General features: G+C 56.1%; 51 protein-coding genes and 1 other RNA gene. 35 read left to right on the forward strand and 17 right to left on the reverse strand.

Features of this window, described 5'->3' with window-relative positions; genetic code table 11:
• Positions 1–306: 306 nt before the first annotated feature.
• The 3 genes from HMPREF2541_RS11720 to HMPREF2541_RS10585 all read right to left on the reverse strand — a co-directional run bounded on the left by HMPREF2541_RS11720 (position 307) and on the right by HMPREF2541_RS10585 (position 2,690).
• A complete protein-coding gene (locus tag HMPREF2541_RS11720; RefSeq protein ID WP_083296824.1) occupies positions 307–441 on the reverse strand; it encodes a FeoB-associated Cys-rich membrane protein in 135 nt (44 codons plus the stop codon).
• Positions 441–2,303 (reverse strand): ferrous iron transporter B, encoded by a 1,863-nt coding sequence (locus HMPREF2541_RS10580; protein ID WP_070543517.1) that lies wholly within the window; start codon positions 2,301–2,303, stop codon positions 441–443. The genes HMPREF2541_RS11720 and HMPREF2541_RS10580 overlap by 1 nt, the downstream gene beginning before the upstream one ends.
• A gap of 99 nt (positions 2,304–2,402) precedes the next feature.
• A complete protein-coding gene (locus HMPREF2541_RS10585; RefSeq protein WP_064084949.1) occupies positions 2,403–2,690 on the reverse strand; it encodes a FeoA family protein in 288 nt (95 codons plus the stop codon).
• A 712-nt stretch (positions 2,691–3,402) separates the two neighbouring features.
• Between HMPREF2541_RS10585 and pip the strand changes: the two genes are divergently transcribed.
• Together pip and aspA are read left to right on the forward strand one after the other, a co-directional pair.
• Positions 3,403–4,341 carry a prolyl aminopeptidase gene (gene pip / locus HMPREF2541_RS10590; RefSeq protein WP_003821784.1) on the forward strand — a complete coding sequence of 313 codons (939 nt, stop codon included), beginning with the start codon at positions 3,403–3,405 and terminating at the stop codon, positions 4,339–4,341.
• Positions 4,342–4,573: 232 nt separating this feature from the next.
• The gene (gene aspA / locus HMPREF2541_RS10595) at positions 4,574–5,971 is read left to right on the forward strand and encodes an aspartate ammonia-lyase (protein ID WP_070543519.1); all 1,398 of its coding nucleotides are present in this window, start codon (positions 4,574–4,576) and stop codon (positions 5,969–5,971) included.
• Between the two features lie 82 nt (positions 5,972–6,053).
• Here the strand turns inward: aspA and HMPREF2541_RS10600 are convergent, their stop codons facing one another.
• Positions 6,054–7,211: a THUMP domain-containing class I SAM-dependent RNA methyltransferase gene (locus HMPREF2541_RS10600; RefSeq protein WP_070543566.1), complete on the reverse strand. Its 1,158-nt coding sequence runs from the start codon at positions 7,209–7,211 to the stop codon at positions 6,054–6,056.
• Between the two features lie 160 nt (positions 7,212–7,371).
• Between HMPREF2541_RS10600 and mutY the strand changes: the two genes are divergently transcribed.
• Together mutY and HMPREF2541_RS10610 are read left to right on the forward strand one after the other, a co-directional pair.
• On the forward strand, positions 7,372–8,388 hold the full coding sequence (gene mutY, locus HMPREF2541_RS10605) for an A/G-specific adenine glycosylase (protein ID WP_070543521.1): 1,017 nt from the start codon (positions 7,372–7,374) through the stop codon (positions 8,386–8,388).
• A gap of 240 nt (positions 8,389–8,628) precedes the next feature.
• Positions 8,629–10,884, forward strand: coding sequence for a TonB-dependent hemoglobin/transferrin/lactoferrin family receptor (locus HMPREF2541_RS10610; protein WP_070543523.1), 2,256 nt, complete (start codon positions 8,629–8,631; stop codon positions 10,882–10,884).
• Between the two features lie 282 nt (positions 10,885–11,166).
• Here the strand turns inward: HMPREF2541_RS10610 and HMPREF2541_RS10615 are convergent, their stop codons facing one another.
• Together HMPREF2541_RS10615 and HMPREF2541_RS10620 are read right to left on the reverse strand one after the other, a co-directional pair.
• The gene (locus HMPREF2541_RS10615) at positions 11,167–12,084 is read right to left on the reverse strand and encodes an EamA family transporter (protein ID WP_070543525.1); all 918 of its coding nucleotides are present in this window, start codon (positions 12,082–12,084) and stop codon (positions 11,167–11,169) included.
• Positions 12,085–12,129: 45 nt separating this feature from the next.
• A complete protein-coding gene (locus HMPREF2541_RS10620) occupies positions 12,130–12,381 on the reverse strand; it encodes a DUF1289 domain-containing protein (RefSeq protein WP_023886358.1) in 252 nt (83 codons plus the stop codon).
• A gap of 278 nt (positions 12,382–12,659) precedes the next feature.
• Here HMPREF2541_RS10620 and murU point away from each other — a divergent pair, with 278 nt between their 5' ends.
• The 5 genes from murU (at position 12,660) to HMPREF2541_RS10645 (ending at position 17,383) form a co-directional block, all read left to right on the forward strand.
• Complete coding sequence (gene murU, locus HMPREF2541_RS10625) at positions 12,660–13,358, forward strand: N-acetylmuramate alpha-1-phosphate uridylyltransferase MurU (RefSeq protein ID WP_070543526.1); 699 nt, start codon at positions 12,660–12,662, stop codon at positions 13,356–13,358.
• A 155-nt stretch (positions 13,359–13,513) separates the two neighbouring features.
• Positions 13,514–14,596, forward strand: coding sequence for a FlxJ family methyltransferase (locus tag HMPREF2541_RS10630; RefSeq protein ID WP_070543528.1), 1,083 nt, complete (start codon positions 13,514–13,516; stop codon positions 14,594–14,596).
• Between the two features lie 74 nt (positions 14,597–14,670).
• Positions 14,671–15,447, forward strand: a complete 777-nt coding sequence (locus HMPREF2541_RS10635) for a hypothetical protein (protein WP_070543530.1) — start codon at positions 14,671–14,673, stop codon at positions 15,445–15,447.
• Between the two features lie 77 nt (positions 15,448–15,524).
• Positions 15,525–16,463, forward strand: a complete 939-nt coding sequence (locus HMPREF2541_RS10640; protein ID WP_070543532.1) for a restriction endonuclease — start codon at positions 15,525–15,527, stop codon at positions 16,461–16,463.
• Positions 16,464–16,603: 140 nt separating this feature from the next.
• On the forward strand, positions 16,604–17,383 hold the full coding sequence (locus HMPREF2541_RS10645) for a hypothetical protein (RefSeq protein WP_070543534.1): 780 nt from the start codon (positions 16,604–16,606) through the stop codon (positions 17,381–17,383).
• 76 nt (positions 17,384–17,459) lie between these two features.
• Here the strand turns inward: HMPREF2541_RS10645 and HMPREF2541_RS10650 are convergent, their stop codons facing one another.
• Complete coding sequence (locus HMPREF2541_RS10650) at positions 17,460–18,701, reverse strand: D-alanyl-D-alanine carboxypeptidase family protein (protein ID WP_070543536.1); 1,242 nt, start codon at positions 18,699–18,701, stop codon at positions 17,460–17,462.
• Positions 18,702–18,981: 280 nt separating this feature from the next.
• Here HMPREF2541_RS10650 and ilvA point away from each other — a divergent pair, with 280 nt between their 5' ends.
• The 4 genes from ilvA to glyA all read left to right on the forward strand — a co-directional run bounded on the left by ilvA (position 18,982) and on the right by glyA (position 23,354).
• Positions 18,982–20,508, forward strand: coding sequence for a threonine ammonia-lyase, biosynthetic (gene ilvA, locus HMPREF2541_RS10655; protein WP_070543538.1), 1,527 nt, complete (start codon positions 18,982–18,984; stop codon positions 20,506–20,508).
• A 113-nt stretch (positions 20,509–20,621) separates the two neighbouring features.
• A complete protein-coding gene (locus HMPREF2541_RS10660; RefSeq protein ID WP_070543540.1) occupies positions 20,622–21,257 on the forward strand; it encodes an alpha/beta hydrolase in 636 nt (211 codons plus the stop codon).
• Between the two features lie 140 nt (positions 21,258–21,397).
• Positions 21,398–21,721, forward strand: a complete 324-nt coding sequence (gene cutA, locus HMPREF2541_RS10665; RefSeq protein ID WP_070543542.1) for a divalent-cation tolerance protein CutA — start codon at positions 21,398–21,400, stop codon at positions 21,719–21,721.
• A gap of 382 nt (positions 21,722–22,103) precedes the next feature.
• Positions 22,104–23,354, forward strand: a complete 1,251-nt coding sequence (glyA, locus tag HMPREF2541_RS10670) for a serine hydroxymethyltransferase (RefSeq protein WP_070543543.1) — start codon at positions 22,104–22,106, stop codon at positions 23,352–23,354.
• A 212-nt stretch (positions 23,355–23,566) separates the two neighbouring features.
• Here glyA and erpA read toward each other — a convergent pair whose 3' ends face one another.
• A complete protein-coding gene (erpA, locus tag HMPREF2541_RS10675) occupies positions 23,567–23,917 on the reverse strand; it encodes an iron-sulfur cluster insertion protein ErpA (RefSeq protein ID WP_003821808.1) in 351 nt (116 codons plus the stop codon).
• A gap of 412 nt (positions 23,918–24,329) precedes the next feature.
• Positions 24,330–25,835 (reverse strand): SEL1-like repeat protein, encoded by a 1,506-nt coding sequence (locus HMPREF2541_RS10680; RefSeq protein ID WP_070543545.1) that lies wholly within the window; start codon positions 25,833–25,835, stop codon positions 24,330–24,332.
• A gap of 556 nt (positions 25,836–26,391) precedes the next feature.
• On the opposite strand from HMPREF2541_RS10680, the gene HMPREF2541_RS10685 reads away from it, so the two are divergent.
• The 4 genes from HMPREF2541_RS10685 to HMPREF2541_RS10700 all read left to right on the forward strand — a co-directional run bounded on the left by HMPREF2541_RS10685 (position 26,392) and on the right by HMPREF2541_RS10700 (position 29,625).
• Positions 26,392–27,228 (forward strand): 23S rRNA (adenine(2030)-N(6))-methyltransferase RlmJ, encoded by an 837-nt coding sequence (locus tag HMPREF2541_RS10685; protein WP_070543547.1) that lies wholly within the window; start codon positions 26,392–26,394, stop codon positions 27,226–27,228.
• Positions 27,229–27,364: 136 nt separating this feature from the next.
• On the forward strand, positions 27,365–27,625 hold the full coding sequence (locus HMPREF2541_RS10690; protein ID WP_049258535.1) for an alternative ribosome-rescue factor A: 261 nt from the start codon (positions 27,365–27,367) through the stop codon (positions 27,623–27,625).
• 337 nt (positions 27,626–27,962) lie between these two features.
• Positions 27,963–29,228: a Glu/Leu/Phe/Val family dehydrogenase gene (locus tag HMPREF2541_RS10695; protein ID WP_064086247.1), complete on the forward strand. Its 1,266-nt coding sequence runs from the start codon at positions 27,963–27,965 to the stop codon at positions 29,226–29,228.
• A 205-nt stretch (positions 29,229–29,433) separates the two neighbouring features.
• Positions 29,434–29,625, forward strand: coding sequence for an alternative ribosome-rescue factor A (locus HMPREF2541_RS10700; protein ID WP_070543549.1), 192 nt, complete (start codon positions 29,434–29,436; stop codon positions 29,623–29,625).
• Between the two features lie 30 nt (positions 29,626–29,655).
• Here HMPREF2541_RS10700 and HMPREF2541_RS10705 read toward each other — a convergent pair whose 3' ends face one another.
• Complete coding sequence (locus HMPREF2541_RS10705) at positions 29,656–30,375, reverse strand: hypothetical protein (RefSeq protein WP_070543551.1); 720 nt, start codon at positions 30,373–30,375, stop codon at positions 29,656–29,658.
• A 131-nt stretch (positions 30,376–30,506) separates the two neighbouring features.
• Positions 30,507–32,132 carry an ABC-F family ATPase gene (locus HMPREF2541_RS10710; RefSeq protein ID WP_049258557.1) on the reverse strand — a complete coding sequence of 542 codons (1,626 nt, stop codon included), beginning with the start codon at positions 32,130–32,132 and terminating at the stop codon, positions 30,507–30,509.
• 275 nt (positions 32,133–32,407) lie between these two features.
• Here HMPREF2541_RS10710 and HMPREF2541_RS10715 point away from each other — a divergent pair, with 275 nt between their 5' ends.
• From HMPREF2541_RS10715 to HMPREF2541_RS10735, 5 genes are all read left to right on the forward strand, one after another.
• Positions 32,408–32,983 carry a peptidylprolyl isomerase gene (locus HMPREF2541_RS10715; RefSeq protein ID WP_003821833.1) on the forward strand — a complete coding sequence of 192 codons (576 nt, stop codon included), beginning with the start codon at positions 32,408–32,410 and terminating at the stop codon, positions 32,981–32,983.
• 26 nt (positions 32,984–33,009) lie between these two features.
• Entirely contained in the window at positions 33,010–33,570 is a 561-nt protein-coding gene (locus HMPREF2541_RS10720) for a YceI family protein (RefSeq protein ID WP_003821834.1), read from the forward strand.
• Between the two features lie 86 nt (positions 33,571–33,656).
• Positions 33,657–34,148, forward strand: a complete 492-nt coding sequence (locus HMPREF2541_RS10725) for a peptidylprolyl isomerase (protein ID WP_003821835.1) — start codon at positions 33,657–33,659, stop codon at positions 34,146–34,148.
• A gap of 76 nt (positions 34,149–34,224) precedes the next feature.
• A complete protein-coding gene (locus HMPREF2541_RS10730; protein WP_003821836.1) occupies positions 34,225–34,467 on the forward strand; it encodes a zinc-ribbon domain-containing protein in 243 nt (80 codons plus the stop codon).
• A gap of 6 nt (positions 34,468–34,473) precedes the next feature.
• Complete coding sequence (locus HMPREF2541_RS10735; protein WP_003821837.1) at positions 34,474–35,448, forward strand: glycosyl transferase family 90; 975 nt, start codon at positions 34,474–34,476, stop codon at positions 35,446–35,448.
• 88 nt (positions 35,449–35,536) lie between these two features.
• Here HMPREF2541_RS10735 and HMPREF2541_RS10740 read toward each other — a convergent pair whose 3' ends face one another.
• The 5 genes from HMPREF2541_RS10740 to HMPREF2541_RS10760 all read right to left on the reverse strand — a co-directional run bounded on the left by HMPREF2541_RS10740 (position 35,537) and on the right by HMPREF2541_RS10760 (position 39,060).
• On the reverse strand, positions 35,537–36,277 hold the full coding sequence (locus HMPREF2541_RS10740; protein WP_003821838.1) for a pseudouridine synthase: 741 nt from the start codon (positions 36,275–36,277) through the stop codon (positions 35,537–35,539).
• Positions 36,278–36,404: 127 nt separating this feature from the next.
• A complete protein-coding gene (gene kdsB / locus HMPREF2541_RS10745) occupies positions 36,405–37,184 on the reverse strand; it encodes a 3-deoxy-manno-octulosonate cytidylyltransferase (protein ID WP_003821840.1) in 780 nt (259 codons plus the stop codon).
• A complete protein-coding gene (locus tag HMPREF2541_RS10750) occupies positions 37,181–37,363 on the reverse strand; it encodes a Trm112 family protein (protein ID WP_003821842.1) in 183 nt (60 codons plus the stop codon). Before HMPREF2541_RS10750 ends, kdsB begins: the two co-directional genes overlap by 4 nt.
• A 143-nt stretch (positions 37,364–37,506) precedes the next feature.
• Entirely contained in the window at positions 37,507–38,538 is a 1,032-nt protein-coding gene (gene lpxK / locus HMPREF2541_RS10755; RefSeq protein WP_064103763.1) for a tetraacyldisaccharide 4'-kinase, read from the reverse strand.
• A 21-nt stretch (positions 38,539–38,559) separates the two neighbouring features.
• Positions 38,560–39,060 carry a dihydrofolate reductase gene (locus tag HMPREF2541_RS10760; protein ID WP_070543553.1) on the reverse strand — a complete coding sequence of 167 codons (501 nt, stop codon included), beginning with the start codon at positions 39,058–39,060 and terminating at the stop codon, positions 38,560–38,562.
• A gap of 150 nt (positions 39,061–39,210) precedes the next feature.
• Here HMPREF2541_RS10760 and ribH point away from each other — a divergent pair, with 150 nt between their 5' ends.
• From ribH to rnpB, 5 genes are all read left to right on the forward strand, one after another.
• Positions 39,211–39,696 (forward strand): 6,7-dimethyl-8-ribityllumazine synthase, encoded by a 486-nt coding sequence (ribH, locus tag HMPREF2541_RS10765; RefSeq protein WP_003821850.1) that lies wholly within the window; start codon positions 39,211–39,213, stop codon positions 39,694–39,696.
• A 24-nt stretch (positions 39,697–39,720) separates the two neighbouring features.
• Positions 39,721–40,158 (forward strand): transcription antitermination factor NusB, encoded by a 438-nt coding sequence (nusB, locus tag HMPREF2541_RS10770; protein WP_003821852.1) that lies wholly within the window; start codon positions 39,721–39,723, stop codon positions 40,156–40,158.
• Between the two features lie 216 nt (positions 40,159–40,374).
• A complete protein-coding gene (locus HMPREF2541_RS10775) occupies positions 40,375–41,835 on the forward strand; it encodes a TrkH family potassium uptake protein (RefSeq protein ID WP_003821853.1) in 1,461 nt (486 codons plus the stop codon).
• Positions 41,836–42,042: 207 nt separating this feature from the next.
• Positions 42,043–42,450: an SMI1/KNR4 family protein gene (locus HMPREF2541_RS10780; protein ID WP_064103760.1), complete on the forward strand. Its 408-nt coding sequence runs from the start codon at positions 42,043–42,045 to the stop codon at positions 42,448–42,450.
• Positions 42,451–42,617: 167 nt separating this feature from the next.
• An RNA gene (gene rnpB, locus HMPREF2541_RS10785) (RNase P RNA component class A) lies at positions 42,618–42,972 on the forward strand.
• 274 nt (positions 42,973–43,246) lie between these two features.
• Here the strand turns inward: rnpB and HMPREF2541_RS10790 are convergent.
• Positions 43,247–43,453 (reverse strand): glycine zipper 2TM domain-containing protein, encoded by a 207-nt coding sequence (locus HMPREF2541_RS10790; RefSeq protein WP_023886327.1) that lies wholly within the window; start codon positions 43,451–43,453, stop codon positions 43,247–43,249.
• 106 nt (positions 43,454–43,559) lie between these two features.
• Between HMPREF2541_RS10790 and HMPREF2541_RS10795 the strand changes: the two genes are divergently transcribed.
• From HMPREF2541_RS10795 to HMPREF2541_RS10830, 8 genes are all read left to right on the forward strand, one after another.
• The gene (locus HMPREF2541_RS10795) at positions 43,560–44,006 is read left to right on the forward strand and encodes a CopD family copper resistance protein (protein WP_003821861.1); all 447 of its coding nucleotides are present in this window, start codon (positions 43,560–43,562) and stop codon (positions 44,004–44,006) included.
• 295 nt (positions 44,007–44,301) lie between these two features.
• On the forward strand, positions 44,302–44,727 hold the full coding sequence (gene rimP, locus HMPREF2541_RS10800; RefSeq protein ID WP_003821862.1) for a ribosome maturation factor RimP: 426 nt from the start codon (positions 44,302–44,304) through the stop codon (positions 44,725–44,727).
• A 36-nt stretch (positions 44,728–44,763) separates the two neighbouring features.
• On the forward strand, positions 44,764–46,260 hold the full coding sequence (gene nusA, locus HMPREF2541_RS10805) for a transcription termination factor NusA (RefSeq protein ID WP_003821864.1): 1,497 nt from the start codon (positions 44,764–44,766) through the stop codon (positions 46,258–46,260).
• A gap of 15 nt (positions 46,261–46,275) precedes the next feature.
• Positions 46,276–49,041 carry a translation initiation factor IF-2 gene (gene infB / locus HMPREF2541_RS10810; protein ID WP_003821865.1) on the forward strand — a complete coding sequence of 922 codons (2,766 nt, stop codon included), beginning with the start codon at positions 46,276–46,278 and terminating at the stop codon, positions 49,039–49,041.
• Positions 49,042–49,402: 361 nt separating this feature from the next.
• Entirely contained in the window at positions 49,403–49,735 is a 333-nt protein-coding gene (locus HMPREF2541_RS10815; protein WP_003821867.1) for a hypothetical protein, read from the forward strand.
• Positions 49,736–49,758: 23 nt separating this feature from the next.
• A complete protein-coding gene (gene rbfA, locus HMPREF2541_RS10820) occupies positions 49,759–50,130 on the forward strand; it encodes a 30S ribosome-binding factor RbfA (RefSeq protein ID WP_003821868.1) in 372 nt (123 codons plus the stop codon).
• A gap of 111 nt (positions 50,131–50,241) precedes the next feature.
• Positions 50,242–51,150: an AAA family ATPase gene (locus tag HMPREF2541_RS10825; protein ID WP_070543554.1), complete on the forward strand. Its 909-nt coding sequence runs from the start codon at positions 50,242–50,244 to the stop codon at positions 51,148–51,150.
• A partial coding sequence (locus HMPREF2541_RS10830; RefSeq protein WP_070543556.1) for a DUF58 domain-containing protein occupies positions 51,147–51,891 on the forward strand: 745 nt, incomplete at its 3' end. The genes HMPREF2541_RS10825 and HMPREF2541_RS10830, both read left to right, overlap by 4 nt.

Genomic DNA, 51,891 nt, shown 5'->3' on the forward strand with positions numbered 1-51,891 from the left:
ACGCTGTACTGGTTTAAATTTAATTCACTATATTGTCTGTTTACTCAACCGAAGAATAAACCATAGTGCCTGCCCCGATGCAAGGTGTGAAGGTGATGTTGTTGTTTTAAATAAAGGAATATCGTCTTCCAAGCCGCCCTATTCTTCACGCAAATCCGTGCCTGACTGTTGGCGCAGTAAAATTTTCAGGTAGCCTCAAACTTCCGAAAGGCTACCTGAAAGCGTCAGCTTCAACGAAGTTAAAACAAAAAAGCAGCCTGCATCTTCCCTCAAATGGGGTGCAGGCTGCTTTTCTGTTCGGCAGGCCTAACCGCAACCGCCGCATTTGCCGCAGCCGCTGCTGCAATCGTGTTTCGTTTTTTTGGGTTTGAACATGAACTTCCGCAGCAGGAAGAACGCGCTGGCAAGCATGATGAGGGCAACGATAATATATTGAAGCATCACAAAATCCTTGAACTAATTTGGTAAACGGCGAAGGCGGCGAGGTAGGCGAGTGTGAACATATAGCCCGCAATGATAGCGGTGTGTTTCAGCGATTTGGTTTCGCGCCGAATCACGGCCAAAGTGGCGGCGCACATGGGGGCGTACACATACCAGGCCAAAAATGCGAAGGCGGTGGGCAGGCCCCAGTTGCTGTGGACGATGGGAATCAGCGCGTTCTGCACCGCGTCTTCGGACGACGCGCCCACGGCATACACCGTGCCCAGCGCGGCCACGACCACTTCGCGCGCGGCGATGCCCGGAATCATGGCGATGCACATTTCCCAAGTGAAGCCCAGTGGGGCGAACAGCGGCTGGATGGCGTGGCCGATCATGCCGGCTAGGCTGTAATCGATTGCCGCGCCGGTTGCGCCTTCGGGCGGTGCAGGCCAGCTGACCAAGCCCCACAGAATCACAGTCAGCGCGAAAATAATCGTGCCGGCGCGTTTCAGGAAGGCTTTCACCCTGTCCCACAGGCTGGTTAAGATGTGTTTGAAGTTGGGCATGCGGAAGGTGGGCAGCTCCATCAACAGCGGGAACTGCTGCACATTACCCTTAATCCGCGCCAGCCGTTTCATGAGGTAGGCGGCAAGTGCGGCGGACAGGATGCCTGCGATATAGAGCACGAACAGCGTCAGCCCTTGCAGGTTGAATATGCCGAACACGGTTTGGTTGGGGATGACGGCGGCGATAATCAGCGCATACACGGGCAGCCGCGCGGAGCAGGTCAGCAGCGGGGCGACGGCGATGGTGACCAGCCGTTCGCGCGGGTCGTGGATGGTGCGGGCGGACATCACGGCGGGCACGGCGCAGGCGAAGCTGGACAGCAGCGGAATGAACGAACGGCCGGACAAGCCGCTTTTCGCCATCACGTTATCCAGCAAAAACGCGGCGCGCGGCAGATAGCCCGAGTCTTCCAGCAGCAGGATGAAGGCGAACAGGATGGTAATCTGCGGCAGGAACACCAGCACGCTGCCTGTGCCGGCAATCACGCCGTTCACGATTAAATCGTTCAAAATGCCGGGCTGCATATTGGCGGCCACCCATTCGCCCAGCCAGCCGAAGCCGCCTTCGATGGCTTCCATAATCGGCGCGGCCCAAGTGTATACGGCTTGGAACACCATAAACAGGATGACCATCAGCAACACCACGCCCCACACGGGGTGCAGCACGATTTCGTCCAATTTTTTGTGCCAGGCGGGCAAGGTCATTTCCGTGCGCACGACTTGCGCCAAAATGGATTCGACTTCGTGATAAAGCGCGTCGCTGTCCAATTCGTCCAATGTGCGTTCGGCCGCGGACGGATTGGCGGGGAACGAGCGTTTGCGCGGCAACTGCGCCACGGCTTCGCGCACCGCCTGCACGCCCGACGCGCTCACGGCCACGGTTTCCAGTACGGGCATACCCAACAGTTCGCTCAATTTGGCCGCGTCGATATTCAACCCGCGCCGTTGTGCCACGTCGCTCATGTTCAGCGACACCACCATCGGCAGTTTCAGCGTTTTCAGTTCCAAAATCATGCGCAACGTCATGCGCAGGTTGGTCGCGTCGGCCACGGCAATGATGGCGTCGGGCGGAATGCCGAGTTTGCCCACCGCCACGTCTTTCGCCACCGCTTCGTCGGGGCTGGTGGTGCGCAGGCTGTATGTGCCGGGCAAATCGACAATGCGCACGGCTTCGTCGTCCAAAAACGCGCCTTCGCGCTTGTCCACCGTTACGCCCGGATAATTGGCCACTTTGGCGTGCGCGCCGGTCAGCCCGTTGAACAACACGGTTTTGCCGCAGTTGGGCGCGCCGATTAGGGCGAAATAGCTCAGTTCCATCGTGTTTCCTTTTTGATTTCTCTCAATTTTCTTCTGTTTGCCGCGTGCAGGCTGCTTTTTTGTTTTAACTTCGTTGAAGCTGACGCTTTCAGGTAGCCTTTAAGGTGCAGGCTGCTTTTGTTCCGCATCGACCACATGGCACATAATCTTCCCCGCCTCTTCCTGCCGCAGCGAAAACTGCGACTGGTTGCCCAAGCGCACCGCAAACGGCCCGCGTCCGAAGCCGCCCACGGCAATCACCTGCAAAGGCATGCCGCCGGAAAAGCCCAAATCCGCCAAACGGCGCGACACCAAGGCATCGAGCTCGCCGAACACGGGATTGGGGACAATGGAATCAATATGCGCAACTGCTCCTTTGCGCAGCTGGGAGAGTGGGATGGTGGGCATAGTTGAGCTCTCTAGAATGAAGTTGGTAGTTTCACGGCAAAAATGGTTTTGATTATTTTTTCTTGTCGAAGTTACTATGATAATAAATCTTATTAACGTAGAACTCAAACTGAAAACCGCAATCATTTTAGCTTTATTAAGTAATTTATTGTGCTAAATCAAAAAAGAAAGGTTTCTGCTCAAGGCAAGATATGGCATCAGAAGCAAAGAAGAAGGCTACCTGAAAATGCAATGCAGCAAAGTTTCTGCAAAGCTAAATTTTCAGGTAGCCTTTTATTTTATTTTGTTTCCTCATGTTGCCGAAGCAGCTTTCCATGTAGATTGACGGTCTGGCGCTGGCGCTCCACCATATGTAAATGAAGCTATTTAGCCACACATAATTCCTATCTGCCAAGCCGCACCTATTGCGTATTTCAGCCCAACCATTACTCTATTAAACCATTTAAATAAAACAAATCTTTACGGAAATTTAAAAAATAAACAAAATGGTGTATGATTATTCTTACGATATGCCCGGAGCCGTTATATAGTCGTTCCAAATAGGAATGAAACCAGGCGGCAAGCTGCAGATAGTATTAAGCTAACCATAAAGCGAGCCAACGTCGTATCATTCCTTTTTAGAACATCTGTATACAGATGGCAAACGGAGTATCGATGAGCATCTGTTAGGCAATACCGATATCTGTCCAAATTCTGAATTAAGGAGAAGTTTATGTATCCGATTCAAGAACCACTCCGCAGCGGCATGCTGCCTGTATCTGAGCTCCACACAATCTACTGGGAGGAAAGCGGCAATCCCGCAGGCATCCCTGTTATCTTCCTGCACGGTGGCCCCGGCGCCGGATCTAGTCCGGCTTGCCGGGGTTTTTTCAATCCGGAAAAATACCGTGTCATCATCATCGACCAACGCGGCAGCGGCAAATCCACCCCTTATGCCGAAACTCGCGAAAACACCACTTGGGACTTGGTGGAAGATATTGAAAAAGTAAGAAAAATGCTTGGCATCGAGAGCTGGCTGGTATTCGGCGGCTCATGGGGTAGCACTCTTTCTCTCGCCTATGCCGAAACCTATCCCGACCGTGTACGCGGCTTGATTCTGCGTGGTATTTTCCTCTGCCGCCAAATTGAAATTAATTGGCTGAGCGAAGAAGGCGGCGTAAGCATGATTTACCCCGAGCAATGGCAACGCTATTTAGCCGCCGTGCCGCCGGAGCAACGCGCCGGTTCATTAGTTGAGGCTTATTATTGGATGCTTAATTCGCCCGACCCCGCCGTGCATCTGCCTGCCGCCAAAGCTTGGGCAGATTGGGAAAGCTGGCTGATTTGGTTCGACCCCAAACCGGTGGACGAAGACCCACAAGCCTCTTTGGCCATCGCCCGCTTCGAAAACCACTATTTCATGCACCAAGGGTGGTTGCAGGGCGATAAATCCATCTTGGCCAACGCCCACAAAATCCAGCATATCCCCACCATCATCGTGCAAGGCCGCTACGACCTCTGCACCCCCACCCGCAGCGCATGGGATTTGAAGCAGGCACTGCCGCAGGCCGATTTGCGTATTATCCAAAGCGGCCACTACGCGCAAAACCCTGCCATCGCCGATGCCCTAGTGCAGGCCACCGATGAATTTGCCGAACGGCTCGGCGCTTGATTGATTCCGTTGAGCACACGCGATGAGGCTACCTGAAAACCGTTTCACTGTTTCAGGTAGCCTCTTTGATTTAACGCCAATCATGTCTAGCAACTAACTGCTATCATTTTGCTGGCAATGAATGCTAACCAACACTCTCCCAACATAGTGCAGTACGCTATCAGCAATCTTTAGGCTACCGCTGTCGCCAGCCTGCATTAACCACCCTACTCCACTCAAAGGATAGCCAAACATGACAACCCGCACCGAACACGATCTCCTAGGCAAACGCGAAATCCCCGCAGCCGCCTATTGGGGCATCCACACCCTGCGCGCAGTGGAAAACTTCCAAATCTCCGGGCAGAAGATTTCCGACGTGCCCCAGTTTGTACGCAGCATGGTGATGGTGAAAAAAGCCGCAGCCCAAGCCAACGGCGAGCTGGGCGCACTCGAGCCCGAAATTGCCGCCGCCATTGTCCAAGCCTGCGATGAGGTGCTGATTAAAGGCCGCTGCCTCGACCAATTCCCATCCGACGTATTCCAAGGCGGCGCCGGCACTTCAGTGAACATGAACACCAACGAAGTGATCGCCAACCTCGCATTGGAAGCCTTAGGCCACGCCAAAGGCCACTACGACATCGTCAACCCCATGGATCATGTGAACGCCAGCCAATCCACCAACGACGCCTACCCCACCGGCTTCCGGCTGGCCGTGTACACCAGCATCGGCGATCTACTGGGCAAACTGGCACACCTAAAAGACACCTTTGCTGCTAAAGCTGATGAATTCAAAGACATACTAAAAATGGGCCGCACTCAGCTGCAAGATGCCGTGCCCATGACTGCCGGCCAAGAATTCCAATCCTTCCAAGTGCTGCTGGCAGAAGAAGAAACCAACCTCGAACGCACCCGCCAACTGCTGTTGGAAGTGAACCTCGGTGCCACCGCCATCGGCACCGGCATCAACACGCCACAAGGCTACGCGCCGCTGGCGGTGCAAAAACTTTCCGAAATCAGCGGTCTGCCCTGCAAGCTCACCGAAAACCTGATTGAAGCCACTTCCGACTGCGGCGCCTATGTGATGGTGCACGGCGCCTTGAAGCGCACTGCAGTAAAGCTCTCCAAAATCTGCAATGATCTGCGCCTACTCTCCTCCGGCCCGCGTGCCGGCCTGAAAGAAATCAACCTGCCGGAAATGCAGGCCGGCTCATCGATTATGCCCGCCAAGGTAAATCCCGTGATTCCCGAAGTGGTAAACCAAGTTTGCTTCAAAGTAATCGGCAACGACACCGCCATCACCTTCGCCGCCGAAGCCGGTCAGCTCCAACTCAACGTGATGGAACCGGTTATCGCACAATCCATGTTTGAAAGTATCTCGCTTTTAGGCAACGCCGCCGTTACCCTGGCCGACAAATGCGTGCGCGGCATCACGGTAAACCGCGAAATCTGCGAACGCTACGTCTTCAACTCCATCGGTCTGGTAACCTATCTCAACCCCTACATCGGCCATGAAAACGGCGATCTGGTGGGCAAAATCTGCGCCCAAACCGGTAAAACCGTGCGCGAAGTGGTGCTGGAGCACCAACTCTTAAGCGAAGCCGAGCTCGATCGCATTCTGGCGCCTCAAAATTTGGCTAATCCAAACTTATAAGCTTAATTTAAAACAAAATAAAGGCTACCTGAAAACCGAGTACTGGTTTTCAGGTAGCCTTTTGTTTGATGCTTAAATACAGCTATTCCACCTTGGGTGTGCGGTGGGAGCCGCGTACCATGTCGAGCAGGAACAGGCGACAGTCGAGGTTGCCGTTGTAGAGGGGGATTTTGCGTTTGGGGGACAAGCGCATGAGTTTGGGCATGTCGCGGTCGGCGGTGAGCAGGCCGCAGAGCCAGCCGGGGTAGTGCTGTTTGAGCCAGGAGCCGAGCTGGGGGTAGAGCGCGTGCAGGGTGTGGATTTCTTCGAGGCGCACGCCGTAGGGCGGATTGGCGAGGAGGATGCCGTTTTCGCCGTTGGGTCGGGTGTCGCGCACGTCGGCTACCTGAAACACGATGTGTTCGGCCACTTGGGCTTCGCGGGCGTTGATGGCGGCGGTTTGGATCAGGCGGCGGTCGGTGTCGCTGCCGGTGATGGGTGCGGGAGCTTGCGGCAACACGGCGGCTTGGGCTTCTTGGCGCAGGCGCTGCCAGAGGTCGGCATCAAAGTTGTCCAGCTGCTCAAAACCGAAACGGCGTTCGAGGCCGGGCGCGCGACGGGTGGCGATAAGGGCGGCTTCGATGGGGAGGGTGCCGCTGCCGCAGAAAGGGTCTTGGAAAGGCTGGCTGCCGTTGTAGCCGGCGAGCAGGAGCAGGCCGGCGGCGAGGTTTTCGCGCAGGGGGGCGGCACCGGTATCTTGGCGGTAGCCGCGTTTGAACAGGGCTTCGCCGCTGGTGTCGATAAAGATGGCGGCATGCTGTTCGCTGATGAAGGCGTGGATGCGTATGTGCGGATTGGATTTGTCTACGCTGGGGCGTTGGCCTTGGCTGCTGCGGAAGCGGTCGCACAGGCCGTCTTTGATTTTGAGGGCGGTAAAGTCGAGGCTTTTCACGCGGGCGCGTTTGCCTTCCACTTTGATTTTGAAGGTTTGCCCGGCATGAAACCAGTCTTCCCAACGAATGCTTTTGGCGGCGCGGTAAATGTCGTCTTCGCTGCGGTAGGGCTGTTTGGCCAGTTGCAGCAGGATGCGGCTGGCGGTGCGGGAGTGGAGGTTGGCGCGGTAGGCGGCTTCGAGGCTGCCTTGGCAGGATACGCCGCCGTCGGTGGGGGCGATATGGGTGCAGCCTTGGGCGTCCAGCTCTTGGGCGAGGATGGTTTCGAGGCCGCGCGGGCAGGTGGCGAAGAGGGTATGGATGGTCATGACTGGCAATCGGGGTTGGTTTGGGCTGCGATTATAGCGGGAAACGGGCAGATTGCGGCGGAAGGCTACCTGAAAACCATCCGGCGGCAGCTTGGGCAGTATCATTGCCATTTTAATCCGCTATACAATACGGGATTTTCGGTTTCAGGTAGCCTTATCTATGAACACAGATTTCTCCGCCCGGCTGGTGCGCTGGCAAAAGCAACACGGGCGGCACGGCCTGCCTTGGCAGGTGCGCGATCCTTATGCGGTGTGGCTTTCGGAGATTATGCTGCAGCAAACGCAGGTGGCCACCGTGTTGGCATACTACCCGCGTTTTCTGGCGGTGTTTCCAAACGTAGCCGCGCTGGCCGCGGCGGATGAAGACGAAGTGCTCGCGCTATGGGCAGGGCTGGGCTACTACAGCCGCGCCCGCAATCTGCATGCGGCGGCCAAACAAGTGATGCACGATTTCGGCGGCCGCTTTCCCGATACGCGCCAAGGCTTGGAAACGCTCAAGGGCGTGGGGCGCAGCACGGCGGCGGCGATTGCCGCCTTTGCCTTCGGCCGGCGCGAAGCGATTTTAGACGGCAACGTGAAGCGCGTTTTGTGCCGAGTGTTTGCACAAGACGGGGCAATCGGCGACAAAAAATTCGAAACCGTTTTGTGGGATTTGGCCGAAAGCCTGCTGCCCGCAGCCGAGGACATGACCCCCTACACGCAAGGGCTGATGGACTTGGGCGCGATGGTGTGCAAACGCAGCAAACCGCATTGCTATGCCTGCCCGATGGCGGAAATCTGCCTGGCCAAACAGCAAGGGCGGATTGCCGAACTGCCGCGCAAGAAAACCGCAGTGGCGGTGAAGGAAGTGGCGCTGTATTGGCTGGTGTTGCGCGACAAACGGGGCAGGGTGCTGCTGGAAAAACGCCCGTCCGGCGGCATTTGGGGCGGGCTCTACTGCGTGCCCTGCTTTGAGCGGCTGGATGATTTGTATGAACGTGCAGCCGCTTTCGGCGTGGCCGTAGAAGATTTGGCCGAAGGGGATTTGGTGAGCCACCGCCTCACGCACCGCCTGTTGCAGATTACGCCTTTGCAGGCAAACGGCGTGGCGGCTGCTGCGGCACACGGCAGCCTGTGGGCTAATTCAGCGGAATACGGTTTGCCCAAGCCGCTGGCGGAATATTTGCGGCGCGGCTAAAGCAAGAGGCTACCTGAAAACCGGTTTTCAGGTAGCCCTTTTCTGTGGCGGGTGGTTAGAAAGCAATAAATTCACCCTTAGGTTTACAGTGTCGCAACAATTCACTTGCTAATGCTAAATTTCCTTTACCTCTTTTAAAACGAAATATAGAATTGTTATCACTTATATTATGGTGGCAGCCTAATGAATACCGTCCGGGCTGTTTTTTTTTCATACAGTCATTCCGTTTCGAGAACCCAAATGCACACACAGCCCCATCCATTTTCCTGCCTGCAGAGCCGCCTGTTATCTGCCTTATGCCTGCCAGCCGTATTCGGTTTCGCCGTTTTGCCTGTCCGGGCAGCCGGTGAAATCGGCGATAGCGCCGTATTGCCCGTGATTGAAATCAAAGGGCATCGCGCGCTTTCCACTCAGGCCGGGCAATCCCGCCTTACCCGCGAAAACATCGACCAGCAGCAGGCCGACAACGTGGCCTCCCTGCTCGACCTGCTACCCGGCACCAGCAGCTCCGGTTCGCCGCGCCCCGGCGGACAAACCCTGAATATCTGGGGCTTCGGCGATAACGAAGACATCAAAATTTCCATCGACGGCGCAGCCAAAAACTTCGAGCGCTATCGGCAAGGATCGGTGTTTATCGAGCCGGAACTGCTGCGCCAAGTTACGGTGGACAAAGGTTCGTTTGACGTATCGCGCGGCAATGGCGGTTTCGGCGGCGCAGTCAAGCTGGAAAGCCGTGATGCAAAAGAGTTTTTGCGTGAAGGGCAAAACGTGGGTGGACTGCTGAAAATCAGCCATCATACCAACGACGAGCAATGGCAAACCAGCGCAGCCCTCTTCCTGCAAAACAACAGCCAAAGCTGGGACGGCCTGCTCTACACCTCGGTGCGGCGCGGTCACGATATCGAACAGCCCGATGGCGAGCGGCTGGCGTATTCCGCCAACAACCAGCAGAGCTTCCTCATCAAAAGCAACTACAGTCCGGCTTCCTCCCACCGCTTCACCCTATCGGCCATGTACGGTCGGCATCATGCCTGGGAGCCTTTTGCCGCCAAACGCGGCGAATTACGCGGCCCTTCACAAGCCGAAATTCGCCGCTACGGTCTGGATGCCGCCTGGAAGCGCAAACTGGTGTACCGCCGCCAAGACGACCAAAGCTATTCGCTCAAATACCGCTACATGCCGGAAAACCCGTGGTTCGACCTCACCGTGCAGCTCAACCACGCTAAAACCGTGCAAGACGATACCCGCCCGGAAAACGCCGGCTCCGGCTTCCTCGGCAGCATGGGCAACCAAAGCCACACCGCCTATCAGGACACCGGCCTAGACATTAGCAACGTGAGCCGTTTCTCCACCGGCAGCCTGCAACACCGCCTTACCCTCGGCCTACAAACCAACCGCCACGTACGCGAAGTGATGATGTACGACAAGAGTCGGCAAAACAACGCCAATTTCAACTACGGCCGCTTCCAACCCTACTACATGCCTGCCGGCAAGCAGCAGCAAAACAGTTTTTACGTACAAGACGAAATCCGCATCGGCACATGGACTCTTACCCCTGCCCTGCGCTACGACCATATCCACAACCAAGGCGAGCCCAATTTGGCACGCGGCTACAACACCCCATCCGCCGGCCACGACTACCGCAGCAAAACCTACAGAGGCTGGTCGCCGTTTTTGGGCATCGCCTGGCAGCCGAGCGAAAATATCTTGCTGTTTGCCAACGCCAGCCGCACCTGGCGCGCCCCCGTAATCGACGAACAATACGAAGTGCAATCCGCCGCTAGCAGCGCTTCCGCCACCAGCCTCTACCTCGAACCCGAGCGCCTTACCTCCTTCAGCCTCGGCGGCATCCTGCGCTGGCAGAACCTGCTGCGTGCAGAAGACAGCCTGCAACTGCGTACCACCCTGTTCCACACGCGCGGCAAAGACGAAATCTTCAAAAGTAGGGGCATTTTCTGCCGCGAACAGCTGCCCAACCGCCCCAGCAGTGTGTGCGCCCAACCCATCGGCAACTACCGCAACCTGCCCGGCTACACCATACGCGGCGGCGAAATCGAGGGCTACTATGAATCCGACCGCTGGTTTGCCGGCCTCACTTATTCCTTCATGCGCGGCAAACGCCAAGGATCGCCGCGCAACCCCTGGCACGACCAAGACACCTGGCTTGCCGATATTCCGCCGCGTAAAGCTACTGCCACCCTCGGTGCACGCTTCCCCGCGCAAGGCCTAACCTTCGGCTGGAAAGCTGAATTCATCCGCCGCCAAGACCGCTCGCCCACCGACAGCGACCCGATGGCCGCCTACTGGGCGCTACCCCAATCCAAAGGCTACGCCCTACACGGCCTCTTCGCCACCTGGCAGCCGCCACGCCAAAAACAGCTCACCCTGCGCCTGACCGTGGACAATCTGTTCAACCGCCGCTACGCCCCCTACTTGGGCGAGGCCGTGAGCGGCGTGGGCAGAAACATCAAAGGCAGCCTGTCGTGGCAGTTCTGACGGCAACCATTGGATGAACCAATAAGAATTAACGAACCAATAAGAAAAGGCTACCTGAAAAATTGTTTTCAGGTAGCCTTTGTATTGGTATGGCAAAACGGTCGGATATAGTGGATTAAAATTACAATGATATGGTGTTGGCTCGCCTTGACGTACTGCCTATACGCCTTGCCTTAATCCACTATAGTTTTCAGGTAGCCTTTATCCGCGCCATAGAGGTTACCTGAAAGCGAAGCTGCAATGCAGTTCAAACGTAATACGGCACAGTTTTTGTGAGGCTGATCACACTGCCACGCCCATTTTCGCCAGCAGCCAATCCAGATAAAACAGGCTGTAAATCGCTGCAAGTGCCAACACAATGCCGGCTTGGTTTACGGCCGAAATCTTCTCCTTGAACGCCAGCGCACCGGTGAGCGTGCCCAACACAATCACGCCCAAGTTCATGCCGGCAAATACCAAGGTCGGGTCGCCGGAAAAAGCATGGTGTGCCTTGATATAAAACAGGATATTGCCAAAATTCAACAGCCCAAGCAGCAGCCCGCCGGCAAAATCCGCCGCCTTGAGCGGTTTGCCCTGCTGCCACACATAACCCCACATCAACACGCAAGCCAGCGCGAAGGCCACAAACAGATTCAGCGACAGCGCCTGCCCGGTTTTGGATAACTGCTTAAACAGAATATCAATCACCCCAAAGCCCAGCCATACTCCCGCCAGCCAAAACATCCCGCCATCTTGCTTACCCTTGCCAGGCTTATAGAGCAAAGCCGCCAGCGCACTGAAAGCCAGCACAATGCTCACAATTTTATTGCTGTTCAGCCGTTCGCCAAACAGCAGGAAAGCCGCCAATACCGGCAACACCAGCGACAGCCGCTGCGCTGCATCCGAGCGTACAATCCCCGCCTGTTCCACCGCCCGCGCCATCACCACAAAAATGCTCGGCAACAGCACGCCCAAAGCCAAAAACGGCCACAGGCCGCCAATATCCGCCTCACGCAGGCTATCCAGCGGCGGCGCAAGCAAAAACCAGCAGCAGGCCGTGGCCACAATATAGTTCACCGCAATCGCATGCTCAATGTGAACCCCTTTTTTGCGCGCGATTTTCAGCAGCACCGAAACCGCCACGCTGCACAAAACCGCCAAGGCGAGAAACTGCCATGTCCAAGAGTCAGGAAAAAAAGATAAAGCAGATAAAACCAACATGATTGATGTTTAATGATAAAAGAGAAAGAAGAATGAGCAGGATGCTTAGAAAAAATCGAAATCCATCTGCTCCGGCAGTTCAATAGAAACAGCCTGCTGTTCAGCCGCCAACTGCAACAGCTTGCGCTTGCGTAAACGGCACAGGCGCAGCACGTTTTGCTTCTGCGTATCCGTAAGCTTCAGCCAATACAGCCGCTCCTCACGGCTGCGCAAACAGCCTTTGCAATAGCCCTTGCTATTGGCCTGGCAAACGCCGATGCAGGGGCTGGGAATGCTGAAAAATTCGAGTTGTTCCATGATGTGTGCGAAACGCTGCGCGAAGGCGGCATTGTATAGCAAGCATTTGGGGGGAAGCCAGCGGCAGAAGGGTTGGCTGAAAATGCCATATCACCAGATTGCAACGAAACTGAAGTTTTCAGGTAGCCTAAAATAGCAAATGGCTGGCATCCATACCTCGCTTTTAACTAGGCATACACCAAACCCTAAACTATCCCCTACCCCACCAAAAGGCTACCTGAAAACCCATTCCGCTATATAATCGCCCGGTTTTCTCACTCTTAAGGCTACCTGAAACCATGAAAGCCATGATTCTGGCTGCCGGGCGCGGCGAGCGGATGCGCCCGCTCACCGACACCCTGCCCAAACCCATGCTCCCCTGCGGCCGCGAGCCGCTCATCGGCTGGCATTTGCGCCGCCTGGCCGCCGCCGGCATCAGAGAAATCGTTATTAACCACGCCTGGCTCGGCGAAAAAATCGAGCAAGGCCTCGGTAACGGCAGCCGTTATGGCGTGTCTATCCGATATTCGCCCGAAGCACCCGGCGGGCTGGAAACCGCAGGCGGCATCGCCACCGCCCTGCCGCTCTTAGGCAGCGAGCCCTTCCTGGTGATCAACGGCGACATCCTCACCGATTTCGACTGCCGCACCGCCATCGAGCGTGCCGCCCAAATGAGCTCGCACACCCTCGCCCACCTCTGGCTCGTGCCCAACCCTCCGCACCACCCGCAAGGCGATTTCCGCCTGCAACCCGGCGGTCAAGTGACCGACGCCGAATCCCCAGAGCCCGCCCATACCTTCAGCGGCATCGGCCTCTACCGCCCCGAGCTTTTCGCCCACACCGCCGCCCACCAACGCGCCAAACTCTCCCCCCTATTGCGCCAAGCCATGCAGCAAGGCCAAGTGTGCGGCGAAATGCACACCGGCCTGTGGCTCGACGTAGGCACGCCCGAACGTTTGCAGGAAGCCGCCCGCATCAGCGGGCAATGGGCAGGCTGATACTGAATTAATCCAAAATCCGTTTTAGCTTTATAGAAATTCCGCTTCTTTCGGAAGCTCCGTTTTAACTTCGTTGAAGCTGACGCTTTCAGGTAGCCTTCTCCTTTGCTTAAAGGCTACCTGAAAACCCAAACCCCTTTATCGGCCAATCCATTATGAACGCCAAACACACTCTCGAACGCTACAGCCAAGAGCAGTACACCGCCCAAGAAGCCCAGCGGCTTGCCCAACAAATCATCTTCGGCCCCATCGCCTTCCAAGCCTCCCGCCTGATGGTGAAATTCGGCATCCTCGAGCGGCTCAACCGCGCCGCCGAAGGCCAAACCCTCGAAGAAATCGCCCAAGAAGCCAAGCTCAGCTGCTACGCCGCCCAAGTGCTGCTCGAAGCCTCCCTCTCCATCGGCACCGTCCTCTGCGAAAACGAACGCTACCGCATCAGCAAAGTCGGCTGGTTTTTAATCAAAGACCCCATGTCCCCCATCAACATGGATTTCGTGCACGACGTCTGCTACCAAGCCGCGTTCGACCTCGAAGCCGCCCTGCTCGAAGGCCGACCCGCCGGGCTCAAAGTGTTCGGCAACTGGCCCACCGTGTATGAAGGCCTCTCCAGCCTTCCCCCGCGCGCCCTCGAAAAATGGCTCGCCTTCGACCACTTCTATTCCGACCAATCCTTCCCCGCCGCGCTGAAAATTGTCTTTTCCCAACCCGTCCGCCGCCTGCTCGACGTGGGCGGTAACACCGGCCGCTGGGCATTGCAATGCGTGGCATACAACCCGGAAGTGCAGGTCACCATCATGGATTTACCACAACAAATCCAACTGATGAAAGAGCACACCACCAGCCTGCCCGGTGCCGAACGCATCCACGGCCACCCCGCCAACCTGCTCGACCCCGCCACCCCATTCCCCGAAGGCTTCGACGCCATCTGGATGAGCCAATTCCTCGACTGCTTTACCGAACAGCAAGTTACCTCCATTCTCAGCCGTGCCGCCGCCAGCATGAGCGAAAACCCCACCCTCTACATCCTCGAGCCCCTGTGGGACAGGCAAAAATATGAAACCGCCGCCTACTGCCTCACCCAAACCAGCCTCTACTTCACCGCCCTGGCCAACGGCAACAGCAAAATCTTCCACAGCGCCGACCTCAGCCGCTGCATCGAAGCCGCCGGCCTGCAAATAGCCAAAATCCACGACAACCTCGGCCTCGGCCACAGCCTCTTGTGCTGTAAGAAAGCGTAAAATAGAAAAAGGCTACCTGAAAAACCAAACCGCAGTTTTCAGGTAGTCCCAACCCGCATAACAAGGAAACCGCCATGCAATCCATCAAATTAGCCCTCATCCTATCCGCCGCCGCCCTGCCCCTTGCCGCCCAAGCCAAGCAGCCTGCCCGCCAAGCCGCCGGCCTGCCCCAATTCATCCGCAGCATCAACCGGGACGCGCCCATCAAATCCGGCCCCTTCACCATCCGCCGCGCTGCCGCGCAAGGCGGCAACATCCTGATCGACGCCGCCATCGACAGCCAACAACTCCCCCTGCCGCCCGCCGCCGAACGCGCACCCACCGTCCAAGCCCTGCAAACCCTTGCCGAAGCCTCCTGGTGCGAACACCCCCAATTCCCCGCCCTCAACCAAACCCGCAGCCTCACCACCCGCTACACCGTCAGCGGCGAAACCGCCCCCATCAACCTCACCATCCCCGCCGGCCGCTGCGCCCAAATCCAAAGCAGCCAAAGCCCCGCGCAACAGGAAGAAAACGGCCAAATCGCCGCCCTCATCCTCCTCATCCCCGGCATGAACCAGCGCCTCCCCCTCACCGAAGACAAGCTCACCCTGCAACGCGTCCGCTTCGACCACACCGCGCGCACCATGCACAAACACCTCACCCTCAACGACCCCGAGCTAGCCAAACAGCCCGTCGCACAAATCCGCGCCAAACTGCAGGCCGAAGCCCGCACCCTCGTGTGCGATGACCCCCTGCTCGCCCAAAGCAACCGCTACTACCCCACCACCCACCACTTCACCCTCCCCGGCCAATCCGAAACCTTCGAAGCCACCGTTACCAAAAACAGCTGCACCGAAAACGCAAAATAAACCGCCCGGACACACAAAGGCTACCTGAAAACACTTAACTAACCGTCTTCCCGACTGATCTTAAAAGAGCTCCAATTATGCCGATCCCACATTTCGATGATTTACGCCAACCTACTCTTGCTATTTTGAGTGATGGGAAAATAAGAAAAAAATCTGATTTAATTCTACCGTTACAACAGCATTTCAAATTAAGTGATGAAGAGATTTCCCAAGAATACGAATCCGGTAACGGTGCAATTTTTCCAGACCGTATCTCTTGGGTTCTCAGCTATTTCGCTATGACCGGCCTGCTTGACCGACCTAGACGCGGCTATTATGTCATCAACGACTTGGGAAGAAAGTACTCAAAAAAATCTTCTGAAGAAATTATCGAATACGTTAAACAGAAAATGATGGAGCGGGGGCAAGGAAAACAAAAATGTCTGAAACCATCTATTGACGATGCACAAACTGATACCGTAGAAAGTACGCCGCAAGAACGACTCTACAACTCCTATCAAGACATCCGCCAAGTTATATACGATGAAATCTTGGATACCATCCTAAGCAAAAGCCCGGTCGCATTCGAAAGACTGGTAGTTGAGCTGCTGCAAAAAATGGGCTACGGCGGCACATTGGACAAACCTGGCCGGGTAACCAGACAGAGCAGAGACGGCGGTATAGATGGCGAAATCCGAGAAGATGTGCTGGGGTTAGGGCGTATTCATATCCAAGCCAAATGCTACCAGCGCGAAAAGACTATTGGTAGGCCAGAAATTCAAAGCTTTGCCGGTGCACTGCTTGGCAGTAATGCTAATAAAGGCGTTTTTATTACCACAGCCCAATATACCGATGATGCTAAAAAATATGCCGAAACTATTCCCAATGCCCGCATCATTTTAATAGATGGTAACAAATTGGCTGAGTATATCTACCAATATGGTCTAGGTATGCAGGTAGAGCAAACCATTGTTATCAAAAAACTGGATACTGATTATTGGGATGAAATTCCAAACAACACAAATAGTAAAAACTGATCTCTTCCTACCAGTATCAGCCTGACGGATTTTTATACACCACACAAAAGGCTACCTAAAACTTCAGTTTCTTAGAGGCACAACATCCTTCAGAAACTCCGTTTCAGACAGCCCCAACCCAGAAAGCAATAGGAAACCTCATGTCTGCACGCCTTCAAACCCTCCTCCTAACCGTCTTGCTGGCCGCCGCCCCAATCATCCAAGCCCAGCCCACCCGGCAAGAGCTGCAAACTGCGGTTGATGCCATCAATCGCAATCTGCCCGCCAACCGAGGCGGGCCGACTACCATATACAAAGTATCTTTGGAAAACGACCAGTTCGTGATCGACAGCATAATCGACCAGGCAAAATTACGCCCCCTCCCCCCAACAGCCAGCCTACGGCAAGTCCTGCAAGACAACTTCTCCAACGATAACATCATGCAACTTTTCGCCTGTAACAGCCCGGAAAGCAGGCAACTCAACGATTCCGTAGCCTTCATGATGCGAATCCGCCTATCCGACACCCCTTCCGACATCATGACTTTTACCATACCCAAAGGCTATTGCGCCGCCCATCCCGCCCGGCCTAGCAATCCGGAAGACAACTACCTGACCATGGTATCCAATTTGGCAAACAGCCTCCAATCCCAACTGCCGATTAAGGTTAGCGACGCAATAACCATAACCCAAATCCATTTCGATGCTGCCAAACGAACCCTGCACCGCCACATCATCGTGAACGATCCCGAATTTCCCAGCAAAAGCCTATCTGCCATCCGCACACAGCTCCGGCAACATGCGGAAAACACTTTCTGCGCTTCCCCGTCCTTCGCTAGAGGCAACAGCCATTACGCCTTCCACAAACACTTTACTTTCGCCAACCGCCCGGGTTCGGTCGATGTCGTTATCCCCCAAGGCTTTTGCGCCAACCGCCGATAGGCAGTACTAAATAAAAGGCTACCTGAAAACCCCGTTCCGAGTTTTCAGGTAGCCTTTATCGCACAATTACATCGTGTTAAGACCCGCTAAACAGGCTCTTAAACCACAGCACGATGCTGTCCCACAGGCGGCCGAAGAAGCCGGCCTCGGCCACGTCGTTGAGCGCCACCACGTCTTTCTGCGCCACCACGCGGTTTTGCGCGTCCATAAATTTCACGGTGCCGAGCACTTGGCCTTTGCTAATCGGCGCGAGCACGGGCTGTACGGTTTCCAGCACGGGCTGCAGCTGCGCGGCCTGACCGTGCGGCACGGTGATGTAGGTGGCGTCGATAAAGCCGACGTTCACGGCGTTATCCGCGCCTTTGTACACTTTCACCTGCGAAATGGCGGTCTCGGCCTCATACAGCTTGGGCGTGTCGTAGGATTGCAGCGCCCAGTTGAGCAATTTGCTGCTCTCGGCGGCGCGCGCCTGCATGCTTTCGGTGCCCACCACCACGGAAATCACACGGCGGCCGTTGCGTTTGCTGGAGGCAACCAGGTTGTAGCCCGCGCTGTCGGTATGGCCGGTTTTCATGCCGTCCACGTCGGGGTCGCGGTAGAGCAGCAGGTTGCGGTTGGGCTGGGTGATGTTGTTGTAGCTGTAGGATTGGATGGCGTAGAGCGGATAGTATTGCGGATAGTCGTGAATGATGGCCGCGGAAAGGGTGATGAGGTCTTGCACCGAGGTATAGTGCTGCGCGCCGGGCAGGCCGGTGCTGTTTTCAAAATGGGTGTCGTTCATGCCGAGCCGTTTGGCTTCGGCGTTCATCAGCTGCACAAACTGCGCTTCGCTGCCGGCCACGGCTTCGGCCAGGGTGATGGAAGCATCATTGCCGGACTGCACAATCACCCCTTTGAGCAAATCGTCCACGCGGGCGGGGGTTTTCGGGTCGAGGAACATGCGCGAACCTTCCGCTTTCCAGCCCTGCTCGGAAACGGTAAAGGTTTGATCCGGTTTGAGCTTGCCTTCTTCCAAGGCTTTGAACACCAAATAAGCGGTCATCAGCTTGGTGAGCGAGGCGGGCTCGATGTGCTCGTTTAATTTGTGCGAGGCGAGCATCTGGCCGCTTTGCGCATCATACACGGCATAGGCCGAGGCTTTGATTTCGGGCAAACCCACGGCGGCTACGGGCTGGGTGGCGGCGGAATTGGCGGCGGCGGCCGGAGCGGAAGCGGCGGGGGCAGAGGCTTGGCGGGGGGCAGAGGCCTGCGGCGCGGCCTGCACCTGCCAGCCGGCCACTAAAAGGGATAGGGTGAGGAGGGTGAGTTTTTGTTTCATTGCGTTGTCTGTTGGATTTGATTGAATGGCTTGCCGCCGGCAGGCTTGGGATTGAGGCTACCTGAAAGCGAAACTGCAAGGAAGTTAAAGCGCAGCGGAGGTTCTGCAAAGCAGAAATTTTTCAGGTAGCCTGCCGCCAAAAGCCAATCATGCGGCAAAATTGCGCCGATTATAGCCGCTCAAGCCTGTATTGCTAAGCGTTTAACCTGATTTTTCTTGCCAGCGGCGGCGCAAACGGAGTATCTTGCCGCCTTTCAAAACAATTTCAGACACTGCCATCATGCCTTTGCCCCACACCGACTACCTTACCCGCATCCTCACCGCCTCCGTTTACGACGTGGCTGCCGAAACACCGCTGGATTTCGCCCGCAACCTTTCCGCGCGCAGCGGCAACCGCATCCTGCTCAAACGCGAAGACCTCCAGCCCGTGTTCTCCTTCAAAATCAGGGGCGCATACAACAAAATGGCCAAGCTGCCGCCCGAGCTTTTGCAAAAAGGCGTGATCACCGCCAGCGCCGGCAACCATGCCCAGGGCGTGGCGCTTTCTGCGCAAAAGCTCGGCTGCGAAGCCACCATCGTGATGCCCGAAACCACACCGCAGATTAAAGTGGACGCAGTGCGCTCGCGCGGCGGCAAAGTGGTACTCAAAGGCGTGTCGTTCAACGATGCCTACGACCACGCCGTAAAGCTGGCCAAAAGCAGCGGCCAAACCTATATCCCGCCGTTCGACGACCCCGACGTGATTGCCGGCCAAGGCACCATCGGGCTGGAAATCGTGCGCCAGCATTCCAAGCCGATTGATGCCGTGTTCGTGCCCATCGGCGGCGGCGGGCTGGCGGCCGGCGTGGCCGTGTTCATCAAACAGGTGCGCCCCGAAATCAAGGTAATCGGCGTGCAAACCCATGACTCCTGCGCCATGAAAACCTCCATCGAAGAAGGCCGCCTAGTGGCGCTCAAAGATGTCGGCCTGTTTTCAGACGGCACGGCGGTGAAGCTGGTGGGCGAAAAAACCTTCCGCCTGTGCCGCGAATTTTTGGACGAAATCATCACGGTGGACACCGACGCCATCTGCGGCGCGCTTAAAGATATTTTCGACGACACCCGCAGCATCTGCGAGCCCGCCGGCGCGCTGGCCTTGGCCGGCCTCAAAGCCTACATCGCCCGCGAGCAGGCGCAGGGCCAAACCCTGATTGCCGTAACCAGCGGCGCCAACATCAATTTCCACCGCCTGCGCCACGTTTCCGAGCGCAGCGAACTGAGCGAAGGCAACGAAGGCATTTTTGCCGTGTCGATTCCTGAACAGCCTGGCAGCTTCCTCAAGTTCATCAACATTTTGGGCAGCCGCAACATCACCGAATTCAACTACCGCTACGGCGACGACACCACCGCCCATATTTTTGTGGGTATCCAAAGCAAAGGCGCGGCCGACCTGGCCGCCATCAGCGCCGAGCTCACCACCGCCGGCCTGCCCAACACCGACCTTTCCGAAGACGAAACTGCCAAAATCCACATCCGCTACATGGTGGGCGGCCGCACCGGCAAAGTGGCGCACGAACGCCTGTTCAGCTTCGAATTCCCCGAACGCCCCGGCGCACTAGCCTACTTCCTCAACCGCATGCAGATCGGCTGGAACATCACCCTGTTCCACTACCGCAACCACGGCTCGGATTACGGCCGCATACTGGTGGGCATCGACGTGCCGCCCGCCGACAACCAAGCCTTCGCCACCTTCCTGCAAGAGCTGGGCTATGTGCACACCGAACAAACCGGCAACGCTGCCTACCGCCTGTTCCTCGGCCAGGCCTAAAGATTGCCGCCACTTATTTTCAGGTAGCCTCATCAGCCCGTTCAGGCTACCTGAAAGCATCACTATATAGCACCGTTAAAACCAAAATCCATTTATAAACCAAGAGAATCCAAATGCTCGCTCCCCAACACCTACTCTGGATAGACGGCCCCGCCGGCCGCCTGCACACCATCTACCTGCCGCCCGAAGCCCCCGAGCGCGGCGTGGCCATCATCAACCACCCCAACCCCCTGCACGGCGGTACGTTTACCAACAAAGTGATCCAAACTGCCGCCAAAGTCTATGCCCGCCTTGGCTTCCACTGCTACCTGCCCAATCTGCGCGGCGTGGGCGAAAGCGAAGGCGAACACGACTACGGGCGCGGCGAAACCGACGACTGCCTCGCCGTCATCGACTACGCCCAGAACCAACACCCCCATGCAGCCCAACTCATCATTTCCGGCTTCTCCTTCGGCGGCTACGTGAGCCTGTTTGCCGCCCAACAGCGCCGCCCCGATGCCCTCGTTCTGCTCGGCCCCGCCGTGGGCATGTATGAAGTGCCCGCCGCCCAAGCCGCCGACCCGGCGCATACTTTGGTAGTCCACGGCGAAATTGATGAAGTCGTCCCACTGGCCAACGCCCTCAGCTGGGCCGCCCCGCAAGACATCCCCGTGGTTGTGCTGCCCCAATCCTCCCACTTCTTCCACGGCAAACTCATCCCCCTGCGCGACACCCTACTGCGCTTCGTACCCAGTGTGTTGGAAAAATAAGCTGATCGGTTTCAGGTAGCCTTTGGATTGGAAAGGCTACCTGAAAAACTATCCGCCACACTTCCCCTATTGAACCCAAAATATCCGCCAGCCTGCTGTACCCAGCCAGGCTACCTGAAACCCATCTCCTCCTTACCGCCATGCCTACCTGCCAACCAGCCATCGTCCTCACCACCTGCCCCAGCCAAGCCGAAGCCGAACGCATCGGCAGGCTCCTATTGCAACAGCGCCTCGCCTCCTGCGTGCAATACGAAGCCATTCAAAGCCAATACATCTGGCAGGGCGGGCTCTGTTGCGACAGCGAAATCCGACTCACCATCAAAACCGCCGAGCGGCACTATCCCGCCGTTGAACACCTGATTCTCGAACAGCACAGCTACGATTGCCCGCAAATCCTGCTGCTGCCCGTATCCGGCGGCGCAGAAGGCTACCTGAAATGGCTGCAAGATAACCTCGCGCCGTAATCCGCCCGACTATCTTTAATAATATTGCCGCAGATCAAAGGCTACCTGAAATATTGGCTACGCAGAAACCCGCAGAGCCCGCTTTCAGGTAGCCTTCTTTGCCAGCCGCATACAGCTGAAAGACTTTGCTACATGCCAAGCCACAAGCCGCAAATAGGCTAATCCATATAGCCAGACCAGCCACCGCCGCAGGAAGCAAAGGGCTTTAGCTATCGGCACCGAATTCGGCTACAATACCGCCTAGCATGAGTTAAATAAACTTCCCGTCCCCAGCCAACCGTCGGCAGTACAAACGGCACAGTCGGGGCAAGAGCAGGTTTGTTCAGCTTATCCCCCGCTGCCCGCCAGCATCCATCCATTGTCTGTCAAAGGAGACTCAAATATGTTTTCCCGCAGCATCACCATCGCCAAATACGATCCCGACCTCGCCGCCGCCATTGCCGCCGAAGACAAGCGCCAGCAAGACCACGTTGAGCTGATTGCCTCCGAGAACTACGTCAGCTGCGCCGTGATGGAAGCCCAGGGCAGCCAGCTCACCAACAAATACGCCGAAGGCTACCCCGGCAAACGCTACTACGGCGGCTGCGAACACGTGGATGTGGCCGAAGAGCTTGCCCTCGAACGCGTGAAAAAACTGTTCGGCGCCACCTATGCCAACGTACAACCCCACTCCGGCTCGCAGGCCAACCAAGCCGTATATGCCTCCGTATTGAAACCCGGTGACACCATCCTCGGCATGAGCCTTGCCCACGGCGGCCACCTCACCCACGGCGCATCAGTAAATATTTCCGGCAAGCTCTACAACGCCATCACCTACGGCCTGGACGAAAACGAAGTGCTCGACTACGCCGAAGTGGAACGCCTCGCACTCGAACACAAACCCAAAATGATTGTGGCTGGCGCCTCCGCCTACGCCTTGGAAATCGACTGGGCGAAATTCCGCGAAATCGCCGATAAAGTGGGCGCGTATCTGTTTGTGGATATGGCACACTATGCCGGCCTGATTGCCGCCGGCGAATACCCCAACCCCGTGCCGCACGCCGACTTCGTTACCACCACCACCCACAAAACCCTGCGCGGCCCGCGCGGCGGCGTGATTCTGTGCCGCGACAATACCCACGAAAAAGCGCTCAACTCCGCTATTTTCCCCAGCCTGCAAGGCGGACCGCTGATGCACGTGATTGCCGCCAAGGCCGTGGCCTTCAAAGAAGCCCTGTCGCCTGAATTCAAGCAATACGCCAAACAGGTGAAAATCAATGCCGCCGCCATGGCCGAAGAGCTGGTAAAACGCGGCCTGCGCATCATTTCCGGCCGCACCGAAAGCCACGTTTTCCTGGTAGACCTGCGCCCGAAACACATCACCGGCAAAGCTGCTGAAGCCGCACTGGGCAAAGCATTGATTACCATCAACAAAAACGCCATCCCGAACGACCCGGAAAAACCCTTCGTTACTTCCGGCATCCGCGTGGGCACCGCCGCCATCACCACCCGCGGCTTCGACGAAGCTGCCGCACGCAAACTGGCGAATCTGGTGGCCGATGTGCTGGACAAACCCGAAGACGAAACCAACCTGGCTCGTGTGGCTGGCGAAGTGAAAGCCTTGTGCGACCAATTCCCGGTATACGGCGCATAAGCAGATAGCTTTGATCGCTTCGCTTAAAATAAAACCAGCCGGCTGTTTCCAGCCGGCTTTTTTATGCCATTCAATATATAGCGGATTACAGATAAGGCGGCAAGTCACCGTCAGTATGAGTAATACGGCAAGGCAAGACAACGCTGTAGCATTCTTGTTTAAAAGGCTACCTGAAACTTTCAGGTAGCCTTTCATTCATGCGCTTGAAGCAATCAAACCGAAAACGAAGAACCGCAGCCGCAGGTGGTTACGGCATTTGGGTTGCTTCGGATAACGAATTGCGAGCCTTGCAGGCCTTCGGTGTAGTCGATTTCCGCGCCGAGCAGATATTGGTAGCTCATCGGGTCGATTAGGAAAACGAGGCCGCTTTTTTCGATTTGGAAGTCGTCGTCGTTCACGATTTCGTCGAAAGTGAAGCCGTATTGGAAGCCGGAGCAGCCGCCGCCGTTCACGAACACGCGCAGTTTCAAATCGGGGTTGTTTTCTTCGGCAATCAGCTCGGCTACCTTATTGCAGCAGCTTTCGGTGAAGATAATGGGATCGCTGTGATCAATGTCAGACATGATTTATTCCTTTTTCTGTGTTATGCGGGATGGGCTTATTGTGGCGCAAGCGGGGTTTGCGGGCAAGTCGGCCTTGAGTAAATTCTAAGCGGCAAATAAGGGCGGAAGCGTCGGGTTTAAAGTGCAGGCAGTCGGTGCCTGCGGCGAAATATTTTAAGGCAGGCGTTGCATTTCACCATCACTGCATATAAAGGCCACCTGAAAAACCGTTTGCCATTTTTCAGGTAGCCTTTTGATTTCAGGCAGCCCTAGGGGCTGTCGACATTTAATTTCCCAAGTGGATTTTTGTTCACAAAGCGGAAGATTCAAGGCGGAAACCGCAACAAGGTTGGACACCTTGTGAGGATTTCCAACGCAGAAGATGCCGCTTTGGGGATAAAAAGACACGGAAACTATTGAATGTCGACAGACCCTAAGCCAATTCTTCCTGCCATTGCTCCAAGAGCTTCTGCCACTCGCCTTCGTTTTTATGACCTTGGGCAATCGCGGCTTTGAGATGGGAAATTGCTTCGCCGGCGTTGGCGCGCACCCCCCAGCCGTGGTAGTAGAGGCAGGCGAGGTTGTAGTGCGCCACGGGGTCGTGCCGGAGGGCGGCTTTTTTAAACCAAGCGGCGGCTTTTTCGTAGTCTTTGCCCACAAATTCGCCAAGGAAAAACATCATGCCGAGGTTGGTTTGCGCACGCGGCAGGCCGTATTCGGCGGCGGCTTTATAGAGCGCGAAGGCTTGGCCGATGTCTTGGGTGGCGCCGTTGATGCCGAAATGACAAACGAAGGCTTGGCGGTAGTGTTCTTCAGCCAGTTGCTCTTCTGGGTCGGGCAGGTGGCACACCGGGTCGGACTCACGGCGCTGGGGTTTCACCGGCTCGGCCAGCTTTTCTTTGGCTTCTTCATGCCCGTTGAGTACGGCCTGTTCATACCATTGCCGCGCCAGTTTGTCGTCTTTGGATACGCCCAAGCCGTAGCGGTACACATCGCCCATCTGATACATGGCGTCGGCATTGCCCAAGCGCACGGCCTGCTCCAAGCAGCGCACGGCGGCATCAAAGTTTTGTTGGATACCCTGCCCGGTGAGTAGTTGTTTGGCCAGCAGGTTCAGCGCTTCGGAATCGTTGGCGTTGGCCGCCTGAATAATCCATTGCACGGCGGCTTTGGGATCAGCCGCACAACCGATACCATTGAGCCGCATATGCCCAGCCTTGCTTTGGGCAGCCACCACTCCTTTGGCAGCCACGCGCTCATACCAATGCAGGGCTTTGGCTTTGTCCATGCCACCGAAGCGGCCGGTTTCATACAGGCGGGCGAGCTGCCATTGCGCATCGCCGTAGTCCTGCTCAGCGGCGCGTTTGAGCCAGCTGATGCCTTGGCGCACGTCGGTTTTGGTGCCCAATCCATGCAGGAGGGCATAGGCCATATGGTATTGCGCCTGCGGTTCGCCCAGCGCGGCGGCGTGGGAGGCCCAGGCGAAGGCTTTTTGGTGCTGGCCGTGGGCGGCCGCGTTTTCCATCAACCACACGATGGCTGGCGGGAATTTTTGCGCAGCCAGATGCTGCATCACTTGACTGGCGGCCAATACATCTTGCTGCATACCTTCGCCGTTAGCCTGCATCAAAGCTAGGCTGTAGGCGGCTTTCAGGTAGCCTGAAGCAGCGGCACGCTCCAGCCAATAGAGCGCGGTAGCATAATTTTGCGGCACATTTTGGCCTTGGCGGTTCCATTCGCCCAGCTCGTATTGCGCCTGCTGATGCCCCATTTCGGCGGCTTGGAGCATATCGACCACGGCTTTTTCGCGGGTGCCCTCTGCTTCCAGCAGCTGTTGGGCGCGGCGGTAGTAGGCTTCGGCATCAGGCAGATTATCCTGCTCCGTCCGGTTTGTTTTCACCAGCTTAACGGCTTTGCGCCCGAGTGCAAATTTAATCATTCGTTCCAACCGTATTTAAATCTTTCTTTCAGCGGCTATTGCGGCTAGGCCGCATACCGCCCCTCCCTAGTTCAGGCCGGTTGGCAAGGGCTATTCCCCTGCCCGCTAACTGTTCTGTTGCACGGCATCTTGTTAATATACAGGCATTTTAGCATGCCGGCATACCCTGTGGCAGCCCGTTTAAGCTATTTGAGGCTACCTGAAAAGCCGGAACATACCGATAATTTGCTAACAGAGCCTCTTTTACGCATAAATTGCCAAACTTTCGGGCTATGAATTGTCGTTCATTTGATTTTGGTCAATATTTCTCCCGGCCATTATCTTTATAATCCCCTCCAAGTTGAAAGGATTTAGTGCCCGGCTGGCAAGCAAAGCCGGTTGGTTGAAATAGAGATACTCCTGTTTCTTGCAACATTGGATTCATTTTCCTCTTGATGTGTGTGTGTTTAGGTGTGGCCAACTGCCACACCTTTTTTTATCTGCAATATTTAGCCAAAGTAGCGGAAGCCAACCAACCCGCTATAAAATGCCGCTTTTCCCAACTCAGCGCCACCCCATGCTCAGCTACCGCCATGCCTTCCATGCCGGCAATCATGCCGACATGCTCAAACATTTCATCCTGTTTCTCACCCTCAGCTATTTCAACCGCAAAGACAAGCCTTATTGGTATATCGACACCCATAGCGGCGCCGGCCTATACCGGCTGGCAGACGATGCCGCGCAAAAAACCAGCGAACACCAACAAGGTATCAGCCGCCTGCTCGCAGCGCCCGCCCTGCCCGCTGAGCTGGAACAATTCCGCCAACACCTGCACAGCATCCTGCCCGCGCCCGATTTCTATTGCGGCTCGCCCCGCCTTGCCCAAAGCCTGCTGCGCGACAGCGATAAAATGCGCCTGTTTGAGCTGCACCCCGCCGACTTCGCCCTGCTGCAGGAAAACACCCGCGCCGACCGCCGCATCAGCGCCAAACAAAGCGACGGCTACCAAGGCCTGATTTCCCTCCTGCCGCCCCCGCCGCGCCGCGCTTTGGTTCTTATCGACCCGCCCTACGAGCAAAAGCAAGACTACCGCCAAGTAGTCAAAACCCTGCAGGCTGCCCTGCGCCGCTTCGCCACCGGCTGCTATTTGCTGTGGTATCCCTGCCTTTCGCGCGAAGAAAGCCGCCAACTGCCCGCCGAACTGCACAAACTGCCCGCTACCCATTGGCTGCAAGCCGAACTGCATGCCCATGCCCCACGCAGCGACGGCTTCGGCATGCACGGCAGCGGCATGTTCGTTATCAACCCGCCCTACCTGCTGGCCGAACAACTCGCCGCCAACCTGCCTGCCCTCGCCGAACTCTTGGCGCAAGACCAAGGCGCTAGGTTTGTGCTGGAGCAAGAAAGTACTTAAACATTTAAGTTTTCAGGTAGCCTGTTCCATGTAAAGGCTACCTGAAAAACACAGCACATCCACATCCAACTTGCCTGCATTATTGCCACCGGCTACAATCCGCGCCCGTTTTAATACAAAACAAAAGGAAAGCCCGATGGCACATCAACTCAATAAAGGCAAAATCCGTGATAACGCACTCAAAGCGCTGGTGCGCTCCAATCTGTTCCGGCACAAAACGGAACGCAAAAAGAAAGGCAAAGGCAGTTACAACAGGCAGGCAGCCAAAAAATGGCGGGACGGTTTTGAACAACCGTCCCGTTTTGATTTGTATCGCTACACTGATAACCGCCTCAGCCCTCCCTGCCCACCTCCCATTCCGTACGGGCAGTTTTCTCCAACGCTCCATGTTTTGTAATGTGCCGATATCGCCACACCGCCTTGCCACCGCCGAGAACCATCCGTTTTTAAGCATTATCAACTATCTATTTATCATTTCATAATACAGCCATTAAAAAATAGCTTGTTTGAAATTTCCGCTGATTCGCACCATCAACATCCCTATTAAATCCGCTCATTCCGACATACCCATCGGCCGTCAAAAACAAATTTTGAAAAACTGGGGAAAATAAAACCCTATACAAATGAATATATTTTTCAATTATTGACCACACTCTATTATATTTTGTTTGGAAATTGGTTATAGTTACAACTGCAAGCCCTTTTACCTCAACCAAACATGAGAAGGAGGAAAAATGTCCCAATCTGCTGCAAAAGAAACCCTGAATCCGTTCGAAATCGCCCGCAAACAGGTGAAAACCGCCTGCGACCGGCTTAATGCTGACCCTGCGGTGTATGAAATCCTGAAAAACCCTCAACGTGCCTTGGAAGTCAGCTTCCCCGTCAAACTCGATGACGGCACAGTCAAAACCTTCACCGGCTACCGTTCGCAACACAACAACGCCGTCGGCCCCTACAAAGGCGGCGTACGTTTCCATCCCAATGTAAATTTTGACGAAGTCAAAGCTCTGTCGATTTGGATGACCATCAAATGCTGTGTCGCAGGCATTCCTTACGGCGGCGGCAAAGGTGGCATTACCTTGGATCCGCGTGATTATTCCGAAGCAGAGTTGGAACGCATTTCCCGTGCTTACGCCGAAGCCATTTCTCCTCTCATCGGCGAAAAAATCGATATTCCCGCCCCCGATGTGAACACCAACGGCAAAATCATGTCGTGGATGGTCGATGCTTATGAAAACATCGTTAAAAAATCCGCGCCGGGCGTGTTCACCGGCAAACCGGTCGAATTCGGCGGCTCTTTGGCGCGTACCGAAGCAACGGGTTACGGCGTGAATTTCGCCGCCGTCCAAGCTTTGGAAAAACTCGGCAAAGACGTTAAAGGCGCAACCTACGCTATTCAAGGCTTCGGCAATGTGGGCTATCACACAGGTTATTACGCACATAAAGCCGGTGCAAAAATCGTTGCCGTTTCCACTGTTGATGTCGCCATTTACAATGAAAACGGCTTGGATATGGAAGCCCTGTTCAAAGAGTATCAAACCAACGGCTTTATCACCAACAAAGCGGGTTACGGCAAGGAAATAAGCAATGCCGAGCTTTTAGCACTGGATGTGGACGTACTTGCCCCATGTGCTTTGGAAAACCAACTGACTTCCGAAAACGCGGGCAAAGTCCGCGCCAAAATCGTGGTCGAAGGCGCAAACGGGCCAACTACACCCGAAGCCGATGCCATCCTACGTCAAAACGGCGTGTTGGTTGTGCCCGATATTCTGGCGAACTGCGGCGGCGTAGTCGTTTCCTATTTCGAATGGGTGCAAAACCTGCAAGGCTATTACTGGGAATTTGACGAAGTTCAGGAAAAAGAAACCGTCGTCCTGCGCCGCGCGTTCCGCGATATTTGGAATCTGGCGCAAGAGTATGATGTGGACCTGCGTACCGCGTCTTACATGATGAGTATCCGCCGTGTTGAAAAAGCGATGAAGCTGCGCGGCTGGTATTGATGGCTTGTTGAAAAAACGGTTTGATAAAGGGTTGCCTGAAAATATTCGGGCAACCCTTTCGTTTATGGATATTTGTCCTTTAGCTAGGTATTGGCAGTGTAATCAGGGAGCAGCAGAGTAGAGATGCCGAATTACACCAGAACTACTTGCTGAAATGAGAAAGATAGGTTTAACAATCCAAGATACAAAACAAAAGGAAAGCCCGATGGCACATCAACTCAATAAAGGCAAAATCCGTGATAACGCACTCAAAGCGCTGGTGCGCTCCAATCTGTTCCGGCACAAAACGGAACGCAAAAAGAAAGGCAAAGGCAGTTACAACAGGCAGGCAGCCAAAAAATGGCGGGACGGTTTTGAACAACCGTCCCATTTGATTTGGATTATTGAGGCTACTTGAAATTTTTCAGGTTGCCTTTTTTATATCTTCTCAAAAATTTCGTTGAACTTTATAACTGTTCAAGATTTTCGCCATTTCTGGTTTGAATGATGCAATATAGTCATCAGCCAAACCTTGCGCACCACTGGCGTGCGGCAGGCAAACAATCTTACAATGTTCAAACTCCTGAAAGAATACTTTGAATCTTCTGTACTGTGACGGCTTTTGCACACATTGCAACGGCTGGATACATTGTCCCATAATTTGTTCAAATCGAGGTAACACCGTTCTATCTTGCAGACAATCAATTAAGTCTCTACCAAAAAATAAAATCAGTCTAGGTCGTAACGCTTCAATATGGCTGATGAAATTATCTACCTGTTCTATATCAAGGAGTTTTTGTCTAGTTTTTTGTGAACCTCCCATATTATGGCCATCAGTATTTGCCCAATTGGTTTGGATCATGGATTTCTCAAATGCACCGCCCAATCCTTTGCAGTCAAGCGGGAAACCCCACAACCTAAACCATTTTTTAATGTTATTATCATAAGGCCATGTGTTTGCTCTTTCGCCGAATACAGGGGTTTTATCGGTAAATGTATGTATGACATCTTGTGCTTTTTCATATGTACCATTTTCCCAATCTCTTTGATCTTTCTTACTGAACCCCCATTCACAGCCACAGATCATCAAACCTTCTTTATCATTAAATCCTGTGAAAATGGAATTACCAAGATTTAAGTGATCAAAATTAGACCTTTTCTGTCCCATTTAATTTTCCTTCTAGTTAGTGATTTATCTTGTTAGAAATAGGAATAAAAACTAGATTTTAAGGCTACCTAAAAATTTCAGCTTCACAGAAACTTTACTGCACTGCTTTTTTCAGGCAGCCTGCACATGTCTTACTCAATCCCTTTTTTCGCCAGATAGCTCTCGTAATCGCCTAGATAATATTCATATCCGCCTTTGCCATCCAGCTCGATAATCTGCGTGGCGAGAGAAGACACAAACTGCCGGTCGTGCGACACGAAAATCAGCGTGCCTTTGTATTTTTCCAGCGCCATGTTCAGCGACTCGATGCTTTCCATGTCCATGTGGTTGGTCGGTTCGTCCATAATCAACACGTTGGGGCGCAGCAGCAGCAGTTTGCCGTAGAGCATGCGGCCTTTTTCACCGCCGGAGAGCACTTTCACTTTTTTCACCACGTCGTTGCTGCCGAACAGCAGGCGGCCGAGCGTGCCGCGAATCACTTGTTCGTCGTCGCCTTCCTGCCCCCATTGGCGCATCCATTCAGTCAGGTCCATGTCCACGTCGAAGTCGTTTTCGTGGTCTTGCGGGTAGTAACCGATGGTGGCTTTTTCTGCCCATTTGATGCAGCCTGCATCGGGTTTGATGTCGGAGAGTTTTTCGTCGAACGCGCCGGCCAGCAGTTTCAGCAGGGTGGATTTACCCGCGCCGTTGGGGCCGATGATGGCGAGGCGTTGTCCGGCTTCCAAGATATAAGACAGTTTTTCAAACAGGGTTTTGTCGAACGATTTGGCCAGGTTTTCCACTTCCACGGCTTGGCGGTGCAGCTTGTTTTTCTCGTCGGTTTCAAAGCGGATATACGGGTTTTGGCGGGTGGACGGTTTCACTTCCACCATTTCGGCTTTGATTTTGTCGGCCTGCTTCAAGCGGCTGGTGGCTTGTCGGGCTTTGGATTTATTGGCAGAGAAACGGGCGACGAACTCTTGCAGCTCTTGCAGTTTCTCTTTTGCCTTGGCGTTGTCTTTCAGCGCGCGTTCGCGGGATTGGGCGCTGGCCAGCATGTAGTCGTCGTAATTGCCGGGGTAAACGGTGATGGTGTTGTAGTCCAAATCCGCCATGTGGGTGCAGACTTCGTTCAGGAAGTGGCGGTCGTGGCTGATAATAATCATGGTGCTGTCGTATTGGTTCAACACGCCTTCCAGCCAGCGGATGGTGTTGATGTCCAAGTTGTTGGTCGGCTCGTCCAAGAGCAGCACGTCGGGTTTGGAAAACAGGGCTTGCGCCAGCAGCACGCGTAGCTTGAAGCCGGGCGCAACTTCCGCCATGGTAGCGTTGTGCAGCTCTTCGGCAATGCCCACGCCGCTCAATAATTCGGCGGCGCGCGCTTCGGCGGTGTAGCCGTCGTATTCGGCAAACTTGGCTTCCAGTTCTGCCGCGTGCATATAGTCTTCTTCGGTGGCTTCCGGGTTGGCGTAAATCGCGTCGCGTTCGGTCATCGCCGCCCACATTTCGGTGTGCCCCATCATCACCACGTCCAGCACGCGCATGTCTTCGTAGGCAAACTGGTCTTGGCGCAGTTTGCCCAAGCGCACGCCGTGTTCAATCGCCACTTCGCCGCTGGTCTGCTCCAAATCGCCGCCCAAAATCTTCATGAAGGTGGATTTGCCCGAGCCGTTCGCGCCGATAAGGCCATAGCGGTTGCCTTCGCCGAATTTGACGGAGACGTTTTCAAACAGCGGCTTCGCGCCGAACTGCATGGTGATGCCGGAAGTGGAAATCATGGGTGCGCCTTTGCGGAAAATTAGAATATAAAAAGCGGGCGATTTTAACACAATCAATGCTTTCTGTATTTAAAACAACCCTTCTCACCATAGCCGGCATCTATGGCAGCGGAAGCCGTTCTTTACTTCTTGCCGGGCGAGGAGTTGCAAACAGCATGAGCAATACCGCAACGCCTGCTGACGCAGCAGGCAGAAGTGCTTTAGCCGTGCTTGCAAAATTTTCAGGTAGCCTTTACCCTAACGCCATTATTCATTTCCACATCTTAACCAATATCATGAACAAACCGTTCCGCACACTCATCCTGGCCGCCGCACTCGGCTGCTCCGCCCTCGCCGCCCATGCCGAAACCCGCGTGTTGCTTGAAACCAGCCAAGGCAATATTGAGCTTTCTCTGGATGAAACCCGTGCACCGAAAACCGTGGAAAACTTCCTCGCCTACGCCCGTAGCGGCTTTTACAACGGTACTATTTTCCACCGTGTGATTCCCGGCTTCATGATTCAAGGCGGCGGCCTCACCGCCCAAATGGCCGAAAAAGCCCCCATCCGTCGCGCTCTCGATAACGAAGCCGCCAACGGCCTGAAAAACAACCGCTATACCATCGCCATGGCGCGTACCGCCCAGCCGCACTCCGCCACCAGCCAGTTCTTCATCAACCTGAAAGACAACGAATTCCTCAACCACACCGCCCCCACCGCGCGCGGCTACGGCTATGCTGTGTTCGGCAAAGTAACCGCCGGGCAGGAAGTGGTGGACAAAATCGCCGGCATTCCTACCGGTACCGTGGATATGTATCAAGACGTGCCGCGCACGCCAGTCGTTATCCGCCAAGTGCGGGTTCTTTCGCAATAACCCCAACGTATTAGGAGTGTGATCGTATGAAAAAAACCCTTGCCCTTGCTATTCTTGCCGCCGCCTTCGGCAGCGCCCAGGCCGACACCTATAAAATCGACAGCCACCATGCCAACGCCCGTTTTGCTATCGACCACTTCAACACCAGCACCAACACCGGCGGCTTCTACAACCTCAGCGGCACGGTGGAATACAACCCACAGGCCAAAACTGGCAGCGTGAAAATCGACATCCCTGTGGCCAACTTGCGCAGCGGCAACGAACAGTTCGACCACCACCTCGCCTCTGCCGACCTATTCAACGCCGCCCAATATCCCAGCATGCGCTTTGAATCCACCCGCTTCAACTTCCGCAACGGCAAACTCGCCAGCGTGGACGGCCGCCTTACCCTGCTCGGCCAAACCCACCCCGTACGCCTCAATGCCGACCGCTTCAACTGCTACCACAGCCAGCGCTTCAACGCCCAAGTGTGTGGCGGCGATTTCAGCACCACCATCGACCGCAGCAAGTTTGGCATGAACTTCCTGCAAGGTGTGATCAGCAATCAAGTGAAGCTGAACATCCAAATCGAAGCCGTTAAGCAATAACTCCGCATAAAAGGCTACCTGAAACCCCAAACCGTTTTTCAGGTAGCCTCGTCCCTTTTCTCCAACCTAATTACAGGACAATAAACATGATCAAACTCCACACCAACTTCGGCACCATCGGCATCGAGCTCGACCACGAAAAAGCCCCCGAAACTGCCGCCAACTTCGAACAATACGTGAAAGACGGCTTCTACGACGGCCTTATTTTCCACCGCGTGATCAAAGGCTTCATGATTCAAGGCGGCGGCATGGACGAAAACATGCAGGAAAAACCCTCCCGCGCCCCGATTAAGAACGAAGCCCAAAACGGTCTGAAAAACAACAAATACACCCTCGCCATGGCGCGCACCCAAGCCCCGCACAGCGCCTCCTCCCAATTCTTCATCAACACCAAAGACAACGACTTCCTCAACCACACCTCCCCAAGCCTGCACGGCTGGGGCTACGCCGTATTCGGCAAAGTGGTAGAAGGCCAAGATGTCGTTGACGCCATCGAAGGCGTGTCCACCAAACGCCACGGCTACCACGACGACGTGCCGGTTGAACCCGTAGTCATCACCAAAGCCGAAATCGTATAAGCAAACCAGCCGGGCCGGCCGCAACGTGCCGGCCTAGATTTCACATATAACCATCTATGTATAAAGGGAAAATAACATGATCTTCATCTGGGGCAGCAAAGGTTATTTCGACGACCTTGGCGAAAGCGGCGAGAGCTGCATCTGCGGCCACTGCAACAACCGCGTTAATCTACACATCACCAATGCCTACACCAAATTTACCTTCTTCTTCATCCCCCTGTTCCGCATGGAATCAAAATACTACCTCACCTGCCCCATTTGCTCCCACGGCTGGAAGCTCAAACGCCAGGAAGCCAAACAACTGATGCAGCCCCGCTAAACCGCCATGCCCATCGACCTCGGCATTTACCACCGCCGCCTGCACAAACTCGCCTACTACACCCGCCACAGCCCCTTCGGCCTGTTGCCGCACCGCCTGCTCGCCAAATCCATCGAGCCCGTATTAGCCGAGTTTGCCCGCCTCCCGAGCGAAACCCAGCAGCAAATCCGGCAGCGCGTGGACTACTGCAACCGGCAGAACCAGCCGTTTACCCTTTCAGGTAGCCTAACCCCGGTAGGCCAAGCCGGCAACTTCAAACGCGGCAGCCACACCTCCGCCTACTACTACGACCTCGCCGCCCTGCTACGCTACTTCCCGGCAGAAGCCCGCTTCGCCTACGAATTCGGCGACGTCACCCACATTCCCGCCCAGCCCGCTTTCGTGAAAAGCCGCCCCATCCGGAGCGACAACCAACACTCCGTTTTGCTCAAGCTCGACAGCGTGCGCCACTTCTACATCTACCCCGACCGCACCCCCTTTGCCGCCAAACGCAACCAACTCGTCTGGCGCGGCGCCGCCTTCCAAGAGCAGCGCCTGCGCTTCTTGCAACAATACCACGACCATCCCCAGTGCGACGTCGGCTGCGTACACAAACAATCCATCGGCCAGCCCTACCACCGCAGCTTCATGAGCGTAGGCCAACAGCTGCAATACAAATACATCCTCAGCATCGAAGGCAACGACGTCGCCACCAACCTCAAATGGATACTTGCCTCCCGATCCCTCTGTTTCATGACCACCCCCGTCTACGAAACCTGGCTGCTGGAAGGCCTGCTGCGGCCTGAAGTCCACTACGTCCACCTCCAGCCCGACTACAGCGATTTCGAAGAAAAACTCGCCTTCTACCAGCAACACCCCGATGCCGCCGAACGCATCATCCGCAACGCCAACGCCTATATGCAGCCCTTCTTCAATAGCAGGCAAGAACTGATCACCAGCCTGCTGGTGATGCAGAAATATTTTGAATTAGCCAAAAACTGATGAATCAGCCCGGCCACAACAAAAGGCTACCTGAAACATAGCGTAAACCACACACGCTTTTCAGGTAGCCTTATTCAATTATCTTCAATCAAAACCGCTCGTGCGGCGCTAGATAGCGCCACTGCCCCGGCGGCAGCGCGCCGAGTTTCACCTTGCCGATGCGGATGCGCTTGAGCCCCACCACACGCAACCCGACCAGCTCACACATACGGCGGATTTGGCGTTTTTTGCCCTGTTTCAGCACAAAGCGCAGCTGGTCTTGGTTTTGCCACGACACCTTGGCCGGCCGCAACGCTTCGCCGTCCAGTTTCAAGCCGTGGTTCAGCAGGCGCAGACCTTCTTCGGAAAGTTTGCCCTTCACGCGCACCAGATATTCTTTTTCCACACCGCTGTTTTCGCCGATCAGGCTTTTGGCCACGCGTCCGTCTTGCGTGAGCACTAGTAGCCCGACCGAATCGATATCCAGCCGGCCGGCGGGGGCGAGACCGTGGCGGTGTGCCGCTTTAAACTTTTGCGGGCTGCGGTCTTCCGGCCAATGGTTGGCCTCAGTAATCAACTCAGCGGCGCTGCGGTAGCCTTTTTCGGCCTGCCCGCTCACGAAACCCACGGGCTTGTGCAGCAGGATGGTCACCCGCCCGGCCTGTTCTTCGTGCGCGGCGCGGTGCAGCTCGATGCGGTCGCCCTCGCCCACCTTTTGGCCGAGCACGGCTTTCTCGCCGTTCACACTCACCCAGCCGCGCTCGATATAGGCATCGGCTTCGCGGCGCGAACAGAGGCCGAGCTCGGCCATGCGTTTGGAAAGGCGGACGGTGTTGTCGGGTGTGGTCATATTCGTTTCTTTGTTAGGCAGATTTTGATTTCAGGTAGCCTGCTTGGCATGAGAAGGCTACCTGAAACTATTGGCGAAGCAATGCATTAGGAGATGCAATACTGTAGCGACACTGGAAAATGGTATTTCAGCTAGCCTCTTCGGGATGTCGGGCAAACCAATCGCGCACGCGCTGCAAATCTTCGGCGGTGTCCACCCCGGCGGCGGGGGCGTTGTCGCACACGGTTACGGCGATTTTGCCGCCGTGCCACAACACGCGCAGCTGCTCGAGCGATTCGATGCTCTCCAGCGGCGAGGGCGGCAGGCCGACGTATTGGTGCAAAAAGCCCACGCGGTAGGCATACAGGCCGATATGGCGCAGCGGGGCAAAGCCTTCGGGCAGCACGGCTTGCGTTTCGGCGAAGGCATCGCGCGGCCAGGCAATGGGGGCACGGCTGAAATAAAGGGCGTTGCGCCGCTGATCGAGCACCACTTTCACGCAGTTGGGGTTGAGAAATTCGGCCACGTCGGCAATCGGGTGGGCGGCGGTGGCCATTTGGGCGCTGCTGCTGCCGAGCAATTCGGCGGTGCGGTTGATGAGGGCGGGATCAATCAGCGGCTCGTCGCCCTGCACGTTCACGGCAATATCGCTATCGGCCATGCCGAGCAGCAGCGCGGCTTCGGCCAGGCGGGCGGTGCCGCTGGTGTGCTGTTTGCCGGTGAGCACGGCTTCAATGCCGTATTCGGAGCAGGCGGCGGCAATGGCGGTGTGGTCGGTGGCCACGACGATGCGCTGCGCTTCGCTCAGCTTGGCGCGCTCGGCCACGCGCACCACCATGGGTTTGCCGGCAATATCGACCAAAGCTTTTTCAGGTAGCCTGCTGGAAGCCAGGCGGGCGGGGATGATGACGGTAAACGGGGTGCTCATGCGTGCAGCTCTTCTTCTGTGAGGGGGCGGGCTTCGTTTTCCAGCATGATGGGAATGCCGTCGCGGATGGGAAAGGCCAGCTTGGCTTGGCGGCTCCACAACTCTTGGCGGCCGGCATGGTATTCGAGCGTGCCTTTGGTGAGCGGGCAAACGAGGAGGTCGAGGTATTTTTTGTCCATGGTTTGGTGTCTCCGGTTGGTTGGGTCGGCGCGGCGGGTATCGGGCGCGAACGCCTGTTGGCAAAACTGCTTGCGCTGTGAGGCTGCCCGAAACTTTTCCGCGCGGCCCGCCGTGCCGCTGTTTTCAGGTAGCCTTTCCGTTTTCAGGTAGCCTGTTCCCTATCCGGCAGGCAGCGGCGGATTACGGCCTGCACTAAGGCTTCCGGCAGTTCGGCGCGCACGGGCAATACCCATACTTCCTGCGCGGTGTCGGCGGCGAGCTTCACTGCGTCTTTTTCAGTGACGATGTAGCAGTCGGCTGCGGGCAAATCGGCAATCTGCCAAGCAGCGTGGTCGGGCAGGGCCATTTGCCGTTCGGTTTCGATGCCCAGCCTCGCCAGTTCGGCAAAGAAACGTTCGGGCTTGGCGATGGCGGCGGCGGCGATAACGCTGCGCTGTTTCAGGTAGCCTTCAGGCAAGGGTTCGTGCGGGCGGTGCAGACGGTAAATCTGCCCGCATTGCAGGCGGCTGCGGCAAAGCAACACGTTATCCGGCAGCGCCCAATCCGGCTCGGGTCTGTCGGGCGTGCTGTTGGCGAGCAGCACGGCGTTTACGCTTTCCAGGCGCTGCAAAGGCTCGCGCAAATTGCCGTTGGGCAGCAAATCCAGCGGCCGCCCCACATCGGCGGCGGGGAACACGGCCAGCTCGAAATCGCGTTGCAGAGCGTAGTGTTGCAGGCCGTCGTCGGCAACGATGATTTGCACTTCGGGATGCTCGGCCAAAAGCGCCCTGCCCGCTTCGGCACGGCGGCTGCCCACAGCGGCAGGAGCGCCGGTGCTGCGATGCAGCAGCAGCGGTTCGTCGCCGGCCTGCGCGGCAGTGCTTTGGTTGTTTAACACATGCACACCCTGCCCGCTGCGGCCATAGCCACGGCTGATGATGCCGGGGCGGATGCCGCGCTCCTGCAAGGCACGCACCAAGGCCTGCACCACGGGGGTTTTGCCGCTGCCGCCAGCCTGCACATTGCCCACTACCACCACCGGCACAGGCAGCTTTTCGCTGTGCCGCTGACCTTTCAGGTAGCCTTCACGCCGCCGCGCCGCCAACAGGCCGAACAGCCGCGCCAGCGGCCATAAAATCGGCGTGAGCAGCGGGTTGGGCGTTTGCCAATGGCGCTCGATCAGGCGGTGCAGCATTTTTCAGGTAGCCTCGATCTTTCAGCTAGCCTGCCGGGCGCGGCGGTAGTGCACGAAATCGAAGCGGATGCCGTTGGCGGCAGCGGTATGGCTGCTGCGTTCAACCTCCTGCCATTCGGCGGGGTCAAAGGCGGGGAAGAAGGCGTCGCCGTCAATATCCAAGCGCACTTCGGTGAGGCGCAAATCGGTAGCCAGCGGCAGGGCTTGGGCGTAAATCTGTGCGCCACCCATGATGATGATTTCGGGCACGTCGGCCAGCACGGCCAGCGCGGCATCTAAGCTGTCGGCACGTTCCACGCCTTCGGCCTGCCAGAGCGGCTGGCGGGTAATCACGATATTGCGGCGGCCGGGCAAGGGGTTTTTCGGCAGCGAATCCCAAGTTTTGCGCCCCATCACCACGGGTTTGCCCAAGGTGTAGCGTTTGAAAAAGGCGAAATCTTCGGCAATATGCCAGGGCATGGCGTTGCCGCTGCCGATGCAGCGATTGTCCGCCACAGCGGCGATAAGGGTGATGGTTGGCATGGGAGGCTACCTGAAAAGTGGAGCAAAACGCCGCCATTGTAACGCAAGCCATCTTCCTTCACAGCCCCAAAACGTGCGCTTTGGTGTAAAATCCGCTTTCTTTGCGGCGCATGCCGCTTTTGCTTATTTCACTACAACGGAGCAGCGGACATGACCATCATCCCCCCCAACCACGACGGCGCAGGCCTGAATATCGGCATCGTACAAGCCCGTTTTTCCAACGAAATCGGCAGCGCCATGCTTGAAGTGTGCACTGAAAAACTGGTGGAACTGGGCGTACCCGACGGCAACATCACCGTAGCCACCGTGCCCGGCGCGCTGGAAGTGCCGCTGGCGCTGCAAAATATGGCGCAGTCGCACAGCTTTGATGCGCTGGTGGCCTTGGGTGCGGTAATTCGCGGCGAAACCTACCATTTCGAATTGGTGTCGAACGAGTCCGCCGCCGGCATCAGCCGCGTGGGGCTGGATTTCAACATCCCCATCGCCAATGCCGTCCTCACCACCGAAAACGACGAACAAGCCCACGCGCGCATCCAAAGCAAAGCCGCCGAAGCCGCTGTGGTGGCGGTGGAATGCGCCAACCTGCTGCGCCGCCTCAATCCGGCCGGCAACAGCCTGCCCAATGCCATCGTGTAGCCCTTGATTTCAGAAAGCCGAGTAATGAAACCGAAAAACCGCACCCCGCGCCGCCGCGCACGCGAATTTGCCGTGCAGGCGCTGTATCAGGCCGCGCTCAACCAGCTGCCCGATGCCGAAGTAGCCAAAAACATCCGCGAAAACGAATACTTCGCCAAGGCCGACAACGAGCTCTTCACCGCCATTTTCTTCGGCGTGCAGGCCAAACGCCGAGAGCTGATGCAGATTATCCGCCCGCTGCTCGACCGCGACGAAAAAGACCTCAGCCCCATCGAATGCGCCGTGCTGCTGGCCGCTGCCTTCGAGCTGCGTGATATGCCGGAAACGCCCTACCCCGTGATCATCAACGAAGCGATTGAAGTCACCAAAACCTTCGGCGGCATCGACGGCCACAAATTCGTCAACGGTATTTTGGACAAACTGGCGGCCGAACTGCGCCCCAACGATCCGAAACGCGCTTAAGCCGCGCCCGTTGGCCCATGCCGCAGGCTACCTGAAACCGCCGTATCCGCTTTCAGGTAGCCTTTACCGTTTTATCGTGAATATGAATAAAAACAAACCGTAGGATAAACTAAAGCACCCCGCCTGCTATTTTTCAGGTAGCTTCAGCCGCCTCTATGCTATCCCGTTAAAACAGGTACAATACCTGCCGCACAGGCTACCTGAAACCACACCACCATGTATTACAAACTCGCCCCCATCGCCCACGTCCTCTCCCGCCTCGGTTTCGTGTTTTCGCTGCTGCTCTTGGCGCCCACGTTCGTGTCGTATCTCTACCAAGACGCCGCCTTCTGGGTGTTTGCCGACACCGCTGCCGCCACCATCTGCGCCTCCGGCATCATCTGGCTCACCACCCGCAGCCATCAGCGCGAGCTGCGCACCCGCGACGGCTTCACCCTCGTTTTCCTACTGTGGTTGGGTTTTGCCGTGGTCGCCTCCCTGCCGTTTTATTGGTATCTGCCCGGCATCAGCTACACCGACGCCTTCTTCGAAGCCATCTCCGGCCTCACCACCGCCGGCGCCACCGTTTTCACCAACCTCGACAGCTTCCCCCCCTCGCTCAATTTCTGGCGCCACCTGCTCAACTGGGTGGGCGGCATGGGCATCATCGTTTTGGCTGTAGCCATCCTACCCATGATCGGTGTGGGCGGCACCCAGCTTTTCAAAGCCGAAATCCCCGGCATCCACAAAGACAGCAAGCTCGCCCCCCGCATTTCCCAAACCGCCAAAAACCTTTGGCTGATTTACGTTTTCTTCACCCTCATCACCTGCCTCGCCCTGCGCCTGGCCGGCATGAGCTGGCTTGATGCCGTATGCCACGCCATGTCCTGCCTCGGCCTGGGCGGTTTCTCTACCCACGATCAAAACATCGCCTATTTCGATTCCGTGCCCATCGAAATGATTTTGTCTGTCGGCAGCGTCATCGCCGCCATCAACTTCACCAACCACTACTACGCCTTCCGCCAACGCAGCCTCAACGTCTACCGCCGCGACACCGAAGTAAGCGTGATGATTACCGCCCTGATTACCAGCATCATCGTGTGCGCCCTCTACCTGTGGCACAAAGATTTCTACCCCGACTGGTCGCAATCCCTGCGCTTCGTCGGTTTCAACTTCATCTCCATCGGCCTGGCCAACGGCTACGCCAACACCGACTTCGCCGCCTGGCCGCTGCCCGTGTCCCTCTGGATGTTTTTCCTCGCCAATATCCTCTCCAACGCCGGCAGCGCCGGCGGCGGGCTCAAAACCATCCGTGCCATCGTATTGTTTAAATTCAGCCTGCGCGAAATGATGCTGCTGCTGCACCCCAACGCCGTGCACACCGTAAAAATCAACGGCATGCACATCGCCGAGCGCACCGCCATGACCGTGCTCGTATTCACCGCCGTTTACTTCCTCACCATCATCTTCGCCACTTTCGCCCTCATGGCCACCGGCCTCGATTTTGTTACCGCCCTCACCGCCGCCACCGCCTGCATCACCAACGCCGGCCCCGGTCTCGGCAGCGTCGGCCCCGCCGGCAGCTACGCCGAACTAGCCGCCGTGCAAAAATGGCTGTGCGCCGCCGTCATGCTGCTCGGCCGCCTGGAAATCTTCACCGTGTTCATGCTCTTCACCCCCGCCTATTGGCGCAAATAGCGTTGAGCAGTTTCAGGTAGCTTTTATCCCGCTTGAGGCTACCTGAAACATCAATTCTGCCGAAACATAGGATAATTCAGGCTACCAAATCCGGCAGCCCGACTGATTTTCAGGTAGCCTCACCACAGATGATGGCTACCTGAAAAGTAGTGTGGCGTTTATGCCCAATCCGGCTCAACATTCCATCCACCACATCGGAACAAACACATGCCTTTCCCCGTAGAGCCCAAATATATCCAAGCCGCCGAACAAGCCCTCGGCATCCAGCTCCCTCCCCGCTTCAAAGCCAGGCTCTCAGCCGAAAACGGCGGCGAAATCCTGCTCGAACCCGACAACGAAGACAGCAGCTTCACCCTCCTGCCCGTATTCGACACCTCCGATAAAAAACGCCTGCGCCGAACCTGCAATCACATTGCCAAAGAAACCGCCTCTGCCCGGGAAAGCTGGCATGGTTTCCCCACCCAAGCCGTGCTGATTGGCGACAATCAATGCGGCGACTTCCTGCTCCTATTGCCCGAATCCCCGCAACAGCTCGGCGAAGCCGTCTTCCTCTGGTCGAGCGACGGCGGCGAACTGGAACAAGTAGCCAACAGCATCGACGACTTGGCCGAGTAAGCATGTGATCTTTTATCTGATCTTTTCAGGTAGCCTACCAATTGAGCAGCCCTTACAAGGTAATCTAAGCAATTGGTGAACTATGCGAGCAAGACCAAGTTTTCTTTCTGACATCACCATTTTCAGGTAGCCTTTCCCACCCAATCCGTTATAATCCCGCCCGTATCGCAGCAGGCCAGACAGTCGCCGCGCCTTTGGGTGGGGAGGAAAGTCCGGGCTGCACAGAGCAGGATGCCGGCTAACGGCCGGGCGCCGCGAGGCGACGGAAAGTGGAACAGAAAGCATAACCGCCGATGGCTGTGGCAACACGGCACAGGTAAGGGTGAAATGGTGCGGTAAGAGCGCACCGTGCGGCTGGTAACAGTCCGTAGCAGGCTAAACCCCATCCGCAGCAAGACCAAACAGAATGCAACGACGCTGCTCGCCGAGCATTCGGGTAGGTTGCTTGAGCCGCTTGGTAACAATCGGCCTAGAGGAATGACTGTCCAACGACAGAACCCGGCTTACCGGCCGGCTGCGGTACACATTATTTCTAACCGTTTCGATAAAACCGATGCTGCCTGATTTACCCTACCGCGGCCTAATCGGAATAACTGAATATCGAAACTGTGCCAATCCATAAAATATAGTGGATTCAAATAAGAATGGGACAAGGCGGCGAGCCGCAAATAGTACAAGTAGTACAGCAAGGCGAGCCAACGCAGTAGCATTCTTCATTTTAATCCACTACGTCAAAACAACTGCGGGCGGAAGTGCTTTCACACTTCCGCCCGCATCATTAGTAAGGGTTTAGGACTTACTGAACCTGGCTGCCTACTAGACCACCCAGGGCAGCACCACCCAAGGTTGAGCCGGTATCACCGCCAATCACATTACCGGCCACACCGCCCACTGCGGCACCCACAGCAATATTGCGCTGTTTGGTGGTCATGCCGGTACAAGCGCTCAGAGAGGCAGTAAGCAGCATAACAGTGAAAATAGAAGTAATAGTAGATTTTCTCATGATATATACCCTTTCTGTCAGTATCAGAGAGGCATGGCGGATTTGACCGCCCTACCTGCCTGTGAGAGTATCGCATTTTTCTGTGATTGCATCAAAAGGCAGGTAAATGTCTGTTTACTCCGTTGCACACATCATTCACTTATTCTGTGCCATTACCTTCGTGGGCGGGGTGTTGTTTGAGTCGCTGGTTTTATCGGTGCTGCACACCAAAAAAGTCAGCCGTGAGGCTCGGCGCGAAGCCGAACGGGCACTTTCCGCTCGGGCGGTGAAAGTCATGCCCTGGGTAGTTGGGTTGCTGTTTCTTTCCGGCCTGGTGATGATGCACCGCTACCTGCAAATTCTCCACAATCCGTTTGCCAATTCTTTCTTTATCCAGCTCTCCATCAAGCTGCTGCTGGCTTTCAGCATCCTCTGCCACTTTCTGGCCGCTGTTACCCGTATGCGCCGCCACACCATGACCGTGGCCTTTTCCAAATACATCCATCGCGCCGTGCTGGTGCAGATGCTGCTGATTGTGTTTCTAGCTAAGGCAATGTTTTACATCGCGTGGTAACACAGGCTACCTGAAAGTATCAATCGCAATCTAAGTAAAAATAAAGTTTCCGAACTACTTGAGCCAAAACATAAGCCTCAACGAAGTTTAAAACCAAAATCCAATCTTCCCCTTCGTTCCAATCCAGCATTGTTGCGCGATTCTCACAGCCCGCCCGTCACCCTGCACACCAGGCGCAAACAGATTTGCCAAATCGCCGAATATGGTTTAGAATCGCGCCGTTTTTCAGTTATTTATACGAGATAAATGAGAAATGGCCCCGAGGCCATTTTTTTGTTTTTTCAACTAGGGAATCATGGATATTCAAGCCGTTTTAGAAAAAACCCTGCCCGGCCTGGGCTATGAATTGGTGGATTTCGAGCTCACCGCGCAAGGCGATTTGCGCGTGTTTATCGACAAGCCCGAAGGCATTACCGTGGAAGACTGCGCCACCGTCAGCAACCACTTGAGCCGCCTCTTCATGGTGGAAGATGTGGACTATAAACGGCTGGAAATTTCCAGCCCCGGCCTCGACCGACCGCTAAAAAAGGCAGCCGACTTCATCCGTTTTTCAGGTAGCCTCGTCAAGCTGAAAACCCGTTTGCCGGTGGAGGGTCAGAAAAACTTCATCGGCCACATCGAAAACTTTGAAAACGATGTGCTGACTATCGCCTTCGATGGCAAAACTGCTGCCATCGAATTATCCAATATCGACCGGGCGCACCTGAAGCCCGAATTCTAATTTGCCTATTTATCAATTAATGGAGAGTTCATTCCCATGAGCCGCGAAATGTTGCAACTGGCCGAAGCCCTGGCCAGCGAAAAAAACGTTGAATCCGAAGTGGTATTCGAAGCATTGGAGTTCGCCCTGTCGGTGGCCGCCAAGAAAAAGGCCGACCGCGAACACATGGACGTGCGCGTGAGCATCGACCGTAACACCGGTGAATACCACACCTTCCGCCGCTGGTTAATCGTGGCGGATGAAGACTACACCTATCCCGACACGCAAAAAACCATCGAGGAAATCCAAGAAGAATTCCCCGATTCCCCACTGCAAATCGGCGAGTATTACGAAGAAGAGCTGGAAAACGTGGCCTTCGGCCGTCAAGCCGCACAAACTGCCAAGCAAATCATTTTACAGCGCATCCGCGATGCCGAGCGCGAGCAGATTCTGCAAGAATTCCTCGCCCGCCGCGAAGACGTGGTAATGGGCACGGTAAAACGTGTGGAACGCCACGGCATCATCGTGGAAATAGGCCGTTTGGACGCGCTGATTCCACGCGACCAATGCATCCCGCGCGAAAACTTCCGCAGCGGCGACCGCATCCGCGCCCTCTTCCTGCGCGTGGACGAACAAGGCAACAGCGGCCGCAAACAAGTTATCCTCAGCCGCACCTCACGCGAATTTTTGGTGAAACTGTTTGAACAAGAAGTGCCGGAAATCGAAGACGGCCTGCTGGAAATCAAAGAAGCCGCCCGTGATCCCGGCCAACGCGCCAAAATCGCCGTTAAATCCAATGATGCACGTATTGATCCGCAAGGCACCTGCATCGGCGTGCGCGGCTCGCGCGTGAATGCCGTATCCAACGAATTGGCCGGCGAACGGGTGGACGTGGTGCTATGGTCGCCCGAAACTGCCCAGTTTGTGATTAACGCGCTCTCCCCCGCCGAAGTCAGCCGCATTCTGATTGACGAAGACAACCATTCGGTAGATGTTATCGTGGCCGAAGACCAGCTCGCGCCTGCCATCGGCCGCGGTGGCCAAAACGTACGCCTCGCCGCCGACCTCACCGGCTGGCAGCTTAACATCATGACCGTACAGGAAGCTGAAGAGCGTCACGAAGCCGAAGATGCGCAGATTCGCAGCCTGTTTATGCAGCATCTGAACGTGGACGAGCAAACAGCTGATCTGCTGATTGAAGAAGGCTTCGCCGCTCTGGAAGAAGTGGCCTATGTGCCTGCTGCCGAACTGGTGGAAATCGGCTTCGACGAAGCCACCGTAGAAACGCTGCGCAACCGTGCTCGCGACGCCATCCTTACTCTGGCCATCATGTCGGAAGAAAAACTGGACGAAGTGGAAGAAGAGCTGAAAACCCTCAACGGCATTGACCAAGACATGCTGCGCGATTTGGCGCAAGCTGGCATCACCACCCGCGACAGCTTGGCTGAGCTTTCCACCGACGAATTGATCGAAATCACCGGTGTGAGCGAAGAAGAAGCCAAAACCGTTATTTTGGCCGCCCGCGAACATTGGTTTGCCGAAACACAGGAATAAGGAGGCCGGAAACTTATGAGTAATACCGTACAACAATTTGCCGCCGAACTGAAAAAATCCGTGCCCACGCTCTTGGAGCAGCTCAAAGCCGCCGGCGTGGAAAAAAGCAGCGGTGCCGACAGCATCAGCCCGGCAGACAAACAAGCTCTACTGACCCACCTGCGCAAACAGAACGACAGCGGCACCGTATCCATCAGCGTGAGCCGTACCCGCACCGAGCGCAGCACTGTGGCTGGCGTACAAGTGGAAACCCGCCGCCGCCGCCGCGTGGCCGTGCCGCCGATTGAAGCAGTTGCCGAGAGCAAACCCGCTGCTGAAGTTGCCCCGGCACAACCAGCCGCAACTGTTGCCACAGAAGCACCTGCAGCCGCCCCTGCCGTGGAAGAACCAAATGTTCAGGTAGCCTCAGAAGCTGTCGAAACAACAGTGGTTGAAACACCTACCATGGAAACTACTGCTGCCAAAACTGATGCTACACCGGCAGCTACTGAAGTAGCCACGCCGGATGACGCTCCGGCAGCCGAAGCCAAACCGAAACGCAGCCGCAAACCGAAAAAAGAAAAGGCCCCTGAGCCAACACCGCAACCGGTGGAAGTGGTTAGTGCCGCCGAAAAGGCCATGCGTGACGAAGAAGCCCGCCGTGCCGAAGCCCTGCGTGCCCACCAACAAGCCCTGCTGAAAGAAAAACAGGAGCGCCAGGCCCGCCGCGAAGCAGCCAAACTGCAGGCGCAGCAGGAAGCCAAGCTGGCCAAAGAGCAGCAGTCTGCCCCGCGCAGCGCCGCACCGAGCGAAAAAGCCCCCCTTTCCTCCGGCAATGCCGCTCCCAGCGGCAGCCGCCCGAAAAAAGGCGATCGCCACCAGCAGCGCGACGACGATATGCCGCGCGGCCGTTCCGCCAAAGGCAAAGGCAAAGAACGCAGTAATCGTGGCGATGAGGAGCGCGTACGTGGTGGCAAAAAAGGCAAGAAACAGCTCAAGCTGGAGCCGAACCAACACGCCTTCCAAGCCCCGACCGAGCCGGTGGTGCACGAAGTGCTCGTGCCCGAAACCATCACCGTGGCCGATTTGGCACACAAAATGGCAGTTAAGGGCGTGGAAGTGGTGAAAGCCCTGATGAAGATGGGCATGATGGTGACCATCAATCAATCGCTCGACCAGGAAACCGCATTGATTGTGGTGGAAGAAATGGGCCATATCGGCAAACCCGCTGCTGCGGATGATCCCGAAGCCTTCTTGAACGACACTGAAACCGCCGTTCAAGCCGAAGCCCTGCCGCGCCCGCCGGTGGTAACCGTAATGGGCCACGTGGACCACGGTAAAACTTCGCTGCTCGACTACATTCGTCGCGCCAAAGTGGTGCAAGGCGAAGCCGGCGGCATTACCCAGCACATCGGTGCCTACCATGTGCAGACCCCGCGCGGTGTTATCACTTTCCTAGATACCCCCGGCCACGAAGCCTTTACCGCGATGCGTGCACGCGGTGCCCAGGCCACTGATATCGTGATTTTGGTCGTGGCCGCCGATGACGGCGTGATGCCGCAAACCATCGAAGCCATTGCCCATGCCAAAGCGGCCGGCGTGCCGATGGTGGTGGCAGTGAACAAAATCGATAAGGAAGCCGCCAATCCCGAGCGTATTCGCCAAGAGCTGACCGCACATGAAGTGATCCCCGATGCTTGGGGCGGTAATGTGCAGTTTATCGATGTTTCCGCCAAACAAGGCATCAATATCGATGCGCTTTTGGAAGCCGTGCTGCTGGAAGCCGAAGTGCTCGAACTGAAAGCGCCAGTAGACGCACCAGCCAAAGGCATCATCGTGGAAGCCCGTCTGGACAAAGGCCGCGGCGCGGTGGCCACCCTGCTGGTACAGAGCGGCACGCTGAAAAAAGGCGATATGCTCCTGGCCGGCACGGCCTTCGGCAAAGTCCGCGCTATGGTGGACGAAAACGGCAGACAGGTACAGGAAGCCGGCCCCTCCATTCCGGTGGAAATCCTCGGCCTTTCCGACGTCCCCAACGCCGGCGAAGACGCCATGGTGTTGGCCGACGAGAAAAAAGCCCGCGAAATCGCCCTGTTCCGCCAAGGCAAATACCGCGACGTGCGGCTGGCCAAACAGCAGGCTGCCAAACTGGAAAACCTGTTTGCCAACGCCGGCGACGGTCAGGCAGCGCAAAATCTGTCCGTTATCATCAAAGCCGACGTGCAGGGTTCGTACGAAGCGCTTTCAGGTAGCCTCAAAAAGCTGTCAAACGACGAGGTGAAAGTGGAAGTGCTGCACAGCGGCGTAGGCGGCATTACCGAAAGCGATGTCAACCTAGCCATCGCCTCCGGTGCCTTCATTATCGGCTTCAACGTGCGTGCCGATGGTTCCGCACGCAAGCTGGCCGAAAACGAAGACATCGAAATCCGCTACTACAACATCATCTACGACGCCATCGACGATGTGAAAGCAGCCATGAGCGGTATGCTTGCTCCCGAGCAGAAAGAGCAGCAAACCGGCACGGTAGAAATCCGCCAGGTTATCAATATTTCCAAAGTGGGCAATATTGCCGGCTGTATGGTTACCGACGGCCTCATCAAGCGCGACAGCCGCGTGCGCCTCATCCGCGACCATGTGGTGATCCACACTGGCGAGCTCGAATCGCTCAAACGCTTCAAAGACGATGTGAAAGAAGTGCGCATGGGCTTCGAATGCGGCTTGATGCTGAAGAACTACAACGATATCCAAGAAGGCGACATGCTGGAAGCCTTTGATATCGTGGAAGTGGCTCGTACCCTGTAAACAGGCATCAAGCGAAACAAGAGGCTGCCCGAATCCGTTTCAGGTCGCCTCTTGTTATATCTGAAGCACAACAGGCTGCATTGAGAGCATTGTGGCGCAGTAAAATGTTGGGCAAATCAGCAACTTTGCCAAAGCTCCACATTTCGATGATGGTTTTTATAGCCAACCAACTTAACTTTCGCTACGGCGTTAGTTCACCTTGTATCGACAGTCAATTTGGCTTGCTATAACAATTTGGCTATATATGTAAAGAAATAAATGCCTCAGCCTATACCCAGCCGGCGATGGTTGTCGTATCATATCGCCTGTTTACACCGTGTTTGCCCACCATACCAACCGCTGCCCTGATGAGTACGCGAAAATGAACGACAAACAAACCTACACTTTTGAAACGTTTACCCTAATCCGAGAAATACGCCAACGTGAAAACGATGAACCGATCATCGTGGCTACCCTTGTCATGCCCGACAACTTCGTGCTTACTGGACGGCTGCCCATGCGCCCTGTTGACCGTGAAAACGACCTCAACGTTATTCGCTTTTTGGAAAAGTCCTTCGACCTGAAGCCCTATTTCAAAACATACACTTTTGAAGAACAGTTGGGCGAATTCGATCAACTGCGCATCCAACATCGTAAAAAACAATACGATTCGCTGATGGATGCCCTGCTCGACCGCACCAGCGAACTGAAATAACCCCCTATATCGAGAAAGACCACATGGCCAAAACCCACCGCGGCTACGCCCGCCAAGACCGCGTGCGCGAACAGATTATGCGCGAGCTGGCCGAGCTCGTCCGTACCGGCCTTAAAGACCCGCGCGCCGGCTTCATCACCATCAACGAAGTCGAGCTTACCCGCGACTACAGCCATGCCACCGTGTATTACACCGTGCTCGACGATGCCACGCGTGAAATTACCGCCGAAGCGCTGGAACACGCCAAAGGCCATCTGCGCAGCGAGCTCTCCCGCCGCATCAAGCTGTTTAAAACGCCCGAGCTGCACTTCAAATACGACCAATCGCTCGAACGCGGCATGAGCATCTCCCAATTAATCGAACAGGTTGCCGCCGAAGAACCGGTACAAGATTAGGCTACCTGAAAAATATGCCCTGTTGATTGAACAGGGCTTTTCTTCATAAGCGCCACCGCAAAAACATTTTCAGGTAGCCTCACTCACACCACAACTCAAACTATCCACACCATGAATCCCTACTTACAAAACGTCTTCTCCCAACTCAACAGCCTGATTCTCGGCAAAGAAACCGTTCTCCAACACCTGATGGCCTGCATCCTGGCCGACGGCCACGTTTTGCTCGAAGACGTACCCGGCGTGGGCAAAACCACCCTCGCCCACGGCCTGGCCGCCGTGCTCGGCCTCGGCTACCGCCGCGTCCAATTCACCAACGACATGCTGCCCGCCGACCTCCTCGGTATCAACGTTTTCCAACCTGCCGACGGCCAATTCAAATTCCATCCCGGCCCCATTTTCCACCACTTCCTGCTGGCCGACGAAATCAACCGCGCCTCGCCCAAAATGCAATCCGCCCTTTTGGAAGCCATGGAAGAAAAACAAGTCTCTGTAGACGGTAAAACCTACCGCCTGCCCAAACCCTTCTTCGTGATCGCCACCCAAAACCCCATCGAGCAGCTCGGCACCTTTCCCCTGCCCGAATCCCAGCTCGACCGTTTCATGATGCGCCTCTCACTGGGCTACCCCTCCGCCGAAGCCGAACGCCGACTCTACGCCCAAGGCGACCGCCGCCAACTGCTGCCCGCGCTCAAAGCCATGTGCAACGCCGAAATCCTGCTCCAATGGCAGGCACAGGCCGCCCAAGTAAAATGCTCGCAGCAGGCTGCCGATTATGTTTACCGGCTGGTGCAATCCACCCGCCAGCCCGGCCTGTTCGTTACCGGCCTCAGCCCGCGCGCCGGGCTTGCCGTGGTCAAAGCCGCCAAAGCCTGGGCCTTCCTGGCCGGCCGCGATTATGTGCTGCCGGAAGACATCAAAGCCGTATGGATAGCCGTGGCTGGACACCGCCTGCAAACCCTGCAGCCCCAATCCATCTCCCAGCTGCTGGAACAAATGCTGCTTCAGGTAGCCGTATCGTGAGCGCCAACCAATACAGCCCGCGCCTGCGCGACCTGCGCCTGCGCCCCACCCGGCTCGGCATCAGCCTGGCCGCCATGATTGCCCTGTTGTGGCTCGTCGGGCTCAACTATCAGGTAAACCTCGCCTATATCGTCGCCTTCTGGCTCGCCGGCTTCCTGTTTGTCGGCACCCTGCTCAACTGCCTCCAGCTGCTCGGCCTGCGCCTCGACCTCACCCTGCCCGAGGAACTCTTCCAAGGGCAGCCTGCCGATATCCAACTCTTCCCCGCCCCCTCAATCAAAGCCCGCCACCGCCAGCTTTGGTTTGCCCCCGAAAGCCGCCGCAACACCGATCCCGAATACCGCGCCGCCCTCTTCACCGCCAAGCAGCCCCAACCCTTCATCTGGCCCGTGCTGCCCGCACGGCGCGGCCGCCTGATCCTGCCCCCGCTGCGCTGTGCCAGCGTGTGGCCGTTTGCCGTGAGCAGCGTCGAATGTGTCTGGCACTGGCCCGACAACGGCCTCGTCTACCCCGCCCCCAAGCCGCACACCGCCCCGCCCGGCAGCACCCCGGCCGAAGAAGGCGAGCCGCGCCGCAAACTCGGCGGCAACGAAGACCTCGCCTTCCTGCAAGACCACCAACCCGGCACCTCCCTGCAACATATCGCCTGGAAAAGCTACGCCAAAAGCGGCCGCCTGCTCGACAAACACTTCGAAGAACCCGCCTTCCACGCCGCCGACCACATCATCAGCTATGCAGACT

Origin of the sequence: Eikenella sp. HMSC061C02, assembly GCF_001809035.1 — a bacterium.
Classification (GTDB): domain Bacteria; phylum Pseudomonadota; class Gammaproteobacteria; order Burkholderiales; family Neisseriaceae; genus Eikenella; species Eikenella corrodens.

Excerpts from the sequence above, each read along its gene's own strand:
- HMPREF2541_RS11720 (WP_083296824.1), bottom strand. The coding sequence starts at position 441 with ATGCTTCAATATATTATCGTTGCCCTCATCATGCTTGCCAGCGCGTTC.
- HMPREF2541_RS10580 (WP_070543517.1), bottom strand. The coding sequence starts at position 2,303 with ATGGAACTGAGCTATTTCGCCCTAATCGGCGCGCCCAACTGCGGCAAA.
- HMPREF2541_RS10585 (WP_064084949.1), bottom strand. The coding sequence starts at position 2,690 with ATGCCCACCATCCCACTCTCCCAGCTGCGCAAAGGAGCAGTTGCGCAT.
- pip (WP_003821784.1), top strand. The coding sequence starts at position 3,403 with ATGTATCCGATTCAAGAACCACTCCGCAGCGGCATGCTGCCTGTATCT.
- aspA (WP_070543519.1), top strand. The coding sequence starts at position 4,574 with ATGACAACCCGCACCGAACACGATCTCCTAGGCAAACGCGAAATCCCC.
- HMPREF2541_RS10600 (WP_070543566.1), bottom strand. The coding sequence starts at position 7,211 with ATGACCATCCATACCCTCTTCGCCACCTGCCCGCGCGGCCTCGAAACC.
- mutY (WP_070543521.1), top strand. The coding sequence starts at position 7,372 with ATGAACACAGATTTCTCCGCCCGGCTGGTGCGCTGGCAAAAGCAACAC.
- HMPREF2541_RS10610 (WP_070543523.1), top strand. The coding sequence starts at position 8,629 with ATGCACACACAGCCCCATCCATTTTCCTGCCTGCAGAGCCGCCTGTTA.
- HMPREF2541_RS10615 (WP_070543525.1), bottom strand. The coding sequence starts at position 12,084 with ATGTTGGTTTTATCTGCTTTATCTTTTTTTCCTGACTCTTGGACATGG.
- HMPREF2541_RS10620 (WP_023886358.1), bottom strand. The coding sequence starts at position 12,381 with ATGGAACAACTCGAATTTTTCAGCATTCCCAGCCCCTGCATCGGCGTT.
- murU (WP_070543526.1), top strand. The coding sequence starts at position 12,660 with ATGAAAGCCATGATTCTGGCTGCCGGGCGCGGCGAGCGGATGCGCCCG.
- HMPREF2541_RS10630 (WP_070543528.1), top strand. The coding sequence starts at position 13,514 with ATGAACGCCAAACACACTCTCGAACGCTACAGCCAAGAGCAGTACACC.
- HMPREF2541_RS10635 (WP_070543530.1), top strand. The coding sequence starts at position 14,671 with ATGCAATCCATCAAATTAGCCCTCATCCTATCCGCCGCCGCCCTGCCC.
- HMPREF2541_RS10640 (WP_070543532.1), top strand. The coding sequence starts at position 15,525 with ATGCCGATCCCACATTTCGATGATTTACGCCAACCTACTCTTGCTATT.
- HMPREF2541_RS10645 (WP_070543534.1), top strand. The coding sequence starts at position 16,604 with ATGTCTGCACGCCTTCAAACCCTCCTCCTAACCGTCTTGCTGGCCGCC.
- HMPREF2541_RS10650 (WP_070543536.1), bottom strand. The coding sequence starts at position 18,701 with ATGAAACAAAAACTCACCCTCCTCACCCTATCCCTTTTAGTGGCCGGC.
- ilvA (WP_070543538.1), top strand. The coding sequence starts at position 18,982 with ATGCCTTTGCCCCACACCGACTACCTTACCCGCATCCTCACCGCCTCC.
- HMPREF2541_RS10660 (WP_070543540.1), top strand. The coding sequence starts at position 20,622 with ATGCTCGCTCCCCAACACCTACTCTGGATAGACGGCCCCGCCGGCCGC.
- cutA (WP_070543542.1), top strand. The coding sequence starts at position 21,398 with ATGCCTACCTGCCAACCAGCCATCGTCCTCACCACCTGCCCCAGCCAA.
- glyA (WP_070543543.1), top strand. The coding sequence starts at position 22,104 with ATGTTTTCCCGCAGCATCACCATCGCCAAATACGATCCCGACCTCGCC.
- erpA (WP_003821808.1), bottom strand. The coding sequence starts at position 23,917 with ATGTCTGACATTGATCACAGCGATCCCATTATCTTCACCGAAAGCTGC.
- HMPREF2541_RS10680 (WP_070543545.1), bottom strand. The coding sequence starts at position 25,835 with ATGATTAAATTTGCACTCGGGCGCAAAGCCGTTAAGCTGGTGAAAACA.
- HMPREF2541_RS10685 (WP_070543547.1), top strand. The coding sequence starts at position 26,392 with ATGCTCAGCTACCGCCATGCCTTCCATGCCGGCAATCATGCCGACATG.
- HMPREF2541_RS10690 (WP_049258535.1), top strand. The coding sequence starts at position 27,365 with ATGGCACATCAACTCAATAAAGGCAAAATCCGTGATAACGCACTCAAA.
- HMPREF2541_RS10695 (WP_064086247.1), top strand. The coding sequence starts at position 27,963 with ATGTCCCAATCTGCTGCAAAAGAAACCCTGAATCCGTTCGAAATCGCC.
- HMPREF2541_RS10700 (WP_070543549.1), top strand. The coding sequence starts at position 29,434 with ATGGCACATCAACTCAATAAAGGCAAAATCCGTGATAACGCACTCAAA.
- HMPREF2541_RS10705 (WP_070543551.1), bottom strand. The coding sequence starts at position 30,375 with ATGGGACAGAAAAGGTCTAATTTTGATCACTTAAATCTTGGTAATTCC.
- HMPREF2541_RS10710 (WP_049258557.1), bottom strand. The coding sequence starts at position 32,132 with ATGATTTCCACTTCCGGCATCACCATGCAGTTCGGCGCGAAGCCGCTG.
- HMPREF2541_RS10715 (WP_003821833.1), top strand. The coding sequence starts at position 32,408 with ATGAACAAACCGTTCCGCACACTCATCCTGGCCGCCGCACTCGGCTGC.
- HMPREF2541_RS10720 (WP_003821834.1), top strand. The coding sequence starts at position 33,010 with ATGAAAAAAACCCTTGCCCTTGCTATTCTTGCCGCCGCCTTCGGCAGC.
- HMPREF2541_RS10725 (WP_003821835.1), top strand. The coding sequence starts at position 33,657 with ATGATCAAACTCCACACCAACTTCGGCACCATCGGCATCGAGCTCGAC.
- HMPREF2541_RS10730 (WP_003821836.1), top strand. The coding sequence starts at position 34,225 with ATGATCTTCATCTGGGGCAGCAAAGGTTATTTCGACGACCTTGGCGAA.
- HMPREF2541_RS10735 (WP_003821837.1), top strand. The coding sequence starts at position 34,474 with ATGCCCATCGACCTCGGCATTTACCACCGCCGCCTGCACAAACTCGCC.
- HMPREF2541_RS10740 (WP_003821838.1), bottom strand. The coding sequence starts at position 36,277 with ATGACCACACCCGACAACACCGTCCGCCTTTCCAAACGCATGGCCGAG.
- kdsB (WP_003821840.1), bottom strand. The coding sequence starts at position 37,184 with ATGAGCACCCCGTTTACCGTCATCATCCCCGCCCGCCTGGCTTCCAGC.
- HMPREF2541_RS10750 (WP_003821842.1), bottom strand. The coding sequence starts at position 37,363 with ATGGACAAAAAATACCTCGACCTCCTCGTTTGCCCGCTCACCAAAGGC.
- lpxK (WP_064103763.1), bottom strand. The coding sequence starts at position 38,538 with ATGCTGCACCGCCTGATCGAGCGCCATTGGCAAACGCCCAACCCGCTG.
- HMPREF2541_RS10760 (WP_070543553.1), bottom strand. The coding sequence starts at position 39,060 with ATGCCAACCATCACCCTTATCGCCGCTGTGGCGGACAATCGCTGCATC.
- ribH (WP_003821850.1), top strand. The coding sequence starts at position 39,211 with ATGACCATCATCCCCCCCAACCACGACGGCGCAGGCCTGAATATCGGC.
- nusB (WP_003821852.1), top strand. The coding sequence starts at position 39,721 with ATGAAACCGAAAAACCGCACCCCGCGCCGCCGCGCACGCGAATTTGCC.
- HMPREF2541_RS10775 (WP_003821853.1), top strand. The coding sequence starts at position 40,375 with ATGTATTACAAACTCGCCCCCATCGCCCACGTCCTCTCCCGCCTCGGT.
- HMPREF2541_RS10780 (WP_064103760.1), top strand. The coding sequence starts at position 42,043 with ATGCCTTTCCCCGTAGAGCCCAAATATATCCAAGCCGCCGAACAAGCC.
- HMPREF2541_RS10790 (WP_023886327.1), bottom strand. The coding sequence starts at position 43,453 with ATGAGAAAATCTACTATTACTTCTATTTTCACTGTTATGCTGCTTACT.
- HMPREF2541_RS10795 (WP_003821861.1), top strand. The coding sequence starts at position 43,560 with ATGTCTGTTTACTCCGTTGCACACATCATTCACTTATTCTGTGCCATT.
- rimP (WP_003821862.1), top strand. The coding sequence starts at position 44,302 with ATGGATATTCAAGCCGTTTTAGAAAAAACCCTGCCCGGCCTGGGCTAT.
- nusA (WP_003821864.1), top strand. The coding sequence starts at position 44,764 with ATGAGCCGCGAAATGTTGCAACTGGCCGAAGCCCTGGCCAGCGAAAAA.
- infB (WP_003821865.1), top strand. The coding sequence starts at position 46,276 with ATGAGTAATACCGTACAACAATTTGCCGCCGAACTGAAAAAATCCGTG.
- HMPREF2541_RS10815 (WP_003821867.1), top strand. The coding sequence starts at position 49,403 with ATGAACGACAAACAAACCTACACTTTTGAAACGTTTACCCTAATCCGA.
- rbfA (WP_003821868.1), top strand. The coding sequence starts at position 49,759 with ATGGCCAAAACCCACCGCGGCTACGCCCGCCAAGACCGCGTGCGCGAA.
- HMPREF2541_RS10825 (WP_070543554.1), top strand. The coding sequence starts at position 50,242 with ATGAATCCCTACTTACAAAACGTCTTCTCCCAACTCAACAGCCTGATT.